Source organism: Streptomyces chromofuscus, assembly GCF_015160875.1.
In the GTDB taxonomy this organism is placed as follows: domain Bacteria; phylum Actinomycetota; class Actinomycetes; order Streptomycetales; family Streptomycetaceae; genus Streptomyces; species Streptomyces chromofuscus.
This window is the reverse complement of record NZ_CP063374.1, coordinates 3,775,118-3,828,937: the sequence shown is the minus strand read 5'-3', so window position 1 is coordinate 3,828,937 and position 53,820 is coordinate 3,775,118. Positions and strand designations below refer to the sequence as shown.

Sequence of the window (53,820 nt, the reverse complement as noted above, 5' to 3'; positions counted from 1 at the left end):
TCGCCGCGCTCGTGTGGGCGCCGCTGGCCGCGGGCGTCGCGGTGCTGGTGAACGTGCCGATACGGGGGTTCGTGGAGCGGCCCCGGCCGTTCCGTCAGCACCAGGGGCTGGAGGTCCTGGTCACCGGGAAGACCGACTTCTCCTTCGTCAGCGATCACGCGACCATCGCGATGGCGCTCGGGGTGGGGCTGTTCGTCGCCCATCGGACCCTCGGGCTCGTCGGCATCGGGCTGGCGCTGGTCGAGGGCTTCTGCCGGGTGTACATGGGCGTGCACTATCCGACGGACGTCATCGGCGGCTTCGCGCTCGGCACCGCCGTCGTGCTGCTGCTGTCGCCGTTGGCCATGGCCCTGCTGACGCCGGTGACGAAGGCCGTGGAGCGCTCGCCCCGGGCCGGCCGGCTGGTGCGGCGGCGGCGCGCGGTCGAGGAGCGGGACGCCCTGATCCCGGGAGCCCGCAAGGAGACCACCGGCGCTGAGGAGCGCGACCTCGCGGCCTAGTGCCGCGACAGGCAGCGTTCACCCCCTCCCGACGCCCGGCACGCCCTGTCGCCGCACCGGCCGGAAGCCCGAGTACATCCAGTACGACGGCCTCCGTCCGGCACTTCCCCAGCCTCCGGCCGGGGGGACCACCGGAGCACGCACCGGACGCCGCTCCTTGCCGGGCACACGTTGCCTGCCGCGGCACCAGGGCTCCGTCGGACGGGCCGTGGCTCGGGTTGGGCCGCAGAGGGCTTGTGACGGGCGCCGGCCCGGCCGGGTCTCACAGGGCCTGCGGGGACGTGAACACCCTGTCCGGGTCGTAGGTCCGCTTCAGCCGGGTCAGGCGGGGCGCCGCGTCCCCGTAGTACGCCGTCCGCCAGTTCCGCAGCGTCGGGTCCGTGTAGTTCTGGTACGCCGCTCCCGACGCGTACGGGCGCATCGCCGTGTGCGCCGAGTTCAGCCAGGACTGGGCCGTCGCGCCGGAGGTGCCGGCTCGCCAGGACACGAGGTACTGGGCCAGCATGCGCGACCGGCGGTGGACGAAGGCCGTCGCCGTGGGGGAGACGCGGTTGATCGCGCCGCCCAGGGCCGTGAGGGCGATGCTGCCCGCGCCGCCGCGTACCGACGGCGGCTGGGCCAGCAGGGCGCGGATGCCGGCCGCGGGGAGGGAGCGGTCGAAGAAGTCGGAGCGGGCGGCGTACGTCTCGCGGCCCAGGGCGCCCTCGGACGAGCGGCCGGGGGTCGTGCCGGGAAGGTGGCACTGGGCGTCGGTGGCGAAGGACGAGCAGCCGGCGTAGACCTCCATGGACTCCTCGTACGAGCGGCGCTTCAGGGAGACGTGGGACGCCGAGGAGTCGGCCCGGGCGGCGAGGCGGTCCACGGCGTTCTGGAGTTCGCCGTAGGTGCCCAGGGAGAAGGCGGCGACCGAGACGGTGGGGGTGCCGCCGGCCGCGTTCGCCAGGTGCAGGGACGACCAGATCTCGTCGGGCTGCGCCGGGCCCCACTCCTGCCAGGCCCGCACGACCGCCGCCGCCTTGCTCCACGGCCAGGTCAGGTACGCCGAGACCGCCTGCGGGGCCGGGTGGGTACGGAAGCGCAGCTCCGTGACGACGCCGAAATTGCCGTTGCCCGCGCCGCGCAGGGCCCAGAAGAGGTCGGGGTGGTGCGCGGCGTCGGCGGTGAGCCGGCGGCCGTCCGCCGTCACCAGGGTCGCCCCGGTGAGGCTGTCGCAGGTCAGGCCGTAAGCCCGGGAGACGACGCCGTGTCCGCCGCCCAGCACCAGGCCGGAGACGCCGACCGTCGGGCAGGAACCGGCGGGGATGGTGACGCCGTTGGCGGCGAGGGCGCGGTAGACGTCGATCAGCTTGGCGCCGGCGCCGACCACGGCGGTGCCGCCGCTCGCACGGACGCGGCCGAGCCGGGAGACATCGATGATCAGGCGGCCGTCGCCGGAGGACCAGCCGGCGTAGGAGTGGCCGCCGTTGCGGATCGCCACGCGTATGTGGTGGGTCCGGGCGTAGGCGAGGACGGTGGCGATGTCGTCGGGGTGGGCGACATAGGCGACGGCTGCGGGCTTCAGCGCGTCGAAGCGGGTGTTGTAGAGCTGCCGTGCGGTCGGCCAGGAGGCGTCGCCGGGGCGGACCAGGGTGCCGTCGAGATCACGGGCGAGCGCCGGCCAGCCGGCGGCGGCCGTGGCGGTGGCCGTACGGGCGCCGGTGCCGGTCGGGCCGTCGCCCCGGCCCGTGACGGGAGTGGCGCCCCGGCCCGTCGTGGGGGTCGCGGTGGCGGTGCCGGAGCCGCCGCTGCACGCCACCGCCGACGCGATCCCCGCGACCGCGACGACCCCGCCCCCGATGAACGTCCGCCGTTCCATGCCTGCCTCCCGCTGCCGCCGCCTGCATGAGGCAAGACGGCTTCTCGGGAGCGCGCGTTCCGCCGATGGGCCGCTTTCGGCCGCCCACTTCTGGGATGTCCGTAACCCGCGGTCACCTCCGCCACTCGTCCGTGATGTTCGATTCGGTGAGGAAACCGTGTACCTTCGTGCGGGATGCTGCATATGTACGCGCCTGAGTCGATTCCCGGGGGTAATCGGCGGTGCACGCGCAGGTGAGGGCGTCGGATGGAACCTTTGCGTGCCCTCCCCGTGAGCGTTCCGTGACCTAACCGCACCGACCGCAGGGGTTCACCCTCCGTTCACTTACGGCCATAGGCGGCTTCACCTGATCTGCCTAATTTCGGCCTTACCGGTGACGGGCGTGCTCGAAAACGCGTCCGTGCCGACCAGACTTCGCACGCCGCCGATCAGGACGGCGGCTCCTGGAAGGAACTCCCGAAAGTGAAGCTTCAGCGCATGAACCGGCGGGCCCTCACCCTCGGTGCTCTCGCCGTCTCCGGCGCCCTGGCCCTCACGGCGTGCGGCTCCGACGAGACCGGCAACGGCGGTGACTCGGCGGGCGCCAGCGCCGCCGCCACGGGCTCCATCGACTGCGGCGACGCCAAGGGCCAGCTGCTGGCCGACGGCTCCTCCGCGCAGAAGAACGCGATCGACGCCTGGGTCAAGGCGTTCACCGCCGAGTGCTCCGGCGTGCAGATCAACTACAAGGGCTCCGGCTCGGGCGCCGGTATCACGGCGTTCAACCAGGGCCAGGTCGCCTTCGCCGGCTCCGACTCCGCGCTGGACGAGGAAGAGATCGCCGCGTCCAAGGAAGTCTGCCAGGGCGGCCAGGGCATCGACCTCCCGATGGTCGGCGGCCCGATCGCCCTGTCCTACAACGTCCCGGGTGTCGACAACCTGGTGCTGGACGCCCCGACGATCGCCAAGATCTTCGACAGCAAGATCACCAAGTGGAACGACGCGGCGATCAAGAAGCTGAACCCCGAGGCCGACCTCCCCGACCTCAAGATCCAGGCGTTCCACCGCTCGGACGAGTCCGGCACCACGGACAACTTCACCAAGTACCTGATCGCCACCACCCCCGAGAACTGGAAGTACGAGGGTGGTAAGGCCTGGCAGGCCAAGGGCGGCCAGTCCGCGTCCGGTTCCTCCGGTGTCGCGCAGCAGGTCTCCCAGGTCTCCGGCGCCATCAGCTACATGGAGCTGTCCTACGCCGAGGGCATGAACGTCGTCGCCATCGACACGGGAGCCGCCGAGCCGGTCAAGGCCTCCACCGAGGCTGCCACCGCGGCCATCGCGGACGCCAAGGTCGTCGGCCAGGGCAAGGACCTCGCCCTGGAGATCAACTACAAGACCAAGGCCGAGGGCGCGTACCCGATCACCCTGGTCACCTACGAGATCGTCTGCGACAAGGGCAACAAGGCCGAGACGCTGCCCGCCACCAAGGCGTTCCTGAACTACGTCGCCGGCGAGGACGGCCAGGGCCTGCTGGCCGACGCCGGCTACGCGCCGATCCCCGACGAGATCATCGCCAAGGTCCGCACCACCATCGAGGGCCTGAGCTGACCTGAGTGCGCGGCCCGGCCCCCCGCCACAGGGGGCCGGGCCCCGCACCGTCCGGTGCACCGCCGCCAGGAGCCGTACGTCGAGTCCGGCTCCGCAGACCGGAGAACCTGATGGACATAACGACGAAGAACACTGCAGCACCTCCACCCATGTCCCAGCCGACGCAGGCCGAGCGCAAGCGCGCCGCCCGCGGCGCCACCCGGCCCGGTGACCGTATTTTCCTCGGTCTTTCCCGCGGGTCGGGCATTCTGCTGCTGACGATCATGGCCGCGATCGCGGTCTTCCTGACCTACCGCGCCGTCCTCGCCATCAGCGAGGACGAGGGCAACTTCCTCACGACCTTCGAGTGGAACACGGGCACCCAGCCGCCGGTCTTCGGCATCGCCGTGCTGGCCTTCGGCACCGTGGTGTCCTCGATCGTCGCCATGGTCATCGCGGTCCCCATCGCGGTCGCCATCGCGCTGTTCCTCACCCACTACGCCCCGCGCCGGCTGAGCGGTCCCATCGCCTATGTGATCGACCTGCTCGCCGCCGTGCCGTCCATCGTGTACGGCCTCTGGGGCGCCCTGATCCTCGTACCGCAGCTGAACGGCCTGTTCAGCTGGCTCGACGCGTACTTCGGCTGGACCGGCATCTTCGACTGGCAGGGCGGTCCGCCCCGCTCGATGCTCACGGTCGGCATCCTGCTGGCGATCATGATCCTGCCGATCATCACCAACGTCAGCCGTGAGGTCTTCCGCCAGGTCCCGCAGGCCCAGGAGGAGGCGGCCCTGGCCCTCGGCGCCACGCGCTGGGAGGTCATCCGGATGGCGGTGCTGCCGTTCGGCCGCTCCGGCGTGATCTCCGCGTCGATGCTCGGCCTCGGCCGCGCGCTCGGCGAGACGATGGCCGTCGCCACCGTGCTCTCCCCCTCCTTCGACATCCAGGCCAGCCTGCTCGACCCAGGCGGCGGTACGTTCGCCCAGAACATCGCCAGCAAGTTCGGTGAGGCGGACACCTTCGGCCGTGACGCGCTGATCGCCTCCGGTCTGGTCCTGTTCGTCATCACCCTGCTGGTCAACGGCGCGGCCCGCGCGATCATCGCCCGCCGCAAGGAGTACTCGGGGGCCAACGCATGAGCACCGTCGTCACCCACAAGCGCCCCAGCAGCCTGCGCGGCGCCAACCTGCCCAAGTGGGCACCGTGGGCGATCGCCGCCGGCTCCCTCGCCGTCGCGGTCGGCATCGGCCTGGCCGCCGGACTGCACAGCCGGATCCAGTGGGGCCTGATCGCCGCGATCCTCTACGTCCTCGGCACGTACGTCGTCGCGACGGCCGTCGAGGGCAAGCGGCAGGCCAAGGACCGGGTGGCCACCTCGCTGGTCTGGGTCTCCTTCCTGATCGCCGTGGTGCCGCTCGCCTCGCTGGTCTGGGCGACCGTCGAGCGCGGCACGAAGGTCCTGAACGGCTACTTCCTCACCCACTCGATGGGCGTCGTCGGTGACCGGGAGCCGGGTGGCGGCATCTACCACGCCATCATCGGCAGCCTGGAGCAGGTCGGCCTCGCCACGCTGATCGCCGCGCCGATCGGTGTGTTCACCGCGATCTACCTGGTCGAGTACGGGCGGGGCAACCTGGCCCGGGCCGTGACCTTCTTCGTCGATGTCATGACGGGCATCCCGTCGATCGTCGCCGGTCTGTTCATCCTCAGCATCATGCTGATCTTCGAGATGCAGCCGTTCGGCTTCGCCGGCTCTCTCGCGCTCGCGATCCTGATGATGCCGGTCGTGGTGCGGTCGACGGAGGAGATGCTCAAGCTCGTGCCGAACGAGCTGCGTGAGGCGTCCCTGGCGCTCGGCGTGCCGAAGTGGCGGACGATCCTGAAGGTCGTCCTGCCGACGGCGATCGGCGGTATCACCACCGGCATCATGCTGGCCGTCGCCCGTATCGCGGGTGAGACGGCGCCGGTGCTGCTGCTGGTGTTCGGCAACCCGTTCATCAACAACAACCCGTTTGAAGGGGCCCAGGCGTCGCTGCCGCTGTACATCTACCAGCAGTACTCCCAGAGCGCCGGTGCCGAACCTGCGTACGACCGTGCGTGGGCGGCGTCGCTGACGCTGATCGCCTTCGTGATGATCCTGAACCTGCTGGCCCGCGGCATCGCCCGCTGGAAGGCCCCCAAGACCGGTCGCTGACGCGGCCACTCAGCGACCGATTTTCCGAAAGAAGCAGTGATTTCACATGGCCAAGCGCATTGATGTCAGCGGCCTCAGCGCCTACTACGGTTCGTTCCGTGCCATCGAGGACATCTCGATGACCATCGAGCCCCGTTCGGTCACGGCCTTCATCGGGCCGTCGGGATGCGGCAAGTCGACCTTCCTGCGCACGCTCAACCGGATGCACGAGGTGACGTCCGGCGGGCGGGTCGAGGGCAAGGTCATGCTCGACGACGAGAACCTGTACGGCGCGGGCGTCGACCCCGTGTCCGTGCGGCGTGAGGTCGGCATGGTGTTCCAGCGGCCGAACCCGTTTCCGACGATGTCCGTGTACGACAACGTGGCGGCGGGTCTGAAGCTGCTGGGCTCGTACAAGAAGTCCCAGCTGGACGACATCGTGGAGCGGTCGCTCAAGGGAGCGAACCTCTGGAACGAGGTCAAGGACCGGCTGAACAAGCCGGGGTCGGGGCTGTCGGGTGGTCAGCAGCAGCGTCTGTGCATCGCGCGGGCGATCGCCGTCGAGCCCAACGTCCTGCTGATGGACGAGCCGTGCTCCGCGCTCGACCCGATCTCGACGCTCGCGATCGAGGATCTGATCGGGGAGCTGAAGGAGCGCTTCACGATCGTCATCGTGACGCACAACATGCAGCAGGCTGCGCGTGTGTCCGACCGGACGGCGTTCTTCAACCTGGCGGCCGTGGGGCAGCCGGGCAAGCTGATCGAGATCGACGACACGGAGCGGATCTTCTCCAACCCGTCGGTCCAGGCCACGGAGGACTACATCTCCGGCCGTTTCGGCTGATCAAGCTCCTCGCGGTGCTGCATGGCGGTGCCACCGCGAGGACGAAAAGGGCCCGCCCCTGGCTCCCGGGGGCGGGCCCCGTCGTTTGCGGCGGTCTTGTGTGGTCCGGGTCCGGGCGTCGTGCCGCGGTGGTGTGGTGCCGCGGTGGGGTGTTCGGTGCGGGTGCGGGTGCGGGTGCGGGTGCCGGTTTGCATGCCTGCGGCGGCCTGTGGCTGCGGGTGCGGGGTTGCTGTGGCGCCTGCGGTGTGTGCGTCGTCGGGGCGGCGCCGGGGGGTGTCCGTCCTCGGAACGGCGCGGAATCGGTCTCTGACCAACGCGCCCGGGTTGACGCGCCAACCGCTGCGGGCGGACACCCCGGCACGACCCCTTCGCGTCGTGGGCGGGTGCGGGGGCAACCGACAAACGACGCCGGGCCGTGCGGCTACGGCTGCGCTGCAGGGTCAACGCCGGGGCCGTGCGGCTAGGGGCTACAGGAACGCCAGGTACACGAGGCCGTAGGCGCCGGCTGCTACCGCTGCTGCTGCCGGCATCGTGATGAACCAGCCCAGGACGATGTTCTTGGCCACGCCCCAGCGGACCGCGTTCACGCGCTTCGTTGCGCCGACGCCCATGATGGCCGAGGTGATGGCGTGGGTCGTGGAGATGGGGGCCTTGAAGAGGAAGGCCGTGGTGAACATGATCGACGCGCCGGTGGTCTCGGCGGCGAAGCCCTGCGGGGGGTCGAGTTCGATGATGCGGCGGCCCAGTGTGCGCATGATGCGCCAGCCGCCGGCGTAGGTGCCCAGGGAGAGCATGACAGCGCAGGCGATCTTGACCCAGATCGGGATGGGGTCGCCGTAGTCCTCGACGTCCGCGATGACCAGGGCCATGACGACGATGCCCATCGTCTTCTGGGCGTCCTGGAGGCCGTGGCCGAGGGCCATGCCCGCCGCCGAGACGGTCTGCGCTATGCGGAAGCCGCGCTTGGCCTTGTGCGGGTTGGCGCGGCGGAAGATCCACATGATCGCCGTCATCACCAGGTAGCCGAGGATCAGGCCGACGACGGGGGACACGAACATGGGGATGATGATCTTGTCGAGGACGCCGTCCCAGTAGACGGTCGTGCCGCCGGCCAGGGCCGCGCCGACCATGCCGCCGAAGAGGGCGTGGGAGGAGGAGGACGGCAGGCCGAAGTACCAGGTGACGAGGTTCCAGGTGATGGCGCCGAGGAGGGCGGCGAAGAGGATGCCCATGCCCGTGGAGCCCTTGGGCGTTTCGATCAAACCCTCGCTGACCGTTTTCGCCACGCCGCTGCCGAGGAAGGCGCCGGCCAGGTTCATGACCGCGGCCATGGCCAGGGCGGCCTTCGGCGTCAGGGCGCGGGTCGACACGGACGTGGCGATCGCGTTCGCCGAGTCGTGGAAGCCGTTGGTGTAGGTGAAGAAGAGGGCGACCAGGATGGTCACGACCAGGGCAAAGGTGTCCATGGACGGGTCAGGACTCCTTGACGGCGATGGTCTCCACCGTGTTCGCCACGTGCTCGAACGCGTCGGCGGCCTCTTCGAGGACGTCGACGATCTGCTTGAGCTTCAGCACCTCGATCGCGTCGTACTTGCCGTTGAAGAGGTGGGCCAGGAGCTTGCGGTGGATCTGGTCGGCCTGGTTCTCGAGGCGGTTGACCTCGATCCAGTATTCGGTGAGGTTGTCCAGGGTGCGCAGGTGCGGCATCGCCTCGGCCGTCAGCTCGGCGGCGCGGGCGAGCACCTCGATCTGCTGCTCGACGCCCTTGGGGAGCTCCTCCACGTTGTAGAGGACGACCAGGTCGACGGCCTCCTCCATGAAGTCCATGATGTCGTCGAGGGAGGACGCGAGGGAGTAGATGTCCTCGCGGTCGAAGGGCGTGATGAACGAGGAGTTCAGCTGGTGAAAGATCGCGTGCGTGGCATCGTCACCGGCGTGTTCCGCTGCCCGCATGCGCTCTGCGATCTCGGCCCGGGCGGAAGCGTCCGCCCCGAGCAGTTCCATCAGGAGTTTCGAGCCGGTGACGATGTTGTCCGCGGACGCGGCGAACATGTCGTAGAAGCTCGTCTCCCTGGGGGTCAGACGAAAGCGCACGTGGGGTCCTCGGGGTGCATCGGTTTCGGTCAGGGTGATGCTAGGCGCATCATCCGGCCACGGCTAATGGGCCGTCCCCCAGTGTCGCCCATGGAATCCGCGCACCTGTACGGGGGCGGTTCGGTGGTCGACTCCGGGGAGCGGCCAAGGGCCGTATACCCAGCAAAATTCGGTACGATATACCCAGCAGGGGTATGTGGATGGAGGGTGCGCGATGACCACCGAGGCCGGCGAGGGTGTGGTGACCGACCATGACCGGGGCATCCACGGCTACCACAAGCAGAAGGACGAGCACCTGAAGCGGCTGCGCAGGATCGAGGGACAGATCCGCGGGCTGCAGAGGATGGTCGACGAGGACGTGTACTGCATCGACATACTCACGCAGGTGTCCGCCTCCACGAAGGCCCTCCAGTCCTTCGCCCTGCAACTGCTCGAGGAGCATCTGCGGCACTGCGTCGCCGATGCCGCGCTGAAGGGCGGGGACGAGGTCGACGCCAAGGTCGAGGAGGCCACGAAGGCCATCGGGCGGCTGCTGCGGACGTGAGCTTTCGCTCACCTCCCAAGGGGTCACCTCACGGGGGAGCCGTTCCCGCGCTCTTCGGCCACCCTCAGGACCTCGTCGATGCTCGCCAGGCTCAGCCGGTCCTCGTCCGCCGCGGAGGCGGCGATGATCAGCTCTCCGCACAGCTCGATCTCGGCGAGGGCCACGTGGTCCTGAACTGCCGTACCGCCGACCGGAGCCACGTGCATCACCTCTTCTCTGCCGTCACCGGCTTCCTAGAGTAGGGAGTGGCCTACACAACGCGCATGGCACGGACGGGCTAGTTCACGCCGGTCACTCCTCGGCGATCCGGCCGGCGTAGATGTCCTTCTCGGGCGGCAGGCGTACGTCGACGGGGGCGCCGAAGTCGTAGAGCAGGGTCGTGGACGCGACCGCCACGGTGCCTTCCTGCCGGCCGTTGACGAAGCTGAAGCGGTGCCGGATCTTGCGGATGCGGCCCTCGTCGTCCAGGAACACGTCGAACGGGACCTCGGCGGTGGCGAACCCTTTCGCCGCCGCCGCGAGCGAGGCCCGGCCGCCGGAGGAGGCGGTCCTGGCGGCCTTGGCGAGGTCGGCGGTGCCGCGGTAGTGGTGCACCGCGGTGCCGGCGACCCGGGTGCGGCCGACGTACGTCGCCGTGCGGGTGCCGCGCAGCACCTCCGCGGCGGCGTAGGGGTCCGTGGCGCCGCCGGTGACCAGGTTCCCGTCGGACAGCGTCGCGGTGTCGACGCGCACCCACTTGTCCGCCGGGACCCCGGCGCCCCGGTTCTTCATGTACAGGGCGCCGGGCGCGAGCAGCGCGGTGATCGGGCGGTGCTCGGTCTGGCCGGACGGGTCCTGGGGGAGCAGCACCTTCAACTCGCCGCGCCGGCGGGTGTAGTCGTAGACGCCCTCGCCGCGGATGGTGACGCGGGTGCCACCGGTCGCCATCTCCATCGACGTCCGGGCCTTGGACGTGCCCGCGTCGACCAGCGCGTCGGCGGCTCCGTGCAGGGTGCGGACCGGGTCGGCGGGGCGGGCGTCGTCGGCGGCCGCGCCGCTGCTCGTGCACCCGGAGGCGAGGAGGCAGGCGCAGGCCGTGAGCCCTGCCGCCACGACCGCTGTGCTCGTCCTGCCGTACTGCTCCGCCATCGCCTGCCTACCCCCAGCCGTACGTTCGTCTCGGGCCCCCTGTTGTTCGGGTTAACGAGGGGTAGGTTGAGCCGTCACGCGGGCGGTGGGGTGGTGGAGGCGTGCGCGGGGAGTGTGCGGCAGGGACGCGCGGGGGCGGCCGGGCGGGCCCGTGGAAGGCGCTCACCGGGCGTTCACCAGAGCTGTGTAACCTTCCCGGAGTGACAGAGCAGGATCGGTTCGCCCCAGGTCAGGACCATCCGGAGCATCGCACCAGCACGGTCGAACAGGGGCCCTTCTGCGTGGCTCGCTGTGTCTGCGGCTGGCGCGGTCCCGCGCGGCGGGCGCGGAGTCAGGCCCGGACGGACGCGGCGGGGCATGTGGCCGGATCCTGACGGTCCCCTCGACCGTCAGGGGACCTCACGCGTGGCGTATGGTCGCCAGTAGTTCGTCCACCAGTTCGCGGTCGCGGAACTGGGTCAGGCGCAGCCGGGCGGCCGCGGGGGGCAGCCACAGGATGCGGTCGACCTCGTCGCTCGGCGTGAAGCCGTGCGAGGCGGCCTCGGCCGCCCAGTAACGGACCTGCTTGGGGCGGCCGTTCGCCATGTAGTGCAGGGTGGGCAGCTCGGCGCCGGGCACCGCGGTGCAGCCGGTCTCCTCCTCGACCTCCCGCAAGGCGCCCGCCAGCGCGTCCTCGCCGCGCTTCAGCTTGCCCTTGGGGTGGGACCAGTCGTCGTACTTGGGCCGGTGGACGAGGCAGATCTCCAGGCCCTCGTCGACGGCGGAGCGGCGCCACAGGACGCAGCCGGCCGCCTGGACCGGGGTGTCCTTCGTGCCGTCCGGCCGCTGCTCACCGCTCCCTCGTGCGTTCAGGACGTACCCACCGTCTGCCTCTGCCACGACTGCTGGAACGCGAACCGTGCCGCCTCGACCTCGTGTCGCTGGTCGGCGTGCAGCACGCCGAGCGCGTACGCGGTCGCCGGCGCGATGCGCGGCGTGCGGGCCGCCGCCGCCGCTGCCGCCGCCGCCTCGGAGGCGTCGCGGTGCCGGTTGAGGGCCTGTCCCGCGGCCAGCAGGCGGACGTCGACGGGGGCCTCGCCGTGGAGGACCTCGCGGGCGTAGCGGTGCAGCCGCAGCAGGAGGCGGACCTGGTGCCAGGGGGCGTCCTGCGGGTGCGGGGCGGGGTCCGGGGACAGGCCGTGGATCAGCGCCTCCGCGTTGTACGGGTGGCCCGCGGTGACCAGCGGCAGGGCGGCCACCGCGTCCGTGAGGCGCTCCTCGGCCGCCGCCGCGTGCGGGCGGAGGTCGGTGGTGGCCGCGGCCGGGGTGAGGGGCACCTCGCTGGCCAGTACGGCGACCTTGTCGGCGACCGCGTGGAAGCGGGAGGAGCCGAGGGCCTGCAGGGCGCTGGAGTGGGCCCGGGTCCGGGCGAGGGTGAGCTGGCGTTCGAGCAGTGCGCCCGCCTTGGCCGCGCCCACGGTGAGGTTGCCGCGCTCGGGGGCCGCCGGAGGGCCGGCGGTGGGAGGCGCCGCCCCCACCGGGGCCGTGCCGACCCCACGACCGCCCGCGACGACACCGGCCGCGTCGCCGACCGCCGCCGCGCGGCCGGCCGCCGACTGGCTGGGGAAGGCCGCGCCCGACAGCCGGTGCAGGGCCTGGAGCAGCCGCTCCAGGCGAGCCGCGTAGGCGTGCTCCAGGGCCAGGGTGCCGGAGAGCCAGGCCAGTTCCGGGCGCATGCCCTCCGACCAGTCGGTGTCCAGCAGCGGACGGAACGTGTGCAGGCTGCCGCTGATGCGGCGGGCCGAGCGGCGCAGGGCTCGCGCCGCGTCGACGGTCTCCTCCGAGCCGTTGTGGCCGGCTCCGCCACCGGTCTCCCGGTGCTGGCGGAGTGCGCGGAGGAAGTCCGTGGCCTGGGCGCGCAGGTAGCCCGCGAGGGCGTCGCCGGTGGGGGCAGCTCCCTGCTCGAGCGAAGCCGAGAGCTTGGGGGACGGCCCGGCCATCGGGTCCGTCGGGTCAAGGTGTTGCTGTGCCACGCCGGCGCCTCCGGGCGTCTATGAGCATCTCCTGGACGTTCCGCAGGGGCCCGCCGTCGCCGTCCGTCGCGTGCCGGTTCCACTCGCCGTCCGGGCCCAGGTGCCAGGAGGCGGTGGAGTCGGACATGCCGGTCTCGAGGAGCCGGTTGAGCGCGGCGCGGTGCGCCGGGTCGACGACGCGGACCAGCGCCTCGATACGGCGGTCGAGGTTGCGGTGCATCATGTCGGCGCTGCCGATCCACACCTCTGGTTCGCCGCCGTTGCCGAAGGCGAAGATCCGGGAGTGTTCGAGGAAGCGGCCGAGGATCGAGCGGACCCTGACGTTCTCCGACAGGCCCGTCACGCCCGGCCGGATCGCGCAGATGCCGCGCACCCAGACGTCGACCGGCACGCCCGCCATGGACGCCCGGTACAGGGCGTCGATGACGGCCTCGTCGACCATCGAGTTGACCTTGACGCGGACGTAGGCGGGACGTCCGGCACGGTGGTGCTGGACCTCCTTGTTGATCCGCGCTATCAGGCCGTCGCGCAGGGACTTGGGGGCGACCAGCAGCCGGCGGTAGGTCTCCCGGCGGGAGTAGCCGGACAGCCGGTTGAACAGGTCGGACAGGTCCGCGCCGACCTGCGGGTCGGCGGTGAGCAGGCCGAGGTCCTCGTAGAGGCGGGCCGTCTTCGGGTGGTAGTTGCCGGTGCCGACGTGGCTGTACCGCCGCAGCGTGTCGCCTTCCTGGCGGACCACCAGCGACAGCTTGCAGTGGGTCTTCAGGCCGACCAGGCCGTAGACCACGTGGCAGCCGGCCTCCTCCAGCTTGCGCGCCCACTTGATGTTGGCGTGCTCGTCGAAGCGGGCCTTGATCTCCACCAGGACGAGGACCTGCTTGCCGGACTCGGCGGCGTCTATCAGCGCGTCCACGATGGGCGAGTCGCCGGAGGTGCGGTACAGGGTCTGCTTGATGGCGAGGACGTCCGGGTCGGACGCGGCCTGCTCCAGGAACGCCTGCACGGAGGTGGAGAAGGAGTCGTACGGGTGGTGCAGCAGGACGTCCCTGGCACGCAGCGCGGCGAAGATGTCGGGCGCGGACGCGGACTCGACCTCGGCCAGGTCGCGGTGGGTGCCGGCGATGAACTTCGGGTACTTCAGCTCGGGCCGGTCCAGGCTGTGGATGCGGAACAGGCCGGTCAGGTCGAGCGGGCCGGGCAGCGGGTAGACCTCGGCCTCGCTGATCTTCAGCTCGCGCACCAGCAGGTCCAGCACCTCGCGGTCGATGGACTCCTCGACCTCCAGGCGGACCGGCGGGCCGAACCGGCGCCGCATGAGCTCCTTCTCCAGGGCCTGGAGCAGGTTCTCCGCGTCGTCCTCCTCGACCTCCAGGTCCTCGTTCCTGGTCAGCCGGAAGGCGTGGTGCTCCAGCACCTCCATGCCCGGGAAGAGCTCCTCCAGGTGCGCGGCGATGACGTCCTCCAGCGGGACGTACCGGCCGGGGGCGGCTTCCAGGAAGCGGGAGAGCAGCGGGGGCACCTTGACGCGGGCGAAGTGCTTGTGGCCGCTGACCGGGTTGCGCACGACGACGGCCAGGTTCAGGGAGAGGCCGGAGATGTACGGGAAGGGGTGCGCGGGGTCCACGGCCAGCGGGGTCAGGACCGGGAAGATCTGGTGCCGGAAGAGGGTGAACAGGCGGGCCTGTTCCTTCTCGGTCAGCTCGCTCCAGCGGACCAGGTGGATGCCCTCGTCCGCGAGTGCGGGGGCGACGTCCTCGTGGTAGCAGGCGGCGTGCCGGGCCATGAGCTCGCGGGAGCGGGCCCAGATCATCTCCAGGACCTGCATCGGCTGGAGCCCGGAGGCGGAGCGGGTGGCGACGCCGGTGGCGATGCGGCGCTTCAGCCCTGCCACCCGGACCATGAAGAACTCGTCCAGGTTGCTGGCGAAGATCGCGAGGAAGTTGGCGCGCTCCAGGAGCGGCGTGTTCGGGTCCTCGGCGAGCTCCAGGACGCGCTCGTTGAACGCCAGCCAGCTGCGCTCACGGTCGAGGAACCGGCCCTGAGGCAGCTGGACGCCGTCCACTCGCGCGTCCTCGTAGACGTCGAGGTCGGAGTCGAGGTCGGGTTCGAGGTCGGAGACCGTGGCCGAGACCGTGTGCGGGCGGTGCGCGGCGATGGAGCCCACCGAGGGCTGTACGTGCTGGACCTCTGCCGGGGCGTTCTGCTGGCTCATGGCCCCATTGTTCCGCGCCTGGGGCGAAACGGGCGCGTCGGACCGGGCGGGCGGGAGCATCGCGGCCCCGGTCCCCGCGCGGCCCTCGGGGGGCGGCGAAGGCTCTGGCACAGCGGGCGTCATTGGCCGAGCGTCGCAAGCCTGGCTGAATCAATGGTTACGGAGACATGACGTGCGGGATAGCGCGGGGCGGCTCCCCGGAGTCCATGGCGGCTCGGGCGACCGGCGTTGCCGGGGTCGCTGGGGCAATTGGGGCCATAGGTACTGAGGGGATGAGTGGGCTTTCAGTTGCCAGTGGGGCCACCAGGGCTGCCGAACCTGCTGTGACCGTGTCGGTCACGGCTGTCCGTCCCCGCCCCGCCCCTGTTCCGCGAACTCTTCCGCGAACTGCTCGTCCAGGACGGCGGCGAACAGCGCGGCCACGTCCTCGCGCTCCAGCCCTGCCCCGCGTGCCTGTGCCGCCCACGCCACCAGCTCCGCCCGCAGCGGGGAGTCGGCCGGGGCGGCGCCCAGCGACCGCCGGACGAACGTGCCGAGGCCGCGCCGCGCCTCGACCAGGCCCTCGCGCTCCAGCTCGCGGTAGGCCTTGAGCACGGTGTTCGGGTTGATGGCGGTGGCCTCGACGACCTCACGGGCCGTGGGCAGCCGGTCGCCGGGCCGCAACAGGCCCAGCCGCAGGGCCTGTTTGGTCTGCTGGACGATCTGGACGTAGGTGGCGACGCCGCTGCGCCGGTCGATGCGGTACTCGACCACTCGGACACCACCCTTTCACTAATTGAGTAGTGAAAGGGTGGTGCAAAGGAGGGGGCGGCGTCAAGATTGGCGCCCCCTTCCGGGGGTCATGCGCGGACACGCCTCACGTCTCGGTCCGGTACATCAGGTCCGTCTCGTACGTCGTGAAGCCCATCCGCTCGTAGACGCTCACCGCCGCCTTGTTGTCGGCGTCGACGTACAGCATCGCCGTCGGCAGCGCCTGCGCCGCCAGGTGCCGCAGGCCGATCGAGGTGAGCGCCTTGCCCAGCCCGGTGCCCTGCGCGCCCGGCGCGACACCGAGCACGTACACCTCGCCCAGTTGTTCCTCGGCGTGCACCTTCGTCCAGTGGAAGCCGACGAGTTCGTCGCCGCGGAAGGCGAGGAAGAAGCCCGCCGGGTCGAACCACGGCTCGGCCTTGCGGTCGTCCAGGTCCCGCTGGGTGAGCGAGCCCTGCTCGGGATGGTGGGCGAACGCGGCGGCGTTGACGGCCAGCCAGGCCGCGTCGTCCTGCCCGGGCACGAAGGCGCGCACGGTCACGCCCTCGGGCAGGGCCGGCTCGGGCAGGTCGAAACCGGTCAACGGCCGCCGCATCTGCCGCAGTTCGCGGAACAGGGTGAGGCCGAGCACCTGGGCGAGGTGCCGGGCCGCGGCGTGGCCGCCGTGCGCCCACAGCCGCAGCCGCTTGCCGGACGCGGCGAGCAGGGCGGAGCCGAGGGCGCGGCCGTGCCCGTGGCCGCGGTGGGAGGGGTGGACGACCAGCTCGGCGGCCGGCGCCTCGACCGGGTCGGTGTCCTCCAGTTGGGCGTAGCCGAGGAGTTGGCCGCCGACGACGAGCAGCAGATGGGACACGCCCTCGCGGGCGCCGCCGCGGATCCGGAGCCGGCCCTGCTCGGACACCGCCTGCTGCCCGTCGGACCGCGCCGCCGCCGCGAGCAGGTCGAGTACGGCCTCGGTCTGCTCCGGGGTGAGCGCGGCGCGAGTCTCGATGGAACGGGAGAGGGAGCCGTCGGCCCGTGCGCTGTCGTCGCTGGTCATGCCTACGAGGGTACGGGGCGGGCCCGGCGAAGTGGTGGCACCGGCGGCGCAGCGGCCGACGGGCGGCGGACCACCAGTGGGATACCAGGATGTAACCACGAACCCCTGTCGCGCTACGCGCGTTGACCTTAGGCTGCCGCGGGACGGAGCCACGTCCCAGGAACCTCAGCCGACCCATCAGGGGGGCACATGCCGGCCACACCTCGACCGCACCGCAGACGACGTACCACCCGGCTGCTCGCCGCAGCCGCCGGACTCGCCACCGCCGGCGCGCTGGCGGCGGCACTGCCGTCGACCGCGAGCGCCGACGACGACCGCGGCGGCCAGCGGACCGGCCGCTACCAGGACGTGCAGCTGCTGTCCTTCAACGACCTGCACGGCAACCTCGAAGCGCCGGCCGGCTCCTCGGGCCGCGTCACCGAGGTGCACGAGGACGGCACGACCACGACCGTCGACGCGGGCGGCGTCGAGTACCTCGCCACGCACCTGCGCCAGGCCCGCGAGGGCCAGAAGTACTCGATCACCGCGGCCGGCGGCGACATGGTCGGCGCCTCCCCGCTCATCTCGGGCCTGTTCCACGACGAGCCCACCATCGAGGCGCTGAACAAGCTCGACCTGGACGTGACGAGCGTCGGAAACCACGAGTTCGACGAGGGCGCCAAGGAGCTTCGCCGCCTCCAGTACGGCGGCTGCCACCCCACCGAGGGCTGCTACACGGACGAGGAGTTCGAGGGCGCCGACTTCCCCTACCTCGCGGCCAACGTCCTCGACGACAAGACCGGCAAGCCGATCCTCAAGCCCTACTGGGTGTGGCAGAAGAACGGCGTCAAGGTCGGCTTCATCGGCGTGACCCTGGAGGGCACCCCGGACATCGTCTCCGCCGAGGGCGTCGCGGGCCTCACCTTCAAGGACGAGGTCGAGACGATCAACAAGTACGCCAGGGTCCTCCAGCGGCAGGGCGTGAAGTCGATCGTCGCCCTGGTCCACGAGGGCGGCTTCCCCGCCTCGTCGGCGTACAACTACGACTGCGACTCGCCGGGCGCGGGCGACGGCATCTCCGGCCCGATCGTCGACATCGCCAAGAACGTCACCCCGCAGGTCGACGCGCTCGTCACCGGCCACACCCACGCGGCGTACGTGTGCACGATCAACGACCCGTCGGGCAGGCCCCGCATGGTCACCTCGGCGTCCTCCTTCGGCCGTCTCTACACCGACACGACCCTGACGTACGACCGGTGGACGGGTGACATCGCCCGTACGTCCGTGAAGTCGGCGAACCACGTGGTCACCCGTGACGTCCCCAAGGCGCCCGACATGACGCAGCTGATCAGCGAGTGGAACACCCTCGCCGCGCCCATCGGCAACCGCGCCATCGGCCACATCTCCGCCGACATCACCAACACGGGCACCGAGTCCCCGCTCGGCGACCTGATCGCCGACGCCCAGCTCGCCTACGGCAAGGAGCTGGACCCGGAGACCGACCTGGCGCTGATGAACCCCGGCGGCATCCGGGCGCCCCTTACGTACGCGGCCAAGGCCGGTGAGGGCGACGGCGTGGTGACCTACGCCGAGGGCTTCACGGTCCAGCCGTTCGCCAACACCGTCAACCTCCAGGACATCACCGGCACGCAGTTGGTCCAGATCCTCAAGGAGCAGGTGAGCGGCGCCAACCTGGCCGCGCCGAAGGTGCTCCAGCCGTCCGCCGGACTGACCTACACCCTGGACCTGACCAAGAGCGGCGCCGACCGCGTGGTCACGGACTCCATCAGGCTGAACGGCGCGGCGATCGACCCGTCGGCGGTGTACCGCGTCGCGACCAACAGCTTCCTCGCGGGCGGCGGCGACGGCTTCCCCACGCTGGGTGAGGGCACCAACGACCTCGTCGGCGCGGACGACCTGACGGCACTGGAGAAGTACCTGACGGCCAACTCCTCGGCGGGCAGCCCGATCGCGCCGCCGGCGGCGAACCGGATCACGATCGTGCGCTAGGGACGCGGACCGGTTCACCGCCGTCGGAAGGCCGCGGTGAACCGGACCGCCCGTGCGCCGGCGGTCGGCGGGGGTCGCGCACCGCGGGGCTCGACGCGGTGGCCGCGCGGCGGCTCGTACGGCCGCTGCGACGGCTGATGACGGGACGCACCACCACCACGATCACCCACGACCTGACCCCGGCGCCCGACGCCGACCGCGTCCTCGTGATGGACGACGGCCGGTTGGCGGAAGTGGGGAACGCACACGGAAGTGCCGGGGGCCGACGGGGTGTACGCCGGGCTGGTGGGGGCCGGGGCGGTCGAGGCACGGATCGCGTAGGAGGCCGTGCCGCAGGGCGGCCGGCCGCCCTGCCCGGTGACCTTTCCTCGCCGCCGGGCCAGGGGCCGGCCGACTGACCGGCCGACGCCCATGGGGCTGGGACGGTCCGTCCTCGGGGCGCGGAGCCGGGGCGGCTACGGGACCTCGGGTGGTGGGGTCGTGGCGCCGGGGAGGCGGATCGTCACGACCGTGCCGCCGCCCTCGGCCGTGCTCAGTGACACCTCGCCGCCGGGCCAGGGGCCGGCCGACTGACCGGCCGGGACGGTCCGTCCTCGGGGCGCGGAGCCGGGGCGGTCACGGGGCCTCGGGTGGTGGGGTCGTGGCGCCGGGGAGGCGGATCGTCACGACCGTGCCGCCGCCCTCGGCCGTGCTCAGTGACACCTCGCCGCCGGCCTGCCGCACCGTACGGGCCACGATGGACAGCCCGAGGCCCGAGCCGGGCAGGGCGCGGGCGCTGGGGGAGCGCCAGAAGCGGTCGAAGACGTGCGGGAGTTCGTCGGCGGGGATGCCGGGGCCGTGGTCGCGGACGGTCAGGACGCCGTCGTTCACCGCGACCTCGATCGTGCCGCCGTTCGGACTGAACTTCACCGCGTTGTCGAGGACGTTGACCACCGCGCGCTCCAACGCCGCCGGTTCCGCCCGTACGTACCACGGCCGCACGTCCGCCGTGATCGTCAGCTCCGGGCCGCGCAGCCGGGCGCGGCGCAGGGCCGACTCGACGCTGTCCTCCAGCGACACCACCTGCACACGTTCGCCCCGCTGGCTCTCCGACCGCGACAGCTCCTGCAGGTCGCCGATGAGCGCCGCCAGTTCGGTCATCTGGGCCTTGACCGAGGCGAGCAGCGCCTTGCGGTCGGCCTCGGGCAGGGGGCGGCCGGTCTCCTCGCTGCGGGTGAGCAGTTCGATGTTGGTGCGCAAGGACGTCAGCGGGGTGCGCAGTTCATGGCCGGCGTCCGCGATGAGCTGCTGCTGCAGCTCGCGGGAGCTGGCCAGCGCCGACGTCATGGAGTTGAAGGAGCGGGAGAGCCGGGCGACCTCGTCCTCGGAGTCGTCCTCCACCGGGATGCGGATGCTGAGGTCCTCGGTGCGGGCGACGTGTTCCACGGCGTCCGTGAGCCGGTCGACGGGGCGCAGACCCGCACGGGCCACGGCGAGCCCGGCGGCTCCGGCGCCGACCACTCCGATGCCGGAGACGATCAGCAGCAGCAGGGCGAGTTCGTTGAGGGTGCGCTGCGTGCCGTTGAGGGAGATACCGACGACCAACGAGGAGTCATCGGCGATGTACTGCTGGCCGGGGCCGACCTTGACCACGAGCGCCGTGGTCAGCACCCGGACCGGACCGCCGTCGCTGGTCTGGCCCGTGCGCAGCGTGTCCCCGCGCTCCTGCGGTGCCTTGGCCATGGCGATGTCGCCGTCGGTCACGACGACCGTGCCCGCGGAACCGGCGAACGGGCACGCCTCGCCGTCCGACCGCACGATCTGGACGTAGCTGTCGTACCGGGGCCCGACCGGGCCGGTCGCCGGGGACTGCCCGCACGCGCCGAGCGCCGCCGCGACCTCGATCCGGTTCACGGCACCGACGGACGACCGCAGGTCGTTGTCGATCGCGTCGTACAGCTTGCCCCGCACCACGAACCAGCAGCTCACCGAGACCGCCGCGACCGCGAACGCCACCGCCGCCGCCACCAGCAGGGCCAGCCGGGAGCGGATCGGCAGGGCGCGGAAGCGGCGTCCGAGCCGGTTCACTCCGCGCCGCCCTGCCGCAGGACGTACCCCACCCCGCGCACCGTGTGGACGAGCCGCGGCTCGCCGCCCGCCTCCGTCTTGCGGCGCAGGTACATCACGTACACGTCCAGCGAGTTCGACGACGGCTCGAAGTCGAAGCCCCACACCGCCTTCAGGATCTGCTCCCGGGTGAGCACCTGGCGCGGATGGGCCATGAACATCTCAAGGAGCGTGAACTCCGTGCGCGTCAGCTCCACCGGCCGAGCGCCCCGCGTGACCTCGCGCGTCGCGAGGTCCATGCGCAGGTCGGCGAAGACCAGGGCCTCGTCCTCCTCCGCGCCGGCGCCGGCCACCGCGGCGGCGTAGGAGCTGCGGCGCAGCAGCGCGCGGATACGGGCGAACAGCTCGTCCAGCTCGAAGGGCTTGACCAGGTAGTCGTCCGCCCCGGCGTCCAGGCCCGTCACCCGGTCGCCGACCGTGTCGCGGGCCGTCAGCATCAGGATGGGCGTGGTGTCGCCGGCGCCGCGGATGCGGCGTGCGGCGGTCAGGCCGTCCATGCGGGGCATCTGGATGTCGAGGACGACCAGGTCGGGCCGGTACGCGGTCGCCTTCTCCAGGGCGTCCGCGCCGTCGACCGCGACCTCCGTGTCGTAGCCCTCGAACGCGAGGCTGCGCTGGAGAGCTTCGCGCACCGCCGGCTCGTCGTCGACGATGAGAATGCGCTGGGGGTCACGGTCGCCTTCGGCGGGGCTCATGCTCGGGTTCCTCGGGTGCGGTGGGGCGGGGCGGCGGACTGGACGTACTGAACGCCTTCAGCCTCGCATGCCTCCTGGTCGGCGCGTGGAGAAGACGGGCCGGGTGAGATCAGCCGTGCATCGCGGAGAGACGATTCAGCGTCACCTTGCGGCGGTGCGGACGGGTGGCAGTAGTGCGCAGGCCCATCATCTGCGGGGCCACCTCCGGCGCCCCGGCCGGTGCCGTCGGCGCGTGCAGCTCGTCCGCCACGCCGAGGGCCACGGCGGGGCCGGTCAGGCCGACACGGGTCACGTGGTGCGAAACGTGCTTCATCATGTTCTGCTCCCTTGTTCGGTGGGTCGAGTTCTTGGCCTCAGTCCGTGGAGCCGGCCCGCAGCTTCGCCAGGTCGGCCTTGACCGTGTTGATCGGGATGGCGAAGCCGAGGCCCACGCTGCCCGCGTCGGAGGACGAGTCCGCCGCCGAGTACATCGCGGAGTTGATCCCGATGATGTTGCCGTTCGTGTCGATGAGCGCGCCGCCGGAGTTGCCGGGGTTGAGGGAGGCGTCGGTCTGGAGCGCCTTGTACGTCGTCGTGGACGACCCGGTGTCGCCGTTGAACTCCTGGCCGCCGAACTCGAACGGCCAGCCGCCGCCCTGTTGCTGCTGTTGCTGCTGACCCTCGTCCGTGGAGACGGTCACGTCGCGGTCCAGCGCGGAGACGATGCCGCTGGTGACGGTGCCGGTCAGGCCCTCGGGCGAGCCGATCGCCACGACCTCGTCGCCGACCTGCACGCCGTCGGAGTCGCCAAGGGTCGCCGCCTTCAGGCCGGAGGCGTCCTCCAGCTTGATCAGGGCGAGGTCCTTGCTGCTGTCGGTGCCGACGACCTGCGCGGTGTACTCCTTGCCGTCGTTGGTCGTCACCGTGATCCGGGAGGCGCCGGAGATCACGTGGTTGTTGGTGATGATCTCGCCGTCACCGGTGATGATCACGCCGGAGCCGGTGGACGAGCCGGCGTGGGAGGTGGCGCTGATCTCGACGATGCTCGGGCTGACCGCCCTGGCGACGCCGGCGACCGTGCCCTTCTGACCGGTCGGCACGACGTTCGTGCTGGTACTGGAGGAGGCCACCGTGTCGGTGCCGGCCAGTTCCTGGATGCCGTACGCCGTGCCGCCGCCGACGGCCGCGGCGACGATCGCGACGGCGGTCAGCAGTCCGACCGGCCCCCGGGTGCGCTTCTTCGCCGGGGGCGGCGCGGCGAGGGGCTCCGCGAGGAGGGCCGTCGGCTGCTGCCCCGGCGCCCCGGCCGTCGGCCGGTGCGACGGCGGGGGCGGCCACTCGGGGTCGACGGGAGAGGAGGTGACGGGAGAGGGGGCGTGCTGCTGGACGCCCTGGTACGGGTTCTCGTGGGGCTCGTACGCGTCGTCGCGGCGGAAGCTCTCGGTCATGTTCATGAGCTTCCCGCCCGACCATGAGAGCTCCCTGAGTGCTGCCTGAGAAGCCCGGCAGAACCTCGTATGCCCGATATAAAGCCGCTTCTCGCGGGTCGCCGGGGCCTCTCAGACAGGTCTCATGCGGCGGTCACTCGCAGCCGCAGGAGCGCCGTATCACCAGCCGTGACGGGAACACCTTCAGCCGCTCGCGCCGCGACCCGGCCACGCGCAGCCCGTCGTCGAGGACGAGGTCCACCGCCGCCCGGGCCATCGTCGACCGGTCGGACGCGACCGTGGTCAGCGGCGGGTCGGCGAGCGCCGCCTCCTTGATGTCGTCGAAACCGGCCACGGCCAGCTCCCCGGGCACGTCGATCCGCAGCTCGCGCGCCGCGCGCAGCAGGCCGATGGCCTGGTCGTCGGTGGAGCAGAAGACGGCGGGCGGACGGTCCGGCCCCGACAGGAACTCCAGGGCCACCCGGTAGGCGTCGTAGCGGTTGTACGGCGCCTCGAACAGCCGTCCCTCGGTCGGCAGCCCGGCCTCCTCCATGGCGCGCCGCCAGCCCTCGACGTGGTCGGAGACCGGGTCGCCGACGGCCGGGGTGTCCGCGGTGCCGCCCATACAGGCGACGTAGTCGTAGCCGTGCTCCAGCAGATGGCGGACGGCGAGCTGGGCGCCGCCCAGGTCGTCCGTGACGACGGCGACGTCGTCGATGGCCTCGGGGCGCTCGTGCAGCAGCACGACCCGGGCGTCCCACGCCTCGATCTCGGCGGCGGCCAGGTCGTTCAGCGCGTGGCTGACCAGGATGAGGCCGGAGACCCGCATCCCGAGGAACGCCCGCAGGTAGTGGACCTCGCGCTCGGCGACGTAGTCGGAGTTGCCGACGAGCACCATCTTCCCGCGCTCGGCCGCTGCCCACTCGACCGCGTGCGCCATCTCCCCGAAGAAGGGCTGGCGGGCGTCCGGGACGATCAGGCCTATGAGGTCGGTGCGCCGGGAGGCCATCGCCTGGGCCACCCGGTCGGGCCGGTAGCCCAGCTCCTTGATGGCGGCGAGGACACGCTCGCGCGTGGCCGGGGCGACCGGCCGGGGTCCGTTGTTGATGACATAACTGACCACGGCGGTGGAGGTCCCCGCCAGCCGTGCCACATCATCCCGAGTCACCTTGGCCACGCGCGGAGTCTACGCGGATGGACCGGCTCTGGGCAGGGCGTACGGCGCCTTGTCCGTACGCGCGCAGGAGCGGGCGCGCCTGCTGAGGGACGCCCGCGCGCCCGCCACCCCTCCCGCGGCGCGATCCGAACGACGGGCCCTAGGCGTCGGCGCGGACCTCGGTGGCGTCCAGCGCGGCCGTCTCGTCCGCATCCTCCGGCTTCGCCCGGGCGGCCTTGGCCTCGCTCGCGGCGCGGTCCACCTTCTCCGGAGTAACGAATCGATAACCGACGTTCCGGACGGTCCCGATCAGCGACTCGTGCTCGGGTCCGAGCTTCGCGCGCAGTCGCCGTACGTGCACGTCGACCGTGCGGGTACCGCCGAAGTAGTCGTAGCCCCAGACCTCCTGCAGCAGCTGGGCGCGGGTGAAGACGCGGCCCGGGTGCTGCGCGAGGTACTTGAGCAGCTCGAACTCCTTGAAGGTGAGGTCCAGCACGCGCCCCTTGAGCTTGGCGCTGTAGGTCGCCTCGTCCACCGACAGGTCGCCGTTGCGGATCTCCATCGGGGAGTCGTCGTTGACGATCTGCTGGCGGCCCATGGCCAGGCGCAGACGCGCCTCCACCTCGGCGGGGCCGGCGGTGTCGAGGAGTACGTCGTCGATGCCCCAGTCCGCGGTGACGGCGGCGAGGCCGCCCTCGGTCACGACGAGGACGAGGGGGCAGCCGGGGCCGGTGGAGCGCAGCAGCTGGCAGAGGCTGCGGACCTGGGGGAGGTCCCGGCGGCCGTCGATGAGAATGACGTCGGCACCCGGGGTGTCGACGAGAGCGGGTCCTTCCGCCGGAGCCACGCGCACGTTGTGCAGCAGCAGGCCGAGTGCGGGCAGCACCTCCGTCGAGGGCTGGAGAGCGTTGGTCAGGAGCAGCAGAGAACTCATACGTCTGGTTCCTCCTCGGTCCCTGCGAGGACGTTGTGCGGTGCGGCACTGCTCTGCGATCCCGGGGCCCCGTACACCGGCGGTCACCTGCGGTTCTCCGCCTCGTATACAACGCTTCCGAAAGCACAAAAGGACCCGGGGGCTACGCTGCCCGAGTCCTCTGCCCAGCAGAATAGCCCACATGAGCAACGGTCCGGCAGGCCAAGCGGCACGTTCCACCACGGTTCGTCCACACTATGAGACGTCCGGAGCGACCAGACCCGCACCTTTGCGGACGTTCCTGCACACCGCCGACGGTGTGCGGATCGACGCCGTATACGAACCGGGCGAGGTCGTATACGAAACCTCCGCGCCACCCTTCGACCATCCGGCGTTCGTCGTGGCGCACGGTTTCACCGGCGACGCGGACAAGCCGCACGTGCGCCGGATCGCCCGCGTCCTCGCGCGGTACGGCGCCGTGGTCACATTCTCCTTCCGGGGGCACGGGGCGTCCGGGGGACGCTCGACCGTGGGCGACCGCGAGGTGTTCGACCTGGCGGCGGCCGTGGCGTGGGCGCGGGAACAGGGGCACGCGCGCGTGGTCACCGTCGGCTTCTCGATGGGCGGCTCGGTGGTCCTGCGGCACGCGGCGCTGAACGCCCGGCAGACCGACGCGGTGGTGTCGGTGAGCGCCCCGGCCCGCTGGTACTACCGCGGCACCGCGCCCATGCGCCGCCTCCACTGGCTGGTGACCCGCCCCGAGGGCCGTCTGCTCGGGCGCTACGGCCTGCGCACGCGGATCCACCACCGGGGCTGGAACCCCGTCCCCCTCTCGCCGGTCGAGGCGGTCCCCCGGATCGCGCCGACGCCGCTGCTCGTCGTGCACGGCGACCGCGACGGCTACTTCCCCGTCGATCACCCTCGCATGCTGGCCGAGGCCGCCGGTGACCACGGCGAACTCTGGCTGGAGCCCGGCATGGGCCACGCCGAGCACGCGGCCACCGACGCGCTCCTGGCCCGGATCGGGGACTGGGCCGTCGGTGCGGCGGGCTAGCCTGGCGGTGTTCACAGCCAGGTTCTGCCGATTGACTTGAGGACGAGATGGCAAAGGTCACGGTGCGCTACTGGGCGGCCGCGAAGGCCGCGGCCGGGATCGCCGAGGAGCCGTTCGACGCGGGCACGCTCGCCGAGGCGCTCGCCGCGGTGCGCGAGCGACACCCCGGTGAACTGGTGCGCGTCCTGCAGCGATGCTCGTTCCTCGTCGACGGTGCCCCCGTGGGCACCCGCGGGCATGAGACGGTACGGCTGGCCGAGGGCGGCACGGTCGAGGTGCTCCCGCCGTTCGCAGGAGGGTGACCACACCGATGAGCAACCAGCCGTACGAGGGCGGGCCGTACGAGGGGCCGTACGACGGCGGGTACGACCCGTACCAGCAGGGACAGCCCCGGTACCAGCAGGGGCAGCCCCAGTACCAGCAGCAGCCCGAACACCAGCAGCCGCAGTATCAGCAGGGACTGGCGCAGCAGCAGTACCCGCAGCACCAGCAGGGTCAGTCGCAGTACCAGCAGACCCCGCAGCACCAGCAGGGTCAGTCGCAGTACCAGCAGACCCCGCAGCACCAGCAGGGTCAGTCGCAGTACCAGCAGACCCCGCAGCACCAGCAGGGTCAGTCGCAGTACCAGCAGGCGATGTCCCCCTACCCGCAGGGGCAGCCGCAGTACCAGCAGGGCCGGCATCACCCGCAGGGTCGGTTGGAGCAGCCGCCCGCCGCCGAGCACACCCAGCGGTGGGACGGCCGGACCTGGGACACGCAGGCCCAGCCGGTCCCGCCGCGCGTCCCGCAGCCGGCGCCGGAGAGCGGGCAGTGGGCGCAGCAGCCGTACCAGCAGCCCCAGCCGGCGCCGGAGGCCCCGGAGGCTCCGGCGGGTTCCGAGAAGCCGCTCACGGCCGCTCAGCGGGCCCGGCTGGAGGGGCGGTCGCCGATCATCGAGCCCGGACTGCAGCCCGCCGCGCTCACCGCGGTGCTCGGTCTGCTGCTGGCCGGGGGCGCGGCGCTCGCCTCGTACGCCCTGCTCGTCCCGCTGGTCCTGCTGCAGGCCGTCACGGCCGCGGGCTGGTTCCGGCTGAACGGGATGTGGCCGGCTCGGCAGGGCATCGCGCTGGCGTTCGCGGGCGGGGTGACCGCGGACGTGGCGCTGCTGGTCGCGGGGCGTGAGCAGGCGCCCTCCGCGATCCTGGGCACGCTCGGGGTGTGGGTGCTGCTGACCCTGGTGCTGCAACTGCGCTCGCACGCCGATCCGGACACGCGGATGTACGGCCTGATGGCGACCGTCGTGTCGGCCGCGCTGGCCATCGTCGCGACCGGCCACCTGGCCGCCGAGCCGGACGCGGTGACCGTCGGCGCCGTCGCGGTCGCCGCGGCGGTCCTGGCCCGCGCGCTGCCGCTGCCCACGCCCGCCTCCGTGGTCGTCGCGCTGCTCGCGGCGGCCGGTGCGGGCATCGCGGTGGGCGGGGCGACCGGCGTGGGCAACGCGGGCGCGCTGCTCGGCGCGGCTGCCGGGGCGTGCGCGCTGATCGGGCACCGGGTGGCGAGCTACGACTACCCCTCCCGTTTCGTCCACTTCACGGCCGGTGTGGCCCTGCCGCTGAGCGCCGCGGCGCCGGTGCTGTGGGTGCTGGGGCGGGCGCTGGTCTGACGGACGGCGCGTCACAGCTGATCGACAAATTCCCGGCGCGCGTTCCCTTTGGCGTTACGGTGACCGTCGTCCGTGACCGACCGGCTGGGTGGGAATTATGCGCGCGCTGCGAATACTTCTGATCGTCGTCGTGATCCTGGGCGGCCTGTTCGTGGCCGCCGACCGGCTCGCGGTCAACTTCGCCGAGGGCGAGGTCGCGGACCGGCTGCGCACCTCCGAGGGCCTGGCCGGCACACCCGAGGTGTCCATCAACGGCTTCCCGTTCCTCACCCAGGTGGCCGGCGGCACGCTGGACGACGTCGAGGTGGGCATCCAGGACTACGAGGCGGCCGCGGGCGACGGTGAGCGGATCCGGATCGACGACCTGCGGGCGCACATGCGGGGCGTCGAGTTCTCCGGCGACTTCGGCTCCGCCACCGCCGCCTCCGCCACCGGCACGGCGACCATCGCGTACGACGAGCTGCTCAAGGCCTCGAAGTCCGAGCCCACGCAGGTCGCGCCCGGCATCACCGCCCGAGTGGTGAGCCTCGCCGACGGCGGCAACGGCAAGATCAAGGTCGGCCTGGAGATCGACGCCCCGGTGATCGGCACCGAGCAGCTGTCGGTGCTCAGCACGGTCGGCGTCAAGGGCGACACCGTCGAGGTGCGCACGGACTCGCTGCCGGACGTGGCGGGCCTGAACCTGGCCGAGAACGCGATGCGGGAGACAACCGACTTCCAGCAGGCCATCGACGACCTCCCCGGCGGCATCCAGCTGGACAAGGTCGAGGCGGCGCCGAACGGGTTGGAGATCTCGGTGAAGGGTTCGAACGTGCGGCTGGCCGGGTAGGACGCGCCGGATGCGCTCCGGTCGTCCGACAGGCGAGACGCCCACGTCCGTACCGCAGAAGTGACGGCACCAACAAGCGCCCGGGAGTCGTGTCACGGCCTTCGGGCGCTTCGGTCATTCCACATGCCGGACAATCGTGTCTCATGATCCGACACGCCGGTGACACGCCCGCCCGACCGTCCCTAAGCTCGACGCCATGAAGCGACAGGCGGATCTCACGAAGCGGCGGGCAGTCGACCTGTGCCGCGTTGCCGCCATGCTCTGTCGCCCCTTCTGAGCGGAAGCCCCGACTCCCGCGTTCACTTCCTGCCCTGCTCAGGGCATTGGCGTGCCGCGCCGCTGTCGGCCCGCGCGCCCCTTCGCACTCGCACGCCCCGCCGCAACTGCCCCGGAGGAGAAGAGCATGAGCCGCAGCGACGTCCTGGTAGACGCCGACTGGCTGCAGGAGCACCTGGACGACCCGAACATCGCCGTCGTCGAGGTCGACGAGGACACCTCCGCGTACGACAAGAACCACATCAAGAACGCCATCCGGATCGACTGGACCAAGGACCTCCAGGACCCGGTGCGCCGTGACTTCATCGACCAGGCGGGCTTCGAGAAGCTCCTGTCGGAGAAGGGCATCGCCAACGACACGCTGGTGATCCTCTACGGCGGCAACAACAACTGGTTCGCCTCGTACGCCTACTGGTACTTCAAGCTCTACGGCCACGAGAACGTCAAGCTGCTCGACGGTGGCCGCAAGAAGTGGGAGCTGGACGCCCGCGAGCTGGTCGAGGAGGTGCCGGAGCGCCCGGCCACCGACTACAAGGCCAAGCCGCAGGACACCTCGATCCGCGCCTTCCGCGACGACGTGGTCGCCGCCATCGGCGCGCAGAACCTGGTCGACGTGCGCTCGCCCGACGAGTTCTCCGGCAAGCTGCTCGCCCCGGCGCACCTGCCGCAGGAGCAGTCGCAGCGTCCGGGCCACGTCCCGACCGCGCGCAACATCCCCTGGTCGAAGAACGCCAACGACGACGGCACCTTCAAGTCGGACGAGGAGCTCAAGGAGCTCTACACCGAGGAGAACGTGGACCTGTCCAAGGACACCATCGCCTACTGCCGTATCGGTGAGCGCTCCGCGCTGACCTGGTTCGTGCTGCACGAGCTGCTCGGTGTCGAGAACGTCAAGAACTACGACGGCTCCTGGACCGAGTACGGCTCCCTGGTCGGCGTGCCGATCGAGCTCGGCGCCAACAAGTAACCACCCCGACCGACCTTCCGGTCAGACCCCTCTTTGGAGAAGGACATGTGTGGAGCGAAGGCCGGCGGCCCCGACGCCTCGACGATCAAGCCCGGTGAGACCACCATCCAGGGTCAGGTGACCCGGGACGGCGAGCCGGTGACGGGCTACGTCCGTCTGCTGGATGCGACCGGCGAGTTCACGGCGGAGGTGCCGACCTCCGCGACGGGCCAGTTCCGCTTCTACGCGGCCGAGGGCACCTGGACCGTCCGCGCCCTCGTCCCCGGGGGCGCCACCGCCGACCGCACGGTCGTCGCCCAGCAGGGTGGCCTGGCGGAGGTCGCGATCGCGGTCTGAGGTACGGCGCCGGCGGAGGCCGCGTCCCGCGGGTTGGACACCTGGGACGCGGCCCTCTCGCCTGCGCGGAGCCGCGTTCGTGGATCTACGCTGGTGGTATGTACGCGCGGCGACGGCACGTCTACTTCGCCATGATGGGCCTGTGCATCGGCCTGTTCGTCCTGGCGTGGGGAGTCGTGCGCCTGTGGTCGACGCCGGCGGCCGTCGGCATGTGCGTGGTCGCCATGGTGATCCCACCCGTCGCCGCGATGATCGCCAACCGGCGGGGCCCGGAGGACCGCTGGTGGGACGACCCCTCCGGAGACCCCCAGTCCGACGAGTGGTGGGACGAGCTGGACGGCAAGAAGAAGCCGCGGTAGGAAGGCGGGCATGTCGCCCGCAAGGCTGTCCACCGTGGTGCTGGACGCGCACGACGCGCACGAACTGGCCGGCTTCTACGTCCGCCTGCTGGGGTACGCGGTGCGCCGCGAGGAGCCCCACTGGGTGCTCATCGGCCCGCCGCCCGGCACGGAGGGCACGGCCCTGGCGTTCGAGACGGAGCCCGCGTACGTGCGTCCGGTCTGGCCCACCCGGCACCCCGGCGACCAGCAGATGATGCTCCACCTCGACGTCGAGGTCGACGATCTGGCGGGGGAGACCGCGCGGGCGCTGGCCGAGGGTGCGACCCTCGCCGAGTACCAGCCGCAGAGCGACGTACGGGTCCTTCTGGACCCCTCGGGCCACCCCTTCTGCCTCTGGACGGATTCCCCTCAGCCGCCGCTTCAGTAGACGAGGGCCTGCGTGTCCTCCGCGAGCGCCTCCTGCACGAACACCTGCGCCCCCGCGATCCGCACGCCCTCGATGACGTCCTTCTCCGTGATGTCCCGGCGGGCCGCGCACTGGGTGCACAGGGTGAGGCGACCCGAGGTGAGGACCGAGTCGATCAGGTCGGGCAGCGGCGCGGCATGCGGCAGCTCGAACTCGGCGGCCCGCCCCGGCAGCGCGAACCAGGCGGACTCACCGGTCAGCCAGACGGACACGTCCACCCCGCTCGCCACGGCCACCGCGGCGACTGTGAACGCCTGCGAACACCGCTCAGGAGCATCGGCCCCCGCGGTCACCTTGATCACCAGCTTCTTGGCCATGACTGAATCGTAATCAGGATCCTGCGGAGCCAGCGGCCGGGGCGAAGGGCGTACCTCACAAGGAGGGCCGTGTCCCAGCCGCGTAAGCTGGGGCACGGCCTTGTGCACCACGCAACCCGCTCACCAAGGAGCAATCCCGTGATCGCCTTCTTCGAAGTCCTGTTGGTCCTGGTCTGCGTCGGCGTCCTCGCCTTCACCGGTCTGGCCGTGAAGAAGCTGTACCAGGGCCAGCGCTGAACCCCGTCCCTACCCGTACGAGACGTCTGAGCTGCTCATGATCGAGATCCCGTCCGACCTCCACAAGGACCTCGTCCCCCTCGTCTTCCTGCTCGGCAATTGGGCGGGCGCGGGCGTGCACGACTTCCCCGGCGCCGAGAAGTGCAACTTCGGGCAGGAGGTCACCTTCACGCACGACGGCCGGGACTTCCTGGAGTACCACTCGCACACCTGGGTGCTCGACAAGGACGGCAACAAGGTCAGGCCGCTGGAGTCGGAGCACGGCTTCTGGCGCGTCGACGCCGACCGCAAGGTCGAGGTCACGATGACCCGCGACGACGGTGTCATCGAGGTCTGGTACGGCGAGCTGGCCGACCAGAAGCCGCAGATCGACCTGGTCACGGACGCGGTCGCGCGCACGGCGGCCTCCCGCCCGTACAGCGGCGGCAAGCGGCTGTACGGCTACGTCAAGGGCGACCTGATGTGGGTCGGCGAGAAGCAGACCCCTGAGGTCGAGCTGCGGCCGTACATGTCGGCCCAGCTGAAGAAGGTCGTCACCCCGGAGGACGTCGAGCGCTGGGCGAAGGCCCTCCCGGACGACCTGCCGGACGACGGGATCGCTTTCTTCAAGTAGCCATAGACTCGTGGGTGTGGTGAGCACCGACTGGAAGAGCGACCTCAGGCAGCGCGGCTACCGGCTGACGCCGCAGCGGCAACTCGTGCTCGAAGCCGTGGACACCCTGGAGCACGCGACCCCCGACGACATCCTGGCGGAAGTGCGCAGGACGGCGTCGGGGGTCAACATTTCCACCGTCTACCGCACCCTGGAGCTCCTGGAGGAGCTCGGGCTGGTCAGCCACGCCCACCTCGGCCACGGGGCGCCGACGTACCACCTCGCCGACCGGCACCACCATCTGCACCTCGTCTGCCGCGACTGCACCAAGGTCATCGAGGCGGACGTCTCCGTGGCCGCCGAGTTCACCGTCAAGCTGCGCGAGACGTTCGGGTTCGACACCGACATGAAGCACTTCGCGATCTTCGGCCGGTGCAAGGACTGCGCGGCGTCCGACAGTACGACTGGCAAGAGTTCAACTACCGAGTCGTAGGCTTAGGCGTATGAAGAGCCCCCTGCTGTCCCTGCCCGGCGCCGTCCCCGCCGAAGGGGTGGACGAAGGTGTCGCCGCCCACTACGGCGACCTGTTCCGCGAGCAGCGTGCCCTCGCCGACGGCACCGGTTTCGTCGACCTCTCGCACCGAGGGGTCGTCACCGTCTCCGGCGAGGACCGGCTGAGCTGGCTGCATCTGCTGCTCACCCAGCACGTCAGCGAGCTGCCCGCGGGTGAGGCCACCGAGGCGCTGGTCCTGTCCGCGCACGGCCACATCGAACACGCGCTTTACCTCGTGGACGACGGCACGACCGTCTGGGCCCACGTCGAACCCGGCACCCAGGACGCGCTGATCGCCTACCTGGAGTCGATGAAGTTCTTCTACCGGGTCGAGGTCGCCGACCGCACCGGCGACTACGCGGTCGTCCACCTCCCCGCCGGTTCCATCACCGAGGTGCCGGAGGGGGTCGTCGTACGGGAGACGGCGCACGGCCGCGACCTGTTCCTGCCCCGCGCCGACCTGGAGGCGTACGCCGCGAAGGCCGGGCCCGCGGCCGGGATCCTGGCGTACGAGGCCCTGCGCGTCGAGCAACACCGGCCCCGGCTCGGTTTCGAGACCGACCACCGCACCATCCCGCACGAGCTGGGCTGGATCGGCACCGCGGTGCATCTGCAGAAGGGCTGCTACCGGGGACAGGAGACGGTCGCCCGGGTGCAGAACCTCGGCAAGCCGCCGCGCCGGCTGGTCTTCCTCCACCTCGACGGCAGCGAGGTGCACCTGCCGCCGCACGGCACCGAACTGCGGCTCGCGGACGAGGGCCCCGACGGTCGCAGGATCGGCTTCGTGACGACGTCCGTACGGCACCACGAGCTGGGTCCGGTGGCGCTGGCGCTGGTGAAGCGGAACGTGCCGGTGGACGCGCGGCTGGTGGCCGACACGACGGCCGCCGCCCAGGAAGTCGTCGTCGAGCCGTAGGGGCGGCCCTGCGGCCCGGCCGGCAGGTTCTTGGTGCCCCGGCACTAGATCTCCAGCAGGACCGTGAACGGGCCGTCGTTCGTCAGCGAGACCCGCATCTGCGCGCCGAACCGGCCCGTCGCCACCGTCGCCCCCAGGGCGCGCAGCTGCGCGACCACCTCGTCGACCAGCGGCTCGGCCACGTCGCCGGGAGCGGCGGCGTTCCAGGTGGGGCGACGGCCCTTGCGGGCGTCGCCGTACAGGGTGAACTGGCTGATCACGAGGAGCGGGGCGTCGATGTCGCTGCACGACTTCTCGTCGGGCAGCATCCGCAGCGACCACAGCTTGCGGGCGAGCTGGGCCGCCTTCTCCTTGGTGTCCTCGTGCGTCACGCCGACCAGGACGCACAGCCCCTCGCCGGTGACCTCCCCGACGGTCTCGCCGTCAACGACGACGCTCGCGCCGTCCACCCTCTGCACCACTGCACGCATACGACCATCATGCCGGGCGCCGTCGCCGGGCTTCGCCAGTGGTCCGTACCAGCATTCTTTTTGATCCCTTAGCCCCCATCTGGGGCTGTTCGGGGGCACTCGGTCACATAGTGGCCACTTGGGGTGGCACGATGCTGCCACACGCCGGTCGAGGGGACGGTAGAGGCACATGAGAACACCGAGTACCGGGCAGCCGCCTGGGGCTGTCTCGTTGACCCACGCGGGAGCCGGAGAGTCACTCCGGCCACCCGTGCAACGCACCGACAGCCCGCAGCTGCCGCCCGATCCGCCCGCGCACGATCTGACCGCGCTCAACCTGGCCGAATTGCGCGCCCTGCGCCGGGACGCCCAGCGCGACGAGGCCGATCTCAGCTACGTACGGCGGCTGCTCCAGGGGCGGATCGACATCCTGCGCGCGGAGCTGGCGCGCCGGGGGCAGGAGTCCCCGGTGGACACGGAGGCGGTGGAGGCGTCCGTCGTCGCCCGGCTGCCGGAGATCCTCACGGACGCCCCGGCCCGGCACCGTTCCTCCGCGCGCCACGTGACGCTGGGCACCCCGCACAACGAGGAGTACCGGCGGCTGGCCGCGGACATGCTGGCCGAGGTCGAGCTGTCCGCGCTGGACGCGCGCACCGACCTGGAACTGACCACCGCGATGGGGCGGCTCGTGCGCTACGAGCAGCAGGTGTCCCGGCGGCGGCAGCGGCTGCAGCGGACCGCCGACGAGTGCAGCGCGGAGATCGCGCGGCGGTACCGGGAGGGGGAGGCGCAGGTCGACGACCTGTTGATGTGACGGCGCCGGGGCGGGAAAAACCCGAGACACCCGCCCCGTCGTCTGCCTACCGTGCAGCTATGACGCGCCACGACGAACTGCCCGTACGCCCGATCACCGAAGCCGAGTTCGCGGACTGGCAGCGGGCCATGAGTGTCGGGTTCCTGCAACGGCCCACGCTGAGCGAGGAACAGCTCGACGCACGACGGGCCCAGTTCGTGCCGGGGCGGCTGCTCGGGGCGTTCGACGGGGAGCGGTGCGTGGCCACGTTCCGTTCCTTCGCGCAGGAGGTCACGGCCGTGGGCGGCGCCTTCGTGCCCGCCGACGCCGTCTCCAACGTCACGGTCAGCCCCACGCACCGGCGCCGCGGCCTGCTCAGCCGCATGATGACCCGGGACCTGGCGGCGGCGAAGGAGCGCGGCGACGTCGTCGCGACGCTCATCGCCGCCGAGTACCCCATCTACGGCCGCTACGGCTTCGGCCCGGCCACCTGGGCCGCCGAGTGGACCGTCGACGTGCCGCGGACCGGCCTCGACCGCCGCTGGTCGGGGCCGCAGGACGGCGGGCGGATCGACCTGGTGGACGCCGAGGACGTCCGCAAGCTCGGCCCGGACCTGCACGAACGCCTGCGCCGGGCCCAGCCCGGCGCGGTCAGCCGCAACGAGCTGTGGTGGCGGATCAACACCGGCGCCGCACGCGTCGGCAGCTCCTGGACCGAGCCGTACTACGCCCTGTACCGCTCGGCCACGGGTGAGGTCGAGGGTCTGGTCTCCTACGAGTCCGACGACACGTGGCACGGCAAGCAGCCGCAGAACACGGCCGACGTTAACTGGCTGATAGCGGTGACGCCGGCCGCCGAGCGCGCCCTGTGGCACTTCCTGTGCTCGATCGACTGGATCACGCAGGTGAAGTCGGGCTGGCGGGCCCCGGACGACCTGCTGCCGCTGTTCCTGCCGGACCCGCGTGCCGCCCGGCTGACCATGCAGGCCGACTGGCTGTGGGTGCGGCTGCTGGACGTCGTACGGGCGCTGGAGGCGCGGACGTACGAGGGCTCGGGTTCGCTGGTGCTGGAGGTCGTGGACGCGGGAGGGCTCGCCGGCGGGCGGTACCGGCTGGAGGCGTCGGAGCAGGGCGCGTCCTGCGTGCCGAGCACGCGGAGCGCCGATCTCACGCTGGACGTCGGTGATCTCGCGGCGCTGTGGCTGGGCGGCGAGTCGGTGGTGCGGCTGGCGGCGCTGGGCCGGGTGCGGGAAGAACGAGCGGGCGCCGCCCGTTCGGCCGACGCCCTGCTGCGCACGTCCAGGCGGCCTTGGTGCCCGGACCTGTTCTGAGTGCTCCTGTCTGACGGGGACGGGTGGACGTATCCGCTATCCGTAGCGTGCTCTTCAGTTGTGACTGATCCCTCTGCTTGTTCAGTTGTCGCTGTTCAGTTGTCGCTGTGTAGTTGTGGCTGTGCCGACCGACCGAGCTCCCGGCTCCCCTCCGGAAGGGAGCCCGGTCAGCCCGTCTGGGCGAGCAGCATCACCAGGAGCACTGCTCCGATGCCGCCGATCATGGTGTTCTTGGCCTTGATCCCGATGGTGAGCGCGACCAGGGCGACGAGGCCCATCGGTCCGAACTTCCACTGGACGAACTGTTCGACCCCGATGGCCAGGGTGGCGATGACGATGGCGATGAGCGGCATTCGGTCCCCCTTCGAAAGTTCCGCCCTGGTGGCCAACCCTCGAGACTATTGACCATGTTGCCGAAGTTGGCGACCAACTTCACTGTACTTATCTCCACTTGGAAGCGTCTCATAACCACCTACTTCTGAACTGCCGCAAGATGGCGGGAAGTTGTAGTGTTTGGTTGTGGACCGGGAACACGTCTCCGTCAATGGGCGGAAGAGGCCACAGCCGACACAGATGTCACACCACGAGGTGGCCGACGAACTGCGCGCCCGGATCAGGGCCCGGATCCTGAAGCCGGGCCAGCGCATGCCCACGCAGGCCCAGCTCGCCGACGAGTTCGGCGTGGATCGGGGGACGGTCCGGCATGCCCTGCGCATCCTGCACCAGGAGCAGCTGCTCACCAACGTGTCCAAAGGGAGCCCGGCGACGGTGGCGCCCGATCCCGACCGGGCGCTGACCGGCCCGGCGGCCCCGCCGCAGCCCACCACCGTGGCCCTCGCCCCCCGGATAGCGGCCGCCTTCGCGGCGCCGCACGTGGAGATCGACGCCCTGTGCCTGACCTCGATATCGCTCACGCTCTCGATCGGCGAGCCGCTGCGCCGGATCCACGCGGGTGAGCTGAAACCGGCCAAGGTCGACGTGCGGGTCCTGCTGCCCAGCCGGGACATCGACCTCGCCTTCCCGGTGGCGGTGGACCCGGCGGACGCCGATCGGCTGCACCAGCGGTGGCTCGCGATGCGCAACGCCCAGGGGCAGGTGCTCCAGCACAACCTGCTGGCGCTGCGCTCCACGCACGGGATCGACGTCCGCGTCTCCTTCCGGGCGCTGCCGTTCACGCCACCGGTGAAGCTGTACCTGCTCAACGGCTCGGAGGCGCTGTTCGCGTACTACACGCTCAAGCGCCGTGAGGAGCAGATCGACCAGGAGCAGCTCCAGTTGTACGACGCCGAGGGCACCCGGTCGATCCTGTTCGCCTTCGAGCAGGGGGCCGGCCTGCGTGACGCGGCGTTCGTGGAGCAGTCGCACCTGTGGTTCAACGCACTGTGGGAGACGATCAGTTCGGAGTTGGTGCTCACGAACTGACGCCTCCCTGGGTTGCGGCACGGGATTGCGGGCCGGTCACATGGCGGGGCCGGTCACGAGGAGTGCGAGCACGACCGCCCCGATGGAGCTGACGGCCGGGCTCTTGGCCTTGATGCCTATGGTGAGCAGGAGCAGACCGACCACACCGGTGGCGCCGTACTGCCATGCGACGATCTGCTCGAAGCCGACGACGAAGACCGCGGAGAGGAGAGCGAGGGCTGGCACGGTGTTCCCCCTTCGGGCTGCCGGGGAGGCAAAGCTTCCGCCAACTCGGGTGAAGTAGCGGGAAGTTGGCAACCAACTCTGCTTGAGTTGTCCCCACTTGGCAGATATCCATAAACAACTCGCAGGCAACTGCCGTTAGATGGTTTTGAGTTGTAGCGTTTGGTCGTGACTCAGGAGAACGTGGCAGTGAACGGCAGCAGAAGGCTCTCGCCCCAGGAGATCGCCGACACCCTGCGGGACCGCATCCGCAGCGGCGACCTCAAGGCGGGCGACCGCCTGCCCACCCAGGCCGAGCTGGCCGAGGAGTTCGGCGTGGAGCGCGGCACCGTGCGCCAGGCGCTGCGCCTCCTGCAGGACGCCGGCCTCCTCAGCAACGTCAGCAAGGGCAGCCCGCCGCGCATCGCGGAGCCCGCCGTGGCGAGCAGCGAGCCCCAGCCCACGATGGTTGGCCTCGCGCCCCGCCTGACGGCGGCCTTCTCCGAGCCGCACGTCCGCATCGACGCCGCCTGCCTGACCGCCGAGACCCTGATGCTGGCCCTGAGCGAGCCCGTCCGCGCGATCCACGAGGGCCGCGTCCGCCCCGAGTCCGTCGACGCCCGCATCCTGCTGCCCTCCCGGGACATCAACCTCGCCTTCCCGATCTCGGTGGAGGGAGGCGGTGACGACGACCCGGTCCACCAGCGCTGGCTCGCGATGCGCAACGCCCAGGGGCAGGTGCTCCAGCACAACCTCCGCGCCCTGCGCACCTCGCACGGCATCGACGTCCGCGTCACCTTCCGGGCGCTGCCGTTCACGCCGCCGGTGAAGCTGTACCTGCTCAACGGCCGCGAGGCCCTGATCGCGTACTACATGGTCACCCGCCGCGCCGAGGACGACGGCAGCGGCCCCCTGGACATGTACGACGTCCTGGGCACCGAGTCCCTCCTGTTCTCGTTCGAGCAGGAAGCCGGCCGCCGGGACGCGGCCTTCGTGGAGCAATCGCAGATGTGGTTCGACGCACTCTGGGAAACCATCACGACGGACCTGACACTCTCCTAGTGACTTCTGATACGACCCAGACTGATCAGGTGACATCGGCGGCCCCACAGACCCGCGACGACACCGAACGGGTGCGGGCCCTGGTCGCACGCGCACGCGTCGTCCTCTGGGACTTCGACGGCCCGGTCTGCCGGCTCTTCGCCGGCCACTCGGCGGAGGGCGTGGCGAGCGACCTCGTGGAGTGGCTGGAGGGCCGAGGGCTGCACGGGCTGCTGACGGAGCAGGAGCGCCAGTCCCTTGACCCGCATGCCGTTCTGCGCGCCGTCGACCTGCGCCAGCGCGGCAGTGACCTGGTGGCCGAGCTGGAGGAACGTCTCACCAAAGAGGAACTGAAGGCCGCACCCCTGGCGATGCCCACCGCGTACGCCGACCCGTTGATACGCACCTGGACGGCCGTGGGATCCCGGCTGGCGATCACCACCAACAACTCCCCCCGCGTGGTCCGCGAGTACCTGACGAGCCGCGGCCTGCTCGGCTGTTTCGCGCCGCACGTCTACGGCCGCACCCGGGAACTGCGGCACCTCAAGCCCGACCCGCACTGCCTCAACCGCGCCCTGCACGCGCTCGGCGCGGCTCCCTCGGCCGCGCTGATGATCGGCGACACACCCTCCGACCTGGAGGCCGCGCGGCGGGCCGACGTTCCGTTTCTCGGCTACGCGCGTAACAGGGCCAAGGAGAAACTGCTCCGCGACGCCGGCGCCACCGACGTCGTCGGCTCGCTGGAGACGGTGCTGGATGCGGTGCGGGGTCAGGCCTGAGTCATCAGCAGCGCCAGCACCACGACGGCCCCCACGGCCACACCGCTGTGGCGTGCCCGTATGCCCACGCCGATGAGGAACAGGAGCGCCACGCCCACCAGGCCGAGCCGTGTCTGCGCCAGCAGGCCGATGAAGACCTCCAGGAGTCCCCGCGATGCCTGAAGCAGAAGCATCCACATTCCCTCCACCTCCCCTCCACTTACGGTGAAGCGATCAGGTACCAGTCCAATTGGACTGGTTGCTTGGTGTGGGTCTCCCCGGCCCGTCCGATCGCTTAACCAACCCGTCGGATTCATCGATGAGTTGACCGGAATTGGTGGGCTGGTGGACGGCATGCGGTAGGCGGTACGGTCGACCGGTGAGCGTTCGGCGGCCCCGAGCGGGCGACGGCGGTGGCAGGGAGTTCCAGCGGCTCTCCGACGAGCTGCGGGCCCGGATGACGGACGGGACGTACCCCCTGCGCTCCTTCCTGCCCTCGCAGCGCCACCTCGCCGACGAGTTCGGCGTCTCGCGGGACACCGTCCAGCGAGCCCTGCGCGAACTGGCCGACGAGGGCTGGATCGAGTCCAAGCAGGGCAGCGGGTCGCGGGTCGTGAAGACCCAGCGCATACAGTCCTCGACGGCCAGGGCGACCAGGTCACGCCGGGGCGTCACCCTCGAACCGCTCATCAGCGAGGCCTTCGAGCGGCCGGAAGTGTCGCTGGACGTCTACACGTTGACGTCCGAGACCCTGGACACGCACATCCGGCTGCAGGCGGAGCGCATCCGCGGCGGCTTCATCGCCCCCCAGCACATCGCCCTGCGGATGCTCCTGCCCTCCAGGACGCTGCCGCTGCCCTATCCGCGCGTCAAGGACGACACCGACGACCCGCTGATGCGGGCCCGTCTGAACGCCATCACCGAGCACCACACCGCGTCGCTGCGGGGTGTGCTGGCGGATCTGGCGACGGAGGGCCTGGTGCCGGACGTCGACGTGCGGATCCGCCACGCACCGCTGACGCCGGCGTTCAAGCTCTACCTCCTCAACGGCACCGAGGCACTGCACGGCCCGTACGAGGTGATGCAACGTCAGCTGGAGCTGGCGGACGGCCGGAAGGTCGTCGCCCTGGACGTCCTGGGCCTCGGCGCCACGCTGACGCACCACGTCAAGGACGCGGATCCGGACTCGCCGGGATCGGTGTTCGTGGCCAGCATGCAGGCGTGGTTCGACTCGGTGTGGGACCACCTGACCGAGCAAGGCTGAGCGGTGCAAGTGCGCTAGCATGCCCGCACCGTATGAGCAATCGCTCTCGAACATCCGTGTGGCACGGCGAACCGGCCCGCCGCACGGCCTCCCGCCGGACGAGTCGCACACCACCCGTTGTGCCCACCCGACGCGCGGCCCGGGCCGTACGGGTGTCTGCTGACCTCTAGCGTTGCCGTACCCATCCATCCTGTGAACGATCTCGGAGCGGCCAGTGGGCGCACCTCCTCATCCTCGTACCGCCCAGGGGGAGCGCTCGCCCGACGCCGCCGTCACGGAGTTCGTGGCCTACGCCGAGGCGCACGGGCAGATGATCAGCGGGCACCACAACCGCAACTACCTGGTCCCGCTGCCGGGGAAGCTGGCGTCCCTGCTGAACCGCGAGGCCGGCACGCCGGTGACCGTACGGGTCCGGCGCAGCGACGCGCTGCCCGTGGTGATCAGGACCTGGCAGGACGAGGCGCAGATCCTCGATGCCATTCGGGGGGTCCTGCCGCACGTGCCTCAGTGCCTGGCCCAGGGCGACGGCTTCGCCCTCCACAGCTTTGTGGAGGGTGTCCCCCTGTCCAGCGTCTGCGGCAACGACAAGCCGGTCGACGCGCTGCTGATAAGAGAGCTGGCCCGGCTGGTCGCCCAGACGGCTCAGGTGCGGCGCGGAGCGCTGCCGCCCCTGCCGGGGCACTGGCCCGGCAACGACACGGACAGCCAGGCCTTCCTCCGGACCCTCGTCCACCTCGCGGACCGGCAGATCCGGCAGCCCAATTGGACTGCCTTCGGTGGACTGTTCAAGGCCCTCGGCATCCCGGAGGACGCCCTGCTCCGGTTGGGTGAGCGGGTGCCGGCCATGGCGCGGCGGCCGTACAGCCTGCTGCACGCGGACCTCCACCGGGACAACCTGATCGTGTCGTACGACGGGGATCCGCCGCTCATCTGCGTCGACTGGGAACTGGCCAGCTACGGCGACCCGCTGCACGATCTCGCGACCCACCTCGTGCGCATGCGGTACCCGTCCTTCCAGTGGGACGAGGTGATCGACGCGTGGGCCGAGGCCATGGGGGCGGTCCGCCCGTCGGCCGTCAACGGCCTGGCCAAGGACCTGCGCCACTACATCGACTTCGAACATGCGCAGTCCGTCTATCCGGACGTGATGCGTGCCGTGGACGGGCTCGAGGATTCGTTCGACCAGAAGAGCCTGGACGACGCGACAGCGGCGGTGCACCGGGCCCTGACGTCGGCGGCCGACCCGCTGCGGCTCAGCAATCTGCCGGGCCCTTCCGAGATCGAGTCCATCCTCTACCGGTGGCGCGCCTCCCGCCGCGGCCGGGGGCGGGTGCCGAGGGCCTTCCACTGGGAGCCGGACGAGCGGGTGCCGGAGCGCCCGGACTTTCCTCGCGAGGCGGTGGCGGAGGCCCTGCGCGAGGAGGGCGCCGCACCGGCCGGCCGGGTCTTCAAGGGCACCGCGCACCTCAACTCCGTGGTCCTGGTGGACGGCGTCGACTTCCCCGTGGTGGTCCGCCGCAAGAGGGCCAACGTGAACCCGCGGGAGCCCCGCTATCTCAGCGAGCACGCCGTGCTGAGCGCCATCGAGGAGTCGCGGATCCAGGTGGCGGCCCCCAGAGCGCTCGCGCTGGGCCGGGACCACGAAGGGGAGCATTTCACCATCCACACCTACGTCGGTTCGCACGACATCGACGAGCCGCCCCAGCACCCGGTGCACGGGCTGCTGCCGCGCGAGGCGGACGGTCTCGTCGACCAGCTCTGCGAACTCAGCAAGGTGGACTACAAGCGGGTCGACCCGCTGGCCGGCGAGGGGGCGTTCCACTCCTGGCTGTGCGAGTCGCTCGTCACCCTGGTGCGCGACCTGCCGCCGGAACTGCGGCGGCTCGCCCGGGAGCTGGGCCTGCCCGAGGCCTCCCGCCTGAGCGAGATCCTCGCCCGGAACGAGGTGACCCGGCGGAAGCCGGCGCTGCTGCACGGGGACCTGAACCCGTGGAACCTCGTACGCCGCCACGACCGGCTGGCGCTGACGATCATCGACTGGGAGATGGCGCTGGTCGGCGACCCCCTGTACGACCTGGTCCGGCACATGCATCTCACCCGGACCCGGCCGGAGATCCGGGACCGCATGTTCCGCCGCTGGGAGAGCAGGCTGGACCCCGAGTACACCCGTGAGTGGCGCAGGGACTGGCGGGTCTACCGGTGGATCGAGATCGTGCGGTCGGCGTACGTGGATCTGGACCGCCTGGTGACCGGCGCGAGCCTGGACGCCCCGAACGTCCGCCGTGCGGTGGACTCGTACGCGATGACCCTGGAGGCGGCGACGGGTTCACTCGGGCTGCCGAAGGCCAACCCCCTGCTGGTGAGTGCCCTCGCGGGTCCCGGACGGCGGCGACGCCCGGGGACCGGCCCGTAGGCTCGACCCAGCGCAGAGGTCGGGCTGCGCGAGCGCAAGAAGCAGCGGATGTACCAGGTGGTGTCGGACCTCGCGGCCAGGATGTTCCTGGAGAAGGGGTTCGACGCCGTGTCCGTCGCCGAGATCGCCGCGGCGGCCGAGATCTCCAAGCCGACCCTGTTCCGGTACTTCCCGGCCAAGGAGGACCTCGTCCTGCACCAGATCGCCGATCACGAGGGGGAGGCGGCGCGGGTGGTCTTCGAAGCGGCCGAGGCGCCGCTCGTCGCACTGCGGCGGCACTTCCTGGACGGGCTGGAGCGGTTCGATCCGGTCACCGGGCTGAACGACGAGCCGGGCGGGACGCTCTGGGGCGGGGGAGGGGTCGGTGGGGGTGGTCGTGGCGAACGCGGACGCCGGGTGGGTGCGGGAGGCGCTCGCGGCGGCCGGGATCGACGCGGCGGGGCCAGAGGAGCTCGCCGCGCGGGTGACGGCGGTGCCGGCGAGTGTGGTCGAAGGGCTGGAGTACGACCATGGCGTCGCCGTGGAGCCGGCGGCGATCGTGGAGGGGGAGCAGGCGGAGGGGCGGGGGCTGCACCAGCTGTATGTGGTGCTGACGCGGGCGGTGTCGCGGTTGGACGTCGTGCACGCGCGCGTGCTGCCGTTCTGAGCCGATGCCGGGGAGCGGCGCCCCCGGGGTCTTCCCGGAGGCGCTGTTCGAGGGGTCAGGCGTCGAGCAGGGGGAGCAGTTGCTCCTCCTCGTAGGTCAGGTGGGCCTCCAGTTCCCCGGTGAGTCGCTCGACCTCGCTGCGGGCGGTGGCCACGTCCTCGGTGGCGATCGCCGTGCGCAGGTCCTCGACCAGGGCCGCGATGCGCTCGTGCTCCTCGCGGAGGCGGTCGATGGCGGGGGCGGCCGCGGGGTGGCGCTCGGCGAGGAACGGGAACAGGCCGAGGCCCTCGCCGGTGTGGTGGTTGTGCAGTCCGTGGCAGAAGGTGAGGCAGTTGACGCGCAGCTGGACGCCGAGCGCGCCGCCGTTCTCCGTGCCTTTGGCCATCTCCTGCCGGATGAGCGCGAGTTCGCGCCGGAAGGCATCGTGAACGACCTTGAGCGCTTCACCCATGGAACCGGCATTGATGTGCCCAGGGCCGTTGCCCGCGATCTGGTGGAGCGCCACCACGGGTATCACCCGCCCCGCCTTCTGCTGGTACGCCGCCCAGCCCTCGTCCGCCTCGACGGCCCGCGCGAAGGCCTGGTCGCGCTCCTCGCCCTCCAGCACCACGGCCCGTGCCTGATGGGTGAACGCGCCGCTCTCCACGGTGACCTGCGGATGGGCGAGCAGGTTGTGGTACCAGGCCGGGTGCCTGGGGGCGCCGCCCGCGGAGGCGATGACCAGGATGCGGTCGGCGCCGTCGGGCAGATAGGCGAGGGGGGTGGTGTGCTCGGCGCCGGAGCGGGCGCCGGTGGTGGTGAGCAGGATCAGCCGGGCGCCCTCGAAGTAGCCGCCGACGCGGCCCCGGTTGGCGCGGAACTCCTCGATGACCTGCTGGTTGAAGTCGTTGACGACGTCGTTGGACATGCTCGTTGTTCTCTTCTCTCTCTGGTGGTGATCGTCGTTGGTGTCCGGTGGACGAACGCTGAACGCGCAGAGAGAGATCGGCGGGCTCCGGGCCCGCCACGGCCTCATTCAGAGGCCGGGCACCCAACTCGCTCGCGGCACGTGGCCGCAAACCCGGCAGTCATGAACAGCACACTAACCTAGGCGCGATGCTCCTCTTCCTGGATATCGACGGGACGCTGCTCCCGTTCGGGTCGGCGAATCCGTATCCGGTGTACGAGACGCCCTCCGGGCGGGGCGCCGCCCACCCGCTGCTGAACAGGGTCGATCCGGCCCTCGGGCCCCGACTGCTGGCGCTGGGCTGCGAGTTGGTGTGGGCCACCTCCTGGCAGGACGAGGCGAACGAGGTCATGGCGCCCTGGCTCGGCCTGCCCCCGCTGCCGGTCGTGGACTGGCCGGAGGGGGTGGAACCGTTCGGCCCGCTGCACTGGAAGACCCGGCCGCTCGTGGCCTGGGCGGCGGGCCGGCCCTTCGTCTGGGTCGACGACGAGATCACCGCGGCCGACCGGGACTGGGTGGCCGCGCACCACCCCGGACGAGCCCTGCCACATCGTGTGGACCACCGGGTGGGGCTCACGGACGCGGACTTCGCCGTGCTGGCGGGGTGGGTGGGCGCCGGCTGACGCCGTCGGTCGAGCGGCGGTGGCGGCTGACGCGTCGGTTCAGCGGCGCCGGCGGCTCAGCAGGTCCGTGACCCGGATGAAGCCGTCCGTTCCGTGGCCGAGGGCGATGACACGGCGGGCCTGGCCCTCCACCGCGCGCATCACGCTCGCCTCGATGCCGTGGGCCTCGGAGGCCTCGACGATGTGAGCCATGGAGGAGACCGCCGAGGTGATCGGGTTGAGCTCGCCGGAGTAGGTGCCGTCGTCGGCGTCGCCCGCGAACTCCTCGAACAGCGGCGGCAGGATCGCGGCGATGCCCTGCGCGAAGGGCGCCAGTTCACGTCCCGTGACGCCCTCGGCGCGGGCGACCGCCAGGGCGTGCGCGTAGCCCGCCATCGCCGTCCAGAAGACGTCGAGCAGGGCGACGTCGTACGCCGCCGCCCTGCCGACGTCCTCACCGAGGTGCGTGTGCGTGCCGCCGAGCGCGTCCAGGGCGGGCTTGTGCGCGCGGTACACCTCCGCGGGGCCGCTGTGCAGGAACACCGCCTCGGGCGTGCCGATGCTGGTGGTCGGCGTCATGATCGCGCCGTCCAGGTAGCGGATGCCGTGCCCGGCCGCCCAGCCGGCGGTGTCGCGGGCCCGGGCCGGGGTGTCGGCGGTGAGGTTCACGAGCGTGCGGCCCGCGAGAGCGTCCGCGACCGCGGGCTGCCGGAGGACCGCGTCGGAGGCGTCGTAGTTCACCACGCAGATCACGACGAGGCCGCTCGCCGCGACCGCCTCCTCGGCCGAACCGGCCGGCAGCGCTCCCCGGGCGACCGGCTCGGCGTCCCGGCCGGGGGTGCGGTTCCAGACGGTGGTCCGCAGACCGGCGTCCAGAAAGGCGCCGGCCAGGGCCCGGCCCATCGGCCCCAGACCGAGCACGGTGACGGCAGACTGGTCGTCGTACGTGGACATGCTGGTTCAACTCCCTTGAGATCACCACGGGTAATTCACGACAAAAGGGGCGAGGATGACGCGCGGGCAGGCCCAGGATCCGAACGTCTGCGGAGTGACCGCCGCCATCGCGGTGATCGACGGCAAGTGGAAGACGTCCCTCCTGTGGCTCCTCGAGTCGGGCCCGCACCGCCCCGGCGAACTGCGCCGGAAACTGCCGGGCCTCACCGAGAAGGTGCTGACCCAGGCGCTGCGCGAGATGGAGACGGACGGCCTCGTCCACCGTGAGGTGCACGACGTGCTGCCCCTGAAGACCGTCTACTCCCTGACCGTCTTCGGCCGCGAACTCTCCGAGGCACTGGCCCCCCTCTCCGACTGGGGCCACCGCCGTCTGGAGCGCCTCACCGCGACCTCGTCGGCCTCCTGACCACCCGCGACCAAGCCTCTCTCCGGCGGCGAGCGGTGCCAAGTACGCACAAAAAAGTGGGTATGCGACGGCGGTGGTCACGCGGCACGCGCGCGTACGACGCGTGCGGTGGCCGACGGCCGGCAGTCGGGTGCGGGGTCCGGGGTGCGGGGGAGGCCCGGATGCGGGCTCCGGCGTGGAAGGCGGTGCCACGCGACATGCCGCGCATACTGACCTCAGGAGAGGTCACGAGCTGACCGCTATCGCTGCGACGGTGGTCCCGTCCGAACACCGAGAACGACCGGAAGGGCCCGATCACCATGACCGCCACGACCGAACCCGCCTCCCCTCTCGACTCCGAACGGGCCGAACTGCTCGCCGCGCTCGCGACCGCCCGGGCCGCCCTGATCCGCACGACGCGCGACCTCGGTGACGAGCAGGCCGGTGAGCGCCCGACGGTCAGCGCGCTGTGCCTGGGCGGGCTGATCAAGCACGTCGCCGCCGTCGAGGAGGCATGGATGCGTTTCGCCGTCGACGGCCCCTCGGCGATGAGCTTCGACCTGCCCGAGGGCGTCACCTGGGGCGACATCGCGGCCGGTACGGCACGCGAGATCCCGCAGTGGATGGTCGACCACCAGAACGGCTTCGACATGCTGCCCGGCGAGACGCTGGCCGGGGCGATCCAGCGCTACGAGCAGGTCGCCACCGAGACCGAGAAGGTCCTCGCCTCCGTACCCGACCTGTCGGCGACGCACCCGCTGCCGCAGGCGCCGTGGCACGAGCCGGGAGCGGTGCGCAGTGTGCGCGGCGTGCTGCTCCACCTCATCGCCGAGACCTCCCAGCACGCCGGGCACGCGGACATCCTGCGCGAGGCGCTCGACGGGAAGACGTCCACCTGACACCGTCCGGGTCCACGTCCACCATGCGCTGAGTGCCTGGCCCGGACGGCGGCCGCACCCCGGCCGCCGCCCGGCGCGGCGCACGCGCGCGTGCGGGGGAGCCGTACGCGCGCGCCTTGCCGGGGAGCGTCGCGTCCGCGTCATCCGAACCCGCCGCACGCGCGCGTGTGTCGCCGGCGTCACGCTCGCCGCTCGGCCTCCCGGGCCGTGCGCTCCAGTCGGTCGCGGTACTCCTCCCACCACGCCGGGTCGCCCGGCGGCATGCTGGTGTTGTCCTCCCCTCATGCCCGGCGTGCCGCTGCGTGTCGGCGATCACGCGCACCACGGCGTGCTGCAACGTCACCTCGTCCTTGCCGTCGGGCCACCAGGGCACCCTGCCCACGGTGTCCAGCGCCATCGCGTCGATCGTCGCGTCCGCGTGCGCCCATGCCCGGCGGTACAGGTCCACGACGAACTCGCGTGACTCGTCGGCGGTGGCCCACATGTCGGCGTTCGTCTCGGCACCCTCGTCGAGCCAGGGCAGCGGCTCCCCGGAGGGTCGGCCGAAGGTGTCGCCGAGATAGCCCAACTCCACACCGGCCACGTGTTTGACCAGGCCCAGGAGGTTGGTACCCGTGGGAGTCAGTGGGCGGCGGATGTCGTACTCCGAAAGTCCCTCCAGCTTCCACAGCAGGGCGTCGCGAGCGGACTGCAGGTAGAAGAGGAGATCGGCCTTGGCGTCCGTTGCTGTCATGGGGGCAGTCTGCCGCCTTGACCCGTCTCCATGAAGATGGGTCATCGCGATGCTGTGACCTGCGGTGGTTCAGATTGAGTAAGACGAGGCGAGGGCCGACGTCTTGCTCAATCCGAGACTTGAGCTCCGCGGGCAGGAGGCCCCCGGCACCCTGTGCAGGAGGCCGTCTGAAGGGGTGAGAACGGCGGCGTTCAGCTCCCGCCTTGCGAGTGGGTGAGGCTGTGGGTGCGGCCGATCGGGGTAGATCCGCGGCGGGCAGACCAAGTGCGGGGCCAGTCAGTCCGGGTCGGTCGAGCCGGATGTCAAATCGCTCGGCACGCTACTCGGGGAGAACTAATGTTCCCTCCCATGGCCATCGCTTCCGATCTTCCCCCGCGTCTCGGCAGTCTGACCTTCCACGGACCGCTTTCCGAAGCCCGCGCCGGGCGCATCGTCGCGCGGCTCGCCGCCGTCTCGCCCTCCACCGTCCTCGATATCGGCTGCGGCTGGGGCGAACTGCTGCTCCGGGTTCTGGAGTCCGTCCCGGGATCGACAGGCGTGGGCCTCGACATCAACGCCGAGGATCTCGCCAGGGGCAGGGACCTTGCGAAGGGGCGCGGACTGGCCGGACGGGTCGAATTCAGCGAGGAGTCGGCCCTTGGCACGGCACGCGGGCCCGTGGACGCGGTGCTCTGCCTGGGAGCTGGTCAGGCACTGTGCGACCCCGAGCGGCCGTACGATCCCAGCTTCGTACTGCACGAGCTGCGCCGCTTGGTCCGCCCGGGCGGACGTGTCGTCCTGGGCGAGGGCTTCTGGGAACGCGCCCCGACTGACGAGGAACTCGCGGCGATGTGGCCCGGGGCGCACGCAGGCGACCACCTGCGGCTCGGACCGCTCGTCGAGCTTGCTGTCGAGGCGGGCTTCCGGCCGGCCTGGATCGAGTCGGCGAGCCGTGAGGAGTGGGAGGAGTTCGAGTCCGGCTACCGCCACGACACAGAACTCTGGCTCGCCATGAACCCGGACCATCCACTCGCCGCCGAGACCCGCGAACGAGTCGACCGCCAGCGGTCGTCCTGGGCTGACGGCTACCGCAACATCCTTGGCATCACGTACTTGACCCTCGTCCCGGTTACCAGAACCTGAACTGCCGACATTGTGGGTGGAACGGGAGTATCAACTGAGCTCCGAGTTGTCAGCGTCGGGTGCCGTCGCTCTGTTTCAGCGCCGTGGTCTTCCCGGTCGTCCGCCGACCGGAGACGATCACCCCGCGACGACGCCGGCATCTCCACTCGCCTCCCCCGCGACTGCGGATGCCGGGCGAACCGGCGTCGCCGCCGACAACAGGCCCGCCTGCGAATCCACCGCAAGTTCCCGACACCAGACCAAGTGGAAAAGCACCGGCAGCACAGCAATCGGATCGCCCACCGCACACGTCCCGGCCAGCAGACCCCGGGGCCGGGCGAACACGGCCCGCAACCCCGCCGCCACCGGCTCGCGCCGTACCCGCGGATGCCGGTAGCCCGACCACCAGCGCAGATGTGCCGCCAACACCGGATCGAGCACGCCGACCCGCTCGAAATCCCAGCCCACCCCGGCGCAAGCCACGTCCGAGGCCGCGAACTTCACGGCATCCCCGGGCTCGATCCGGTCATCAGGGCGCACATCCAGCACCACGGCGGAGCCGCCCCGACGGCGCACGAAGCAGTCCGGCGTATGGCTGACCCTCCGGGCCTGGTCACCCGGCCGCCATGGGAGCCGGAACGGCTGTGACGCGACGGCCACCACGTCCGGTTCCGAGTCCAGCCGCATCAGATGACCGAGCTCCACCCACGACTCGAAGCCCACCAACTCGCCACTGGTAGCAGCCCGGTACCAGCCGGAAAAGTTGCGCTGCCCCTTGTACGACGGGAACGACCGCAGCTACCCGGCAGCCTCGAACGCGTCGACCACATCGCCTCAAACGGCTCGCTGTGCAGCTCACCACGACCGTCGACGTACTCCAGCCAGAAGCCCTCAGCCTCCACCAGCCACCCCCACCCGGCGCTGACCACGTACAACGACGATGGGGAGCCAGGCCGGCAGTGGCTCACAGACAGCGAGACGGACCGGTAGATGGCTCAGGTTGACCGGGACGCAAGACCAGATGACTCAGATGGACCGAGACTGGCTCACCTTCAGCGAGACGGGTCACGCGCGCTCGCGATCGGAGTGGAGGGGGCCCGTGTCCCGTCTCAGTTGAGGTGAAGCATGACGAGGCGTTGACCGGCAGTGGTTCATCTTGAGTGAGACGCTGTTCGGTGCGGCGTCTCACTCAACCTGAGGTCTGTGAGTCCTGCGCTGCTTCGCGCTCGGCAGCGAACTCGTCGAGGAGCTCGAACAGGACCTTGGTCGCCTGCTGTTCGTCCTCAGGCGGAAGATTCCACAAGTCGTCCCAGCCGTTCGGGAGGGCGATGTGGAGGATTTGGCCCGGCCAGGCGTGGTTGCTGTCGCGTCGGCGACGGGCGACGAGCCAGTCGTGCCAGCCGGTGAGCCCGGGCCCACCGTGCCGGAGAGCATGCTGGTCATAACCGGTCAGGAACGCGGTCAGCATGTGGAAGGAGGTCTTGCCGACGAACATGCCGGGACGTTGGCCGACGCTGACGAAGTACTCGCGTTCAGTCATCTCCGAGAGGGGCTTCATGCGTCCGTACCCTCCTCGTCAATGGCGCTGTCGCCCAGGTCTGGACGAAGCCTGCTGCGGACCGCCTCCAGACGTTCGGCGTAGTCCGCCGCAAAGATCCCCGACAGCGACTTGTCGAGCGTTCCGGCAATGCGGTGAAGGGGTGCTCAGACCGCCGCATCGCCGACGAGACGACTGAGGTCCGTCATCTGCACCTGCTCCAGCCAGTCCGACAGGACCAGCGCCTCATCCGAGGTGAGCTTGATGATGATCTCCGGATTCTCCACTCCTCGAACATAGTTCGTCGACCCTGCACTGTCAGAGGTGCCTGGCACAGTGCCGCTGTGGACATTGATTCCTTCTGGAAGCTCATCGAGGAGTGCCGACGTCAGGCGCAGGGCCCGGACGAGCGGCTCGCGTGGCTGCGTGGCGCATTGGCGCGAAGGTCGCTGGCTGAGGTCGTGCAGTTCCAGGTGCGCTTGGACGAAGTGATGCACGAAGCGTTCACGTGGGATCTGTGGGCAGCAGCGGACCGGATCTTCGGTGGCTGGTGTTCGGATGACGGATTCTGCTACTTCGGCCTGTGGATGGTGGGGCTCGGCCGTGATGCCTTCTCCCGGGCACTGGCTGATCCGGACTCTCTGGCCGACGTTCCGGAGGTCCAGTACTTGGTGGGACGCCCGCGGGAGATGTGGAACGACGACTGGCCCGGGTGGGAGTCTCTCGACTATGTCGCGATGGAGGTCTACGGGGTCCTGACCGGTGTCGACAATGATTGCGGCGACGCGTTTTATGAGGCTGTCGAGGCTGAACAGGGTGATGGAGAGGGCAGTTCGGGGCCGCTCGGTCAGCGGTGGGACGTGCGACGTGAGGACGAGGCAGCACGCAAGCTGCCGAGACTGAGCGTGATGTTTCCTCTTCGATCGTTCGCTTAACGAGTCGGGCGGCGTCGCAGGTGCGTAAACGGGAAGCGGTCGGCCCGTGGGCCTCGCCGAACGCGCCTTATCCTCACCGAGAGATCATGTGAGCGTGATGCTGTGGATCCGCGCCTACGACGGCGAGAGCGATGTCTGGTCGTACTTCGAACTCGACGGCGAGGAATGGGCCCTGCGCCAGGTCGACCTGCAAGGACCTCAGCGCCAGCCCGTGACCGCAGCTTCGCTGGCGGAGGTCATCGAGATCCGTGACCGTGGCGACCTCGCGGCCATGGCCGCCTACGAGCGGCAGTACGGCGTCCTCGCGGAAGGCGCCCTGCGCGGAAGGCAAGAAGAGGACGGCGCTGCCGAGATCACCCGCCAAGAATTCGAGTCGACGTGGGCCGCTGTGCGAGAGACCCTCGACGCGGATCGCACCGAGGAGACGACTTGATCACGGACTACCAGCAGAGGCTGCGCGAGCGCTATCTCGCCGCCACCGTCATGCCGGCTCCCGAGCCGTGGCAGTCGGTGATGGACCGCAGGACTCCCATCGGGGGCCTTCTCGGTATCGGATTCGCCGTCCATCCCGACAGCGGACACGACCTCATCATGGTCGTGTCCAGCGACGGCCACGGACTCTTCGACACGGTCACCGGCGAGAAGATCGCCCGCGACCGGGACCCTGACCCGGAAACGAGCACCCCCGACGCCCACCCGGACCTCACCTGCCCTGGGATCGGCCCAATCGCAAGCGTCCCGGTACGCATAGCCGGACTCTTCGGCGGCGGCCTGCACAGCACCACGCCGGACGGCTGGACCGTGGACGTCGTCAGCCCCGAGTGGCCCCACGACCGCGTCATCCTCTCTGCCGACGGCGGGTCCCACAAAGGCCCGGCGGGAGGGACGTGGTGGCACATCTTCCACTCCGAGTACTCAGAACTCCGCGCGGCCGGGTTCTCTCCCTCCGGCCTGACCCTGGCGGTCGCCACCAGCAGCGACCTCACATTCTGGACCCGGCCCGGCCTCCACTTCGACGACTGAGCGGACAGCGCGGGTAAGCAGGCGGGAGGAGGACAGATGGACCGGGCGGAACTCGCCGGGATGCTGGGCGACCAGACCACGGCCTGCGAAGCCGCCAGGGAGGCGCTTCTTGCTGGAGGCGACTTTGTCGTATGGGACGGCCGCGTTCCCAGTCAGCAGCTTGCCAGCATCTACGCGGCTCGTCTCCGACGGGCGAGCAAGCGAGGTGCTGAGACTCTCGCCCTGCCGTCCACCGCCGACATCCTCACCCGGCTCGAAGCCGATCAGGTCAGGATCGGTCGCATCTTCTCACCGGACCGGACGTGGGCCTTCATGCTCTTCCTCGCCGACGACGCCGACGCAGTCCTCGCCTGCACGGGAGTCCGCCGAGCTGAAGGGTGACAGTTGTCCTGCTGACTTGTTTCACTCAACCTCAGCAGTCGGTTGTCCCGGCTACGTCATTTGGGGGGTGCTGGTAAGTGCGCCAGAGGCGTCTGAGGGCTTCGAGTTCGGTTAGGGGGAAGTGCTCGCCCCACTTGCCTCGATAGCCGCTCTCGCCATAGGTCTGCGCGACCTCGTCGAAGCAGCGGATCATGGTGCGAGCAAGCTGGTCGATGCCGAGCTGGCTGGACCAGATCTCGGTTCCCTTGTTGTCGTGATCGCCACCGTGACGCAGTTCCAGCACGCGGGTCCAAATGTCCACGCCTTCGCGGTAGAAGATCCACCGGTAGGCGGTCGGCTCGGCCTCGAACTGGGCACGGGTCTCCGGCTCGCCCGCGAGGAGCCGGGCCACTGCGGTCAGCAGCTCCTCGGGCGCACTGGTGATGTAGGACGCGGTGAGCTCGACTCTCGCCTGGCGATCTTCAAGGGTGCAGTCGGCCCACCCGGATCCCGCAAGCG

The 53,820-nt window shown here is 70.8% G+C and carries 60 protein-coding genes and 3 pseudogenes (2 of these 63 only partly in view); 36 read left to right on the top strand and 27 right to left on the bottom strand.

From position 1 onward, the window contains the following. On the top strand, nt 1–500 hold the 3' portion of the coding sequence (locus IPT68_RS17255; protein ID WP_189701784.1) for a phosphatase PAP2 family protein. Its footprint begins 214 nt before the window's first position; only the last 500 of its 714 coding nucleotides appear in the window; the start codon falls outside the window, past its left edge; the stop codon is at nt 498–500. Nucleotides 501–762: 262 nt separating this feature from the next. Here the strand turns inward: IPT68_RS17255 and IPT68_RS17250 are convergent, their stop codons facing one another. Continuing rightward, nucleotides 763–2,355: an FAD-binding oxidoreductase gene (locus tag IPT68_RS17250; protein WP_189701785.1), complete on the bottom strand. Its 1,593-nt coding sequence runs from the start codon at nt 2,353–2,355 to the stop codon at nt 763–765. 462 nt (nt 2,356–2,817) lie between these two features. On the opposite strand from IPT68_RS17250, the gene pstS reads away from it, so the two are divergent. The 4 genes from pstS to pstB all read left to right on the top strand — a co-directional run bounded on the left by pstS (nt 2,818) and on the right by pstB (nt 6,938). Continuing rightward, on the top strand, nt 2,818–3,942 hold the full coding sequence (pstS, locus tag IPT68_RS17245; RefSeq protein ID WP_189701786.1) for a phosphate ABC transporter substrate-binding protein PstS: 1,125 nt from the start codon (nt 2,818–2,820) through the stop codon (nt 3,940–3,942). A gap of 110 nt (nt 3,943–4,052) precedes the next feature. Next, nucleotides 4,053–5,060 (top strand): phosphate ABC transporter permease subunit PstC, encoded by a 1,008-nt coding sequence (gene pstC, locus IPT68_RS17240; RefSeq protein ID WP_189701787.1) that lies wholly within the window; start codon nt 4,053–4,055, stop codon nt 5,058–5,060. After that, nucleotides 5,057–6,115 carry a phosphate ABC transporter permease PstA gene (gene pstA, locus IPT68_RS17235; RefSeq protein ID WP_189701788.1) on the top strand — a complete coding sequence of 353 codons (1,059 nt, stop codon included), beginning with the start codon at nt 5,057–5,059 and terminating at the stop codon, nt 6,113–6,115. Before pstC ends, pstA begins: the two co-directional genes overlap by 4 nt. A 46-nt stretch (nt 6,116–6,161) precedes the next feature. Further along, nucleotides 6,162–6,938: a phosphate ABC transporter ATP-binding protein PstB gene (gene pstB, locus IPT68_RS17230; RefSeq protein ID WP_189701789.1), complete on the top strand. Its 777-nt coding sequence runs from the start codon at nt 6,162–6,164 to the stop codon at nt 6,936–6,938. A gap of 467 nt (nt 6,939–7,405) precedes the next feature. Here pstB and IPT68_RS17225 read toward each other — a convergent pair whose 3' ends face one another. Together IPT68_RS17225 and IPT68_RS17220 are read right to left on the bottom strand one after the other, a co-directional pair. Further along, a complete protein-coding gene (locus IPT68_RS17225) occupies nt 7,406–8,404 on the bottom strand; it encodes an inorganic phosphate transporter (protein ID WP_189701790.1) in 999 nt (332 codons plus the stop codon). A 7-nt stretch (nt 8,405–8,411) separates the two neighbouring features. After that, nucleotides 8,412–9,032 (bottom strand): DUF47 domain-containing protein, encoded by a 621-nt coding sequence (locus tag IPT68_RS17220; protein WP_053759661.1) that lies wholly within the window; start codon nt 9,030–9,032, stop codon nt 8,412–8,414. Between the two features lie 214 nt (nt 9,033–9,246). On the opposite strand from IPT68_RS17220, the gene IPT68_RS17215 reads away from it, so the two are divergent. Next, nucleotides 9,247–9,576, top strand: coding sequence for a metal-sensitive transcriptional regulator (locus IPT68_RS17215; RefSeq protein WP_228039734.1), 330 nt, complete (start codon nt 9,247–9,249; stop codon nt 9,574–9,576). A 23-nt stretch (nt 9,577–9,599) separates the two neighbouring features. Here the strand turns inward: IPT68_RS17215 and IPT68_RS17210 are convergent, their stop codons facing one another. The 7 genes from IPT68_RS17210 to mshD form a co-directional block, all read right to left on the bottom strand. After that, nucleotides 9,600–9,782, bottom strand: a complete 183-nt coding sequence (locus IPT68_RS17210) for a hypothetical protein (protein ID WP_189701791.1) — start codon at nt 9,780–9,782, stop codon at nt 9,600–9,602. Between the two features lie 85 nt (nt 9,783–9,867). Continuing rightward, the gene (locus tag IPT68_RS17205) at nt 9,868–10,704 is read right to left on the bottom strand and encodes a hypothetical protein (protein ID WP_189701792.1); all 837 of its coding nucleotides are present in this window, start codon (nt 10,702–10,704) and stop codon (nt 9,868–9,870) included. A gap of 399 nt (nt 10,705–11,103) precedes the next feature. After that, nucleotides 11,104–11,556: an NUDIX hydrolase gene (locus tag IPT68_RS17200; RefSeq protein WP_189701840.1), complete on the bottom strand. Its 453-nt coding sequence runs from the start codon at nt 11,554–11,556 to the stop codon at nt 11,104–11,106. Next, the gene (locus IPT68_RS17195; RefSeq protein ID WP_189701793.1) at nt 11,553–12,716 is read right to left on the bottom strand and encodes a CHAD domain-containing protein; all 1,164 of its coding nucleotides are present in this window, start codon (nt 12,714–12,716) and stop codon (nt 11,553–11,555) included. The genes IPT68_RS17200 and IPT68_RS17195 overlap by 4 nt, the downstream gene beginning before the upstream one ends. Continuing rightward, nucleotides 12,697–14,928: an RNA degradosome polyphosphate kinase gene (locus tag IPT68_RS17190; RefSeq protein WP_189701794.1), complete on the bottom strand. Its 2,232-nt coding sequence runs from the start codon at nt 14,926–14,928 to the stop codon at nt 12,697–12,699. Before IPT68_RS17190 ends, IPT68_RS17195 begins: the two co-directional genes overlap by 20 nt. Before the next feature lie 336 nt (nt 14,929–15,264). Next, nucleotides 15,265–15,681 (bottom strand): GntR family transcriptional regulator, encoded by a 417-nt coding sequence (locus tag IPT68_RS17185; RefSeq protein WP_189701795.1) that lies wholly within the window; start codon nt 15,679–15,681, stop codon nt 15,265–15,267. A gap of 103 nt (nt 15,682–15,784) precedes the next feature. After that, complete coding sequence (mshD, locus tag IPT68_RS17180) at nt 15,785–16,717, bottom strand: mycothiol synthase (protein ID WP_189701796.1); 933 nt, start codon at nt 16,715–16,717, stop codon at nt 15,785–15,787. Nucleotides 16,718–16,906: 189 nt separating this feature from the next. Here mshD and IPT68_RS17175 point away from each other — a divergent pair, with 189 nt between their 5' ends. Continuing rightward, nucleotides 16,907–18,706 carry a bifunctional metallophosphatase/5'-nucleotidase gene (locus IPT68_RS17175; protein ID WP_189701797.1) on the top strand — a complete coding sequence of 600 codons (1,800 nt, stop codon included), beginning with the start codon at nt 16,907–16,909 and terminating at the stop codon, nt 18,704–18,706. 615 nt (nt 18,707–19,321) lie between these two features. On the opposite strand, the gene IPT68_RS17170 is transcribed toward IPT68_RS17175, so the two are convergent. The 6 genes from IPT68_RS17170 to IPT68_RS17145 all read right to left on the bottom strand — a co-directional run bounded on the left by IPT68_RS17170 (nt 19,322) and on the right by IPT68_RS17145 (nt 25,003). Further along, on the bottom strand, nt 19,322–20,773 hold the full coding sequence (locus IPT68_RS17170) for a HAMP domain-containing sensor histidine kinase (RefSeq protein ID WP_189701798.1): 1,452 nt from the start codon (nt 20,771–20,773) through the stop codon (nt 19,322–19,324). After that, nucleotides 20,770–21,507 (bottom strand): response regulator transcription factor, encoded by a 738-nt coding sequence (locus IPT68_RS17165; RefSeq protein ID WP_189701799.1) that lies wholly within the window; start codon nt 21,505–21,507, stop codon nt 20,770–20,772. The genes IPT68_RS17170 and IPT68_RS17165 overlap by 4 nt, the downstream gene beginning before the upstream one ends. A 109-nt stretch (nt 21,508–21,616) precedes the next feature. Continuing rightward, the gene (locus IPT68_RS17160) at nt 21,617–21,823 is read right to left on the bottom strand and encodes a hypothetical protein (protein ID WP_189701800.1); all 207 of its coding nucleotides are present in this window, start codon (nt 21,821–21,823) and stop codon (nt 21,617–21,619) included. Between the two features lie 37 nt (nt 21,824–21,860). After that, entirely contained in the window at nt 21,861–22,940 is a 1,080-nt protein-coding gene (locus IPT68_RS17155) for a S1C family serine protease (RefSeq protein WP_373300749.1), read from the bottom strand. A 127-nt stretch (nt 22,941–23,067) separates the two neighbouring features. Further along, entirely contained in the window at nt 23,068–24,090 is a 1,023-nt protein-coding gene (locus IPT68_RS17150) for a LacI family DNA-binding transcriptional regulator (protein WP_189701802.1), read from the bottom strand. A gap of 139 nt (nt 24,091–24,229) precedes the next feature. Continuing rightward, the gene (locus tag IPT68_RS17145) at nt 24,230–25,003 is read right to left on the bottom strand and encodes a winged helix-turn-helix transcriptional regulator (RefSeq protein WP_189701803.1); all 774 of its coding nucleotides are present in this window, start codon (nt 25,001–25,003) and stop codon (nt 24,230–24,232) included. A 181-nt stretch (nt 25,004–25,184) separates the two neighbouring features. Between IPT68_RS17145 and IPT68_RS17140 the strand changes: the two genes are divergently transcribed. From IPT68_RS17140 to IPT68_RS17105, 9 genes are all read left to right on the top strand, one after another. Then, nucleotides 25,185–26,036 carry an alpha/beta hydrolase gene (locus IPT68_RS17140; protein WP_189701804.1) on the top strand — a complete coding sequence of 284 codons (852 nt, stop codon included), beginning with the start codon at nt 25,185–25,187 and terminating at the stop codon, nt 26,034–26,036. A 47-nt stretch (nt 26,037–26,083) separates the two neighbouring features. Continuing rightward, on the top strand, nt 26,084–26,338 hold the full coding sequence (locus IPT68_RS17135; protein ID WP_189701805.1) for a MoaD/ThiS family protein: 255 nt from the start codon (nt 26,084–26,086) through the stop codon (nt 26,336–26,338). 8 nt (nt 26,339–26,346) lie between these two features. Further along, the gene (locus IPT68_RS17130) at nt 26,347–27,678 is read left to right on the top strand and encodes a hypothetical protein (RefSeq protein WP_194073986.1); all 1,332 of its coding nucleotides are present in this window, start codon (nt 26,347–26,349) and stop codon (nt 27,676–27,678) included. A 97-nt stretch (nt 27,679–27,775) separates the two neighbouring features. Continuing rightward, entirely contained in the window at nt 27,776–28,507 is a 732-nt protein-coding gene (locus tag IPT68_RS17125; RefSeq protein ID WP_189701807.1) for an LmeA family phospholipid-binding protein, read from the top strand. A gap of 196 nt (nt 28,508–28,703) precedes the next feature. After that, on the top strand, nt 28,704–28,784 hold the full coding sequence (locus IPT68_RS35015; protein WP_350751515.1) for an Ms5788A family Cys-rich leader peptide: 81 nt from the start codon (nt 28,704–28,706) through the stop codon (nt 28,782–28,784). A 126-nt stretch (nt 28,785–28,910) separates the two neighbouring features. After that, nucleotides 28,911–29,750 (top strand): sulfurtransferase, encoded by an 840-nt coding sequence (locus IPT68_RS17120; RefSeq protein WP_189701808.1) that lies wholly within the window; start codon nt 28,911–28,913, stop codon nt 29,748–29,750. Nucleotides 29,751–29,795: 45 nt separating this feature from the next. Continuing rightward, nucleotides 29,796–30,086, top strand: coding sequence for a DUF1416 domain-containing protein (locus tag IPT68_RS17115; protein WP_189701809.1), 291 nt, complete (start codon nt 29,796–29,798; stop codon nt 30,084–30,086). Nucleotides 30,087–30,184: 98 nt separating this feature from the next. Next, nucleotides 30,185–30,445: a DUF3099 domain-containing protein gene (locus IPT68_RS17110; RefSeq protein WP_189701810.1), complete on the top strand. Its 261-nt coding sequence runs from the start codon at nt 30,185–30,187 to the stop codon at nt 30,443–30,445. Nucleotides 30,446–30,455: 10 nt separating this feature from the next. After that, nucleotides 30,456–30,854: a VOC family protein gene (locus IPT68_RS17105; RefSeq protein ID WP_189701811.1), complete on the top strand. Its 399-nt coding sequence runs from the start codon at nt 30,456–30,458 to the stop codon at nt 30,852–30,854. On the opposite strand, the gene IPT68_RS17100 is transcribed toward IPT68_RS17105, so the two are convergent. Next, a complete protein-coding gene (locus tag IPT68_RS17100) occupies nt 30,848–31,210 on the bottom strand; it encodes a DsrE family protein (RefSeq protein WP_189701812.1) in 363 nt (120 codons plus the stop codon). The genes IPT68_RS17105 and IPT68_RS17100 overlap by 7 nt on opposite strands. 274 nt (nt 31,211–31,484) lie before the next feature. Between IPT68_RS17100 and IPT68_RS17095 the strand changes: the two genes are divergently transcribed. Genes IPT68_RS17095 through ygfZ form a run of 3 tightly spaced genes read left to right on the top strand, consistent with a single transcriptional unit; the run spans nt 31,485 to nt 33,508 of the window. Then, nucleotides 31,485–32,060 (top strand): FABP family protein, encoded by a 576-nt coding sequence (locus IPT68_RS17095; RefSeq protein WP_189701813.1) that lies wholly within the window; start codon nt 31,485–31,487, stop codon nt 32,058–32,060. Between the two features lie 16 nt (nt 32,061–32,076). After that, entirely contained in the window at nt 32,077–32,532 is a 456-nt protein-coding gene (locus IPT68_RS17090; protein WP_189701814.1) for a Fur family transcriptional regulator, read from the top strand. 10 nt (nt 32,533–32,542) lie between these two features. Beyond that, nucleotides 32,543–33,508 carry a CAF17-like 4Fe-4S cluster assembly/insertion protein YgfZ gene (gene ygfZ, locus IPT68_RS17085; protein ID WP_189701815.1) on the top strand — a complete coding sequence of 322 codons (966 nt, stop codon included), beginning with the start codon at nt 32,543–32,545 and terminating at the stop codon, nt 33,506–33,508. Between the two features lie 44 nt (nt 33,509–33,552). Here ygfZ and dtd read toward each other — a convergent pair whose 3' ends face one another. After that, nucleotides 33,553–33,978, bottom strand: a complete 426-nt coding sequence (dtd, locus tag IPT68_RS17080; protein ID WP_189701816.1) for a D-aminoacyl-tRNA deacylase — start codon at nt 33,976–33,978, stop codon at nt 33,553–33,555. A gap of 169 nt (nt 33,979–34,147) precedes the next feature. On the opposite strand from dtd, the gene IPT68_RS17075 reads away from it, so the two are divergent. Next, nucleotides 34,148–34,771: an RsiG family protein gene (locus tag IPT68_RS17075; protein WP_189701817.1), complete on the top strand. Its 624-nt coding sequence runs from the start codon at nt 34,148–34,150 to the stop codon at nt 34,769–34,771. 59 nt (nt 34,772–34,830) lie between these two features. After that, on the top strand, nt 34,831–36,081 hold the full coding sequence (locus IPT68_RS17070) for a GNAT family N-acetyltransferase (protein ID WP_189701818.1): 1,251 nt from the start codon (nt 34,831–34,833) through the stop codon (nt 36,079–36,081). 167 nt (nt 36,082–36,248) lie between these two features. Here the strand turns inward: IPT68_RS17070 and IPT68_RS17065 are convergent, their stop codons facing one another. Next, nucleotides 36,249–36,434 (bottom strand): hypothetical protein, encoded by a 186-nt coding sequence (locus IPT68_RS17065; RefSeq protein WP_189701819.1) that lies wholly within the window; start codon nt 36,432–36,434, stop codon nt 36,249–36,251. A 160-nt stretch (nt 36,435–36,594) separates the two neighbouring features. Between IPT68_RS17065 and IPT68_RS17060 the strand changes: the two genes are divergently transcribed. After that, a complete protein-coding gene (locus IPT68_RS17060; protein ID WP_189701820.1) occupies nt 36,595–37,503 on the top strand; it encodes a winged helix-turn-helix domain-containing protein in 909 nt (302 codons plus the stop codon). A 36-nt stretch (nt 37,504–37,539) separates the two neighbouring features. Here the strand turns inward: IPT68_RS17060 and IPT68_RS17055 are convergent, their stop codons facing one another. Then, the gene (locus IPT68_RS17055) at nt 37,540–37,728 is read right to left on the bottom strand and encodes a hypothetical protein (RefSeq protein WP_189701821.1); all 189 of its coding nucleotides are present in this window, start codon (nt 37,726–37,728) and stop codon (nt 37,540–37,542) included. A gap of 159 nt (nt 37,729–37,887) precedes the next feature. On the opposite strand from IPT68_RS17055, the gene IPT68_RS17050 reads away from it, so the two are divergent. Both IPT68_RS17050 and IPT68_RS17045 read left to right on the top strand, forming a co-directional pair. Beyond that, nucleotides 37,888–38,766: a GntR family transcriptional regulator gene (locus IPT68_RS17050; RefSeq protein ID WP_189701822.1), complete on the top strand. Its 879-nt coding sequence runs from the start codon at nt 37,888–37,890 to the stop codon at nt 38,764–38,766. Next, the gene (locus IPT68_RS17045; protein WP_189701823.1) at nt 38,715–39,524 is read left to right on the top strand and encodes an HAD family hydrolase; all 810 of its coding nucleotides are present in this window, start codon (nt 38,715–38,717) and stop codon (nt 39,522–39,524) included. The genes IPT68_RS17050 and IPT68_RS17045 overlap by 52 nt, the downstream gene beginning before the upstream one ends. On the opposite strand, the gene IPT68_RS17040 is transcribed toward IPT68_RS17045, so the two are convergent. After that, the gene (locus IPT68_RS17040; protein WP_189701824.1) at nt 39,515–39,697 is read right to left on the bottom strand and encodes a hypothetical protein; all 183 of its coding nucleotides are present in this window, start codon (nt 39,695–39,697) and stop codon (nt 39,515–39,517) included. The two genes, IPT68_RS17045 and IPT68_RS17040, sit on opposite strands and share 10 nt — an antisense overlap. Before the next feature lie 185 nt (nt 39,698–39,882). Here IPT68_RS17040 and IPT68_RS17035 point away from each other — a divergent pair, with 185 nt between their 5' ends. From IPT68_RS17035 to IPT68_RS17020, 4 genes and pseudogenes are all read left to right on the top strand, one after another. Continuing rightward, complete coding sequence (locus tag IPT68_RS17035) at nt 39,883–40,767, top strand: winged helix-turn-helix domain-containing protein (protein WP_228039732.1); 885 nt, start codon at nt 39,883–39,885, stop codon at nt 40,765–40,767. 214 nt (nt 40,768–40,981) lie between these two features. Continuing rightward, nucleotides 40,982–43,180, top strand: a complete 2,199-nt coding sequence (locus tag IPT68_RS17030) for an aminoglycoside phosphotransferase family protein (protein WP_373300751.1) — start codon at nt 40,982–40,984, stop codon at nt 43,178–43,180. Between the two features lie 48 nt (nt 43,181–43,228). Continuing rightward, nucleotides 43,229–43,513: pseudogene (locus IPT68_RS17025) on the top strand (TetR family transcriptional regulator); the annotation flags it as partial. Between the two features lie 22 nt (nt 43,514–43,535). Continuing rightward, a pseudogene (locus IPT68_RS17020) lies at nt 43,536–43,826 on the top strand (AAA family ATPase); the annotation flags it as partial. A 55-nt stretch (nt 43,827–43,881) separates the two neighbouring features. Here the strand turns inward: IPT68_RS17020 and IPT68_RS17015 are convergent. Beyond that, nucleotides 43,882–44,733: a nitroreductase/quinone reductase family protein gene (locus IPT68_RS17015; protein ID WP_189701825.1), complete on the bottom strand. Its 852-nt coding sequence runs from the start codon at nt 44,731–44,733 to the stop codon at nt 43,882–43,884. A 188-nt stretch (nt 44,734–44,921) separates the two neighbouring features. Here IPT68_RS17015 and IPT68_RS17010 point away from each other — a divergent pair, with 188 nt between their 5' ends. Continuing rightward, on the top strand, nt 44,922–45,395 hold the full coding sequence (locus IPT68_RS17010) for an HAD domain-containing protein (protein ID WP_189701826.1): 474 nt from the start codon (nt 44,922–44,924) through the stop codon (nt 45,393–45,395). A gap of 39 nt (nt 45,396–45,434) precedes the next feature. Here IPT68_RS17010 and IPT68_RS17005 read toward each other — a convergent pair whose 3' ends face one another. Then, complete coding sequence (locus tag IPT68_RS17005) at nt 45,435–46,328, bottom strand: NAD(P)-dependent oxidoreductase (RefSeq protein WP_189701827.1); 894 nt, start codon at nt 46,326–46,328, stop codon at nt 45,435–45,437. Nucleotides 46,329–46,383: 55 nt separating this feature from the next. On the opposite strand from IPT68_RS17005, the gene IPT68_RS17000 reads away from it, so the two are divergent. Together IPT68_RS17000 and IPT68_RS16995 are read left to right on the top strand one after the other, a co-directional pair. Then, the gene (locus IPT68_RS17000; protein ID WP_189701828.1) at nt 46,384–46,734 is read left to right on the top strand and encodes a winged helix-turn-helix transcriptional regulator; all 351 of its coding nucleotides are present in this window, start codon (nt 46,384–46,386) and stop codon (nt 46,732–46,734) included. Nucleotides 46,735–47,033: 299 nt separating this feature from the next. Further along, complete coding sequence (locus IPT68_RS16995; protein ID WP_189701829.1) at nt 47,034–47,612, top strand: DinB family protein; 579 nt, start codon at nt 47,034–47,036, stop codon at nt 47,610–47,612. Between the two features lie 179 nt (nt 47,613–47,791). Here the strand turns inward: IPT68_RS16995 and IPT68_RS16990 are convergent. Next, a pseudogene (locus IPT68_RS16990) lies at nt 47,792–48,345 on the bottom strand (DinB family protein). A 348-nt stretch (nt 48,346–48,693) separates the two neighbouring features. On the opposite strand from IPT68_RS16990, the gene IPT68_RS16985 reads away from it, so the two are divergent. Further along, nucleotides 48,694–49,467 carry an SAM-dependent methyltransferase gene (locus IPT68_RS16985; protein ID WP_228039731.1) on the top strand — a complete coding sequence of 258 codons (774 nt, stop codon included), beginning with the start codon at nt 48,694–48,696 and terminating at the stop codon, nt 49,465–49,467. 117 nt (nt 49,468–49,584) lie between these two features. Here the strand turns inward: IPT68_RS16985 and IPT68_RS16980 are convergent, their stop codons facing one another. Then, on the bottom strand, nt 49,585–50,244 hold the full coding sequence (locus tag IPT68_RS16980) for a TnsA-like heteromeric transposase endonuclease subunit (RefSeq protein WP_228040566.1): 660 nt from the start codon (nt 50,242–50,244) through the stop codon (nt 49,585–49,587). Nucleotides 50,245–50,635: 391 nt separating this feature from the next. Further along, on the bottom strand, nt 50,636–51,004 hold the full coding sequence (locus IPT68_RS16975) for a hypothetical protein (RefSeq protein WP_189701831.1): 369 nt from the start codon (nt 51,002–51,004) through the stop codon (nt 50,636–50,638). Between the two features lie 323 nt (nt 51,005–51,327). Here IPT68_RS16975 and IPT68_RS16965 point away from each other — a divergent pair, with 323 nt between their 5' ends. From IPT68_RS16965 to IPT68_RS16950, 4 genes are all read left to right on the top strand, one after another. Then, on the top strand, nt 51,328–51,918 hold the full coding sequence (locus tag IPT68_RS16965; RefSeq protein ID WP_189701832.1) for a DUF4240 domain-containing protein: 591 nt from the start codon (nt 51,328–51,330) through the stop codon (nt 51,916–51,918). 97 nt (nt 51,919–52,015) lie between these two features. Continuing rightward, nucleotides 52,016–52,351, top strand: coding sequence for a hypothetical protein (locus IPT68_RS16960; RefSeq protein WP_228040565.1), 336 nt, complete (start codon nt 52,016–52,018; stop codon nt 52,349–52,351). Then, nucleotides 52,348–52,941 carry a hypothetical protein gene (locus IPT68_RS16955; RefSeq protein ID WP_189701834.1) on the top strand — a complete coding sequence of 198 codons (594 nt, stop codon included), beginning with the start codon at nt 52,348–52,350 and terminating at the stop codon, nt 52,939–52,941. Before IPT68_RS16960 ends, IPT68_RS16955 begins: the two co-directional genes overlap by 4 nt. Nucleotides 52,942–52,977: 36 nt before the next feature. Next, complete coding sequence (locus IPT68_RS16950; protein ID WP_189701835.1) at nt 52,978–53,322, top strand: hypothetical protein; 345 nt, start codon at nt 52,978–52,980, stop codon at nt 53,320–53,322. A gap of 31 nt (nt 53,323–53,353) precedes the next feature. Here IPT68_RS16950 and IPT68_RS16945 read toward each other — a convergent pair whose 3' ends face one another. Further along, nucleotides 53,354–53,820 carry the 3' portion of a hypothetical protein gene (locus tag IPT68_RS16945; protein WP_189701836.1) on the bottom strand. 28 nt of this gene lie beyond the right edge of the window, so 467 of the gene's 495 nt are visible here — the last part of the coding sequence; the start codon falls outside the window, past its right edge; its stop codon occupies nt 53,354–53,356.

Excerpts from the sequence above, each read along its gene's own strand:
- IPT68_RS17250 (WP_189701785.1), bottom strand. The coding sequence starts at position 2,355 with ATGGAACGGCGGACGTTCATCGGGGGCGGGGTCGTCGCGGTCGCGGGG.
- pstC (WP_189701787.1), top strand. The coding sequence starts at position 4,053 with ATGGACATAACGACGAAGAACACTGCAGCACCTCCACCCATGTCCCAG.
- pstA (WP_189701788.1), top strand. The coding sequence starts at position 5,057 with ATGAGCACCGTCGTCACCCACAAGCGCCCCAGCAGCCTGCGCGGCGCC.
- pstB (WP_189701789.1), top strand. The coding sequence starts at position 6,162 with ATGGCCAAGCGCATTGATGTCAGCGGCCTCAGCGCCTACTACGGTTCG.
- IPT68_RS17225 (WP_189701790.1), bottom strand. The coding sequence starts at position 8,404 with ATGGACACCTTTGCCCTGGTCGTGACCATCCTGGTCGCCCTCTTCTTC.
- IPT68_RS17215 (WP_228039734.1), top strand. The coding sequence starts at position 9,247 with ATGACCACCGAGGCCGGCGAGGGTGTGGTGACCGACCATGACCGGGGC.
- IPT68_RS17210 (WP_189701791.1), bottom strand. The coding sequence starts at position 9,782 with ATGCACGTGGCTCCGGTCGGCGGTACGGCAGTTCAGGACCACGTGGCC.
- IPT68_RS17205 (WP_189701792.1), bottom strand. The coding sequence starts at position 10,704 with ATGGCGGAGCAGTACGGCAGGACGAGCACAGCGGTCGTGGCGGCAGGG.
- IPT68_RS17190 (WP_189701794.1), bottom strand. The coding sequence starts at position 14,928 with ATGAGCCAGCAGAACGCCCCGGCAGAGGTCCAGCACGTACAGCCCTCG.
- mshD (WP_189701796.1), bottom strand. The coding sequence starts at position 16,717 with ATGACCAGCGACGACAGCGCACGGGCCGACGGCTCCCTCTCCCGTTCC.
- IPT68_RS17175 (WP_189701797.1), top strand. The coding sequence starts at position 16,907 with ATGCCGGCCACACCTCGACCGCACCGCAGACGACGTACCACCCGGCTG.
- IPT68_RS17165 (WP_189701799.1), bottom strand. The coding sequence starts at position 21,507 with ATGAGCCCCGCCGAAGGCGACCGTGACCCCCAGCGCATTCTCATCGTC.
- IPT68_RS17160 (WP_189701800.1), bottom strand. The coding sequence starts at position 21,823 with ATGATGAAGCACGTTTCGCACCACGTGACCCGTGTCGGCCTGACCGGC.
- IPT68_RS17155 (WP_373300749.1), bottom strand. The coding sequence starts at position 22,940 with ATGAACATGACCGAGAGCTTCCGCCGCGACGACGCGTACGAGCCCCAC.
- IPT68_RS17145 (WP_189701803.1), bottom strand. The coding sequence starts at position 25,003 with ATGAGTTCTCTGCTGCTCCTGACCAACGCTCTCCAGCCCTCGACGGAG.
- IPT68_RS17140 (WP_189701804.1), top strand. The coding sequence starts at position 25,185 with ATGAGCAACGGTCCGGCAGGCCAAGCGGCACGTTCCACCACGGTTCGT.
- IPT68_RS17135 (WP_189701805.1), top strand. The coding sequence starts at position 26,084 with ATGGCAAAGGTCACGGTGCGCTACTGGGCGGCCGCGAAGGCCGCGGCC.
- IPT68_RS17130 (WP_194073986.1), top strand. The coding sequence starts at position 26,347 with ATGAGCAACCAGCCGTACGAGGGCGGGCCGTACGAGGGGCCGTACGAC.
- IPT68_RS17125 (WP_189701807.1), top strand. The coding sequence starts at position 27,776 with ATGCGCGCGCTGCGAATACTTCTGATCGTCGTCGTGATCCTGGGCGGC.
- IPT68_RS35015 (WP_350751515.1), top strand. The coding sequence starts at position 28,704 with ATGAAGCGACAGGCGGATCTCACGAAGCGGCGGGCAGTCGACCTGTGC.
- IPT68_RS17120 (WP_189701808.1), top strand. The coding sequence starts at position 28,911 with ATGAGCCGCAGCGACGTCCTGGTAGACGCCGACTGGCTGCAGGAGCAC.
- IPT68_RS17115 (WP_189701809.1), top strand. The coding sequence starts at position 29,796 with ATGTGTGGAGCGAAGGCCGGCGGCCCCGACGCCTCGACGATCAAGCCC.
- IPT68_RS17110 (WP_189701810.1), top strand. The coding sequence starts at position 30,185 with ATGTACGCGCGGCGACGGCACGTCTACTTCGCCATGATGGGCCTGTGC.
- IPT68_RS17105 (WP_189701811.1), top strand. The coding sequence starts at position 30,456 with ATGTCGCCCGCAAGGCTGTCCACCGTGGTGCTGGACGCGCACGACGCG.
- IPT68_RS17100 (WP_189701812.1), bottom strand. The coding sequence starts at position 31,210 with ATGGCCAAGAAGCTGGTGATCAAGGTGACCGCGGGGGCCGATGCTCCT.
- IPT68_RS17095 (WP_189701813.1), top strand. The coding sequence starts at position 31,485 with ATGATCGAGATCCCGTCCGACCTCCACAAGGACCTCGTCCCCCTCGTC.
- ygfZ (WP_189701815.1), top strand. The coding sequence starts at position 32,543 with ATGAAGAGCCCCCTGCTGTCCCTGCCCGGCGCCGTCCCCGCCGAAGGG.
- dtd (WP_189701816.1), bottom strand. The coding sequence starts at position 33,978 with ATGCGTGCAGTGGTGCAGAGGGTGGACGGCGCGAGCGTCGTCGTTGAC.
- IPT68_RS17075 (WP_189701817.1), top strand. The coding sequence starts at position 34,148 with ATGAGAACACCGAGTACCGGGCAGCCGCCTGGGGCTGTCTCGTTGACC.
- IPT68_RS17070 (WP_189701818.1), top strand. The coding sequence starts at position 34,831 with ATGACGCGCCACGACGAACTGCCCGTACGCCCGATCACCGAAGCCGAG.
- IPT68_RS17065 (WP_189701819.1), bottom strand. The coding sequence starts at position 36,434 with ATGCCGCTCATCGCCATCGTCATCGCCACCCTGGCCATCGGGGTCGAA.
- IPT68_RS17040 (WP_189701824.1), bottom strand. The coding sequence starts at position 39,697 with ATGCTTCTGCTTCAGGCATCGCGGGGACTCCTGGAGGTCTTCATCGGC.
- IPT68_RS17015 (WP_189701825.1), bottom strand. The coding sequence starts at position 44,733 with ATGTCCAACGACGTCGTCAACGACTTCAACCAGCAGGTCATCGAGGAG.
- IPT68_RS17010 (WP_189701826.1), top strand. The coding sequence starts at position 44,922 with ATGCTCCTCTTCCTGGATATCGACGGGACGCTGCTCCCGTTCGGGTCG.
- IPT68_RS17005 (WP_189701827.1), bottom strand. The coding sequence starts at position 46,328 with ATGTCCACGTACGACGACCAGTCTGCCGTCACCGTGCTCGGTCTGGGG.
- IPT68_RS17000 (WP_189701828.1), top strand. The coding sequence starts at position 46,384 with ATGACGCGCGGGCAGGCCCAGGATCCGAACGTCTGCGGAGTGACCGCC.
- IPT68_RS16995 (WP_189701829.1), top strand. The coding sequence starts at position 47,034 with ATGACCGCCACGACCGAACCCGCCTCCCCTCTCGACTCCGAACGGGCC.
- IPT68_RS16985 (WP_228039731.1), top strand. The coding sequence starts at position 48,694 with ATGGCCATCGCTTCCGATCTTCCCCCGCGTCTCGGCAGTCTGACCTTC.
- IPT68_RS16975 (WP_189701831.1), bottom strand. The coding sequence starts at position 51,004 with ATGAAGCCCCTCTCGGAGATGACTGAACGCGAGTACTTCGTCAGCGTC.
- IPT68_RS16960 (WP_228040565.1), top strand. The coding sequence starts at position 52,016 with ATGCTGTGGATCCGCGCCTACGACGGCGAGAGCGATGTCTGGTCGTAC.
- IPT68_RS16950 (WP_189701835.1), top strand. The coding sequence starts at position 52,978 with ATGGACCGGGCGGAACTCGCCGGGATGCTGGGCGACCAGACCACGGCC.